The organism is Algoriphagus sp. oki45 (genome assembly GCF_036245605.1).
Taxonomy (GTDB): domain Bacteria; phylum Bacteroidota; class Bacteroidia; order Cytophagales; family Cyclobacteriaceae; genus Algoriphagus.
Map to the genome: position 1 here is coordinate 2,133,113 of NZ_BTPC01000001.1, position 56,066 is coordinate 2,189,178.

The 56,066-nt window shown below is 42.4% G+C and carries 59 protein-coding genes, 2 tRNA genes and 1 pseudogene (2 of these 62 running past the window's edge); 38 read left to right on the forward strand and 24 right to left on the reverse strand.

Annotated elements, in window-relative coordinates; translation table 11 throughout:
* Positions 1 to 690: the end of an L-glutamate gamma-semialdehyde dehydrogenase gene (gene pruA, locus AAA942_RS09265; protein WP_338219959.1), read on the forward strand. It extends 948 nt beyond the left edge of the window; only the last 690 of its 1,638 coding nucleotides appear in the window; the start codon falls outside the window, past its left edge; its stop codon occupies positions 688 to 690.
* A gap of 272 nt (positions 691 to 962) precedes the next feature.
* On the opposite strand, the gene AAA942_RS09270 is transcribed toward pruA, so the two are convergent.
* The 4 genes from AAA942_RS09270 to AAA942_RS09285 all read right to left on the reverse strand — a co-directional run bounded on the left by AAA942_RS09270 (position 963) and on the right by AAA942_RS09285 (position 6,469).
* Positions 963 to 1,622 (reverse strand): hypothetical protein, encoded by a 660-nt coding sequence (locus tag AAA942_RS09270; RefSeq protein WP_287939303.1) that lies wholly within the window; start codon positions 1,620 to 1,622, stop codon positions 963 to 965.
* Between the two features lie 40 nt (positions 1,623 to 1,662).
* Positions 1,663 to 3,633, reverse strand: coding sequence for a hypothetical protein (locus AAA942_RS09275; protein ID WP_338219960.1), 1,971 nt, complete (start codon positions 3,631 to 3,633; stop codon positions 1,663 to 1,665).
* A gap of 764 nt (positions 3,634 to 4,397) precedes the next feature.
* On the reverse strand, positions 4,398 to 5,249 hold the full coding sequence (locus AAA942_RS09280) for a DMT family transporter (RefSeq protein ID WP_338219961.1): 852 nt from the start codon (positions 5,247 to 5,249) through the stop codon (positions 4,398 to 4,400).
* Positions 5,249 to 6,469, reverse strand: coding sequence for a hypothetical protein (locus AAA942_RS09285; RefSeq protein ID WP_338219962.1), 1,221 nt, complete (start codon positions 6,467 to 6,469; stop codon positions 5,249 to 5,251). Before AAA942_RS09285 ends, AAA942_RS09280 begins: the two co-directional genes overlap by 1 nt.
* A gap of 222 nt (positions 6,470 to 6,691) precedes the next feature.
* On the opposite strand from AAA942_RS09285, the gene AAA942_RS09290 reads away from it, so the two are divergent.
* From AAA942_RS09290 to AAA942_RS09295, 3 genes are all read left to right on the forward strand, one after another.
* Positions 6,692 to 6,922, forward strand: coding sequence for a hypothetical protein (locus AAA942_RS09290; protein ID WP_287939308.1), 231 nt, complete (start codon positions 6,692 to 6,694; stop codon positions 6,920 to 6,922).
* Complete coding sequence (locus AAA942_RS20315) at positions 6,882 to 7,259, forward strand: type II toxin-antitoxin system PemK/MazF family toxin (protein WP_445083328.1); 378 nt, start codon at positions 6,882 to 6,884, stop codon at positions 7,257 to 7,259. Before AAA942_RS09290 ends, AAA942_RS20315 begins: the two co-directional genes overlap by 41 nt.
* Before the next feature lie 264 nt (positions 7,260 to 7,523).
* Positions 7,524 to 8,084, forward strand: a complete 561-nt coding sequence (locus AAA942_RS09295) for a transposase (protein WP_338219963.1) — start codon at positions 7,524 to 7,526, stop codon at positions 8,082 to 8,084.
* Positions 8,085 to 8,216: 132 nt separating this feature from the next.
* On the opposite strand, the gene fabG is transcribed toward AAA942_RS09295, so the two are convergent.
* Positions 8,217 to 8,963 carry a 3-oxoacyl-[acyl-carrier-protein] reductase gene (gene fabG, locus AAA942_RS09300; protein ID WP_338219964.1) on the reverse strand — a complete coding sequence of 249 codons (747 nt, stop codon included), beginning with the start codon at positions 8,961 to 8,963 and terminating at the stop codon, positions 8,217 to 8,219.
* 292 nt (positions 8,964 to 9,255) lie between these two features.
* On the opposite strand from fabG, the gene lpdA reads away from it, so the two are divergent.
* The 4 genes from lpdA (at position 9,256) to AAA942_RS09320 (ending at position 12,671) form a co-directional block, all read left to right on the forward strand.
* A complete protein-coding gene (lpdA, locus tag AAA942_RS09305; RefSeq protein WP_338219965.1) occupies positions 9,256 to 10,653 on the forward strand; it encodes a dihydrolipoyl dehydrogenase in 1,398 nt (465 codons plus the stop codon).
* A gap of 94 nt (positions 10,654 to 10,747) precedes the next feature.
* A complete protein-coding gene (locus tag AAA942_RS09310; RefSeq protein WP_338219966.1) occupies positions 10,748 to 11,281 on the forward strand; it encodes an RNA polymerase sigma factor in 534 nt (177 codons plus the stop codon).
* A 1-nt stretch (position 11,282) separates the two neighbouring features.
* Complete coding sequence (locus AAA942_RS09315; RefSeq protein ID WP_338219967.1) at positions 11,283 to 12,116, forward strand: anti-sigma factor; 834 nt, start codon at positions 11,283 to 11,285, stop codon at positions 12,114 to 12,116.
* Positions 12,117 to 12,218: 102 nt separating this feature from the next.
* Positions 12,219 to 12,671, forward strand: a complete 453-nt coding sequence (locus AAA942_RS09320) for a DUF2721 domain-containing protein (RefSeq protein WP_338219968.1) — start codon at positions 12,219 to 12,221, stop codon at positions 12,669 to 12,671.
* A 270-nt stretch (positions 12,672 to 12,941) separates the two neighbouring features.
* On the opposite strand, the gene AAA942_RS09325 is transcribed toward AAA942_RS09320, so the two are convergent.
* Positions 12,942 to 13,676: a LytR/AlgR family response regulator transcription factor gene (locus tag AAA942_RS09325; RefSeq protein WP_338219969.1), complete on the reverse strand. Its 735-nt coding sequence runs from the start codon at positions 13,674 to 13,676 to the stop codon at positions 12,942 to 12,944.
* A 7-nt stretch (positions 13,677 to 13,683) separates the two neighbouring features.
* Positions 13,684 to 15,489, reverse strand: coding sequence for a tetratricopeptide repeat-containing sensor histidine kinase (locus AAA942_RS09330; protein ID WP_338219970.1), 1,806 nt, complete (start codon positions 15,487 to 15,489; stop codon positions 13,684 to 13,686).
* A gap of 177 nt (positions 15,490 to 15,666) precedes the next feature.
* Between AAA942_RS09330 and AAA942_RS09335 the strand changes: the two genes are divergently transcribed.
* The 3 genes from AAA942_RS09335 to AAA942_RS09345 are packed head-to-tail and all read left to right on the forward strand — an operon-like array spanning position 15,667 to position 17,879.
* Complete coding sequence (locus tag AAA942_RS09335; RefSeq protein ID WP_338219971.1) at positions 15,667 to 16,620, forward strand: glycerophosphodiester phosphodiesterase family protein; 954 nt, start codon at positions 15,667 to 15,669, stop codon at positions 16,618 to 16,620.
* The gene (locus AAA942_RS09340) at positions 16,617 to 17,630 is read left to right on the forward strand and encodes a threonine aldolase family protein (RefSeq protein ID WP_338219972.1); all 1,014 of its coding nucleotides are present in this window, start codon (positions 16,617 to 16,619) and stop codon (positions 17,628 to 17,630) included. The genes AAA942_RS09335 and AAA942_RS09340 overlap by 4 nt, the downstream gene beginning before the upstream one ends.
* Positions 17,631 to 17,678: 48 nt before the next feature.
* Positions 17,679 to 17,879 carry a hypothetical protein gene (locus AAA942_RS09345; protein WP_338219973.1) on the forward strand — a complete coding sequence of 67 codons (201 nt, stop codon included), beginning with the start codon at positions 17,679 to 17,681 and terminating at the stop codon, positions 17,877 to 17,879.
* Between the two features lie 24 nt (positions 17,880 to 17,903).
* Here the strand turns inward: AAA942_RS09345 and AAA942_RS09350 are convergent, their stop codons facing one another.
* From AAA942_RS09350 to AAA942_RS09360, 3 genes are all read right to left on the reverse strand, one after another.
* Positions 17,904 to 18,329, reverse strand: coding sequence for a hypothetical protein (locus AAA942_RS09350; protein ID WP_338219974.1), 426 nt, complete (start codon positions 18,327 to 18,329; stop codon positions 17,904 to 17,906).
* Positions 18,330 to 18,386: 57 nt separating this feature from the next.
* Complete coding sequence (locus AAA942_RS09355) at positions 18,387 to 18,809, reverse strand: hypothetical protein (RefSeq protein WP_338219975.1); 423 nt, start codon at positions 18,807 to 18,809, stop codon at positions 18,387 to 18,389.
* A gap of 158 nt (positions 18,810 to 18,967) precedes the next feature.
* A complete protein-coding gene (locus AAA942_RS09360; protein WP_338219976.1) occupies positions 18,968 to 19,546 on the reverse strand; it encodes a hypothetical protein in 579 nt (192 codons plus the stop codon).
* Between the two features lie 133 nt (positions 19,547 to 19,679).
* Here AAA942_RS09360 and AAA942_RS09365 point away from each other — a divergent pair, with 133 nt between their 5' ends.
* The 3 genes from AAA942_RS09365 (at position 19,680) to AAA942_RS09375 (ending at position 22,561) form a co-directional block, all read left to right on the forward strand.
* Positions 19,680 to 20,600 carry an IS1595 family transposase gene (locus AAA942_RS09365; RefSeq protein WP_338219977.1) on the forward strand — a complete coding sequence of 307 codons (921 nt, stop codon included), beginning with the start codon at positions 19,680 to 19,682 and terminating at the stop codon, positions 20,598 to 20,600.
* A 266-nt stretch (positions 20,601 to 20,866) separates the two neighbouring features.
* Positions 20,867 to 21,166: a HigA family addiction module antitoxin gene (locus AAA942_RS09370; RefSeq protein ID WP_338219978.1), complete on the forward strand. Its 300-nt coding sequence runs from the start codon at positions 20,867 to 20,869 to the stop codon at positions 21,164 to 21,166.
* 132 nt (positions 21,167 to 21,298) lie between these two features.
* The gene (locus AAA942_RS09375; protein WP_338219979.1) at positions 21,299 to 22,561 is read left to right on the forward strand and encodes a replication-associated recombination protein A; all 1,263 of its coding nucleotides are present in this window, start codon (positions 21,299 to 21,301) and stop codon (positions 22,559 to 22,561) included.
* Positions 22,562 to 22,700: 139 nt separating this feature from the next.
* Here the strand turns inward: AAA942_RS09375 and AAA942_RS09380 are convergent.
* The 3 genes from AAA942_RS09380 to AAA942_RS09390 form a co-directional block, all read right to left on the reverse strand.
* A tRNA-Val gene (locus AAA942_RS09380) sits at positions 22,701 to 22,775 on the reverse strand.
* 27 nt (positions 22,776 to 22,802) lie between these two features.
* Positions 22,803 to 22,877: transfer RNA gene (locus AAA942_RS09385), tRNA-Val, on the reverse strand.
* A gap of 135 nt (positions 22,878 to 23,012) precedes the next feature.
* Entirely contained in the window at positions 23,013 to 24,839 is a 1,827-nt protein-coding gene (locus AAA942_RS09390; protein ID WP_338219980.1) for a TonB-dependent receptor plug domain-containing protein, read from the reverse strand.
* Between the two features lie 227 nt (positions 24,840 to 25,066).
* On the opposite strand from AAA942_RS09390, the gene AAA942_RS09395 reads away from it, so the two are divergent.
* Entirely contained in the window at positions 25,067 to 27,025 is a 1,959-nt protein-coding gene (locus AAA942_RS09395) for a M1 family metallopeptidase (RefSeq protein ID WP_338219981.1), read from the forward strand.
* A 188-nt stretch (positions 27,026 to 27,213) separates the two neighbouring features.
* Here the strand turns inward: AAA942_RS09395 and AAA942_RS09400 are convergent, their stop codons facing one another.
* Positions 27,214 to 28,317, reverse strand: coding sequence for a trans-sulfuration enzyme family protein (locus AAA942_RS09400; protein WP_338219982.1), 1,104 nt, complete (start codon positions 28,315 to 28,317; stop codon positions 27,214 to 27,216).
* 138 nt (positions 28,318 to 28,455) lie between these two features.
* On the opposite strand from AAA942_RS09400, the gene AAA942_RS09405 reads away from it, so the two are divergent.
* The 3 genes from AAA942_RS09405 to AAA942_RS09415 are packed head-to-tail and all read left to right on the forward strand — an operon-like array spanning position 28,456 to position 30,457.
* Positions 28,456 to 28,986, forward strand: coding sequence for an RNA polymerase sigma factor (locus AAA942_RS09405; RefSeq protein WP_338219983.1), 531 nt, complete (start codon positions 28,456 to 28,458; stop codon positions 28,984 to 28,986).
* Entirely contained in the window at positions 28,983 to 29,678 is a 696-nt protein-coding gene (locus tag AAA942_RS09410) for a hypothetical protein (protein ID WP_338219984.1), read from the forward strand. The genes AAA942_RS09405 and AAA942_RS09410 overlap by 4 nt, the downstream gene beginning before the upstream one ends.
* Positions 29,675 to 30,457, forward strand: a complete 783-nt coding sequence (locus tag AAA942_RS09415) for a hypothetical protein (protein WP_338219985.1) — start codon at positions 29,675 to 29,677, stop codon at positions 30,455 to 30,457. The genes AAA942_RS09410 and AAA942_RS09415 overlap by 4 nt, the downstream gene beginning before the upstream one ends.
* Before the next feature lie 50 nt (positions 30,458 to 30,507).
* Here AAA942_RS09415 and AAA942_RS09420 read toward each other — a convergent pair whose 3' ends face one another.
* Complete coding sequence (locus AAA942_RS09420) at positions 30,508 to 30,984, reverse strand: DUF4293 domain-containing protein (RefSeq protein WP_338219987.1); 477 nt, start codon at positions 30,982 to 30,984, stop codon at positions 30,508 to 30,510.
* 98 nt (positions 30,985 to 31,082) lie between these two features.
* Here AAA942_RS09420 and truA point away from each other — a divergent pair, with 98 nt between their 5' ends.
* The 7 genes from truA (at position 31,083) to AAA942_RS09455 (ending at position 37,479) form a co-directional block, all read left to right on the forward strand.
* Entirely contained in the window at positions 31,083 to 31,841 is a 759-nt protein-coding gene (gene truA, locus AAA942_RS09425) for a tRNA pseudouridine(38-40) synthase TruA (RefSeq protein WP_338219988.1), read from the forward strand.
* A 6-nt stretch (positions 31,842 to 31,847) separates the two neighbouring features.
* Positions 31,848 to 33,620 carry an ABC transporter ATP-binding protein gene (locus AAA942_RS09430; RefSeq protein ID WP_338219989.1) on the forward strand — a complete coding sequence of 591 codons (1,773 nt, stop codon included), beginning with the start codon at positions 31,848 to 31,850 and terminating at the stop codon, positions 33,618 to 33,620.
* A 25-nt stretch (positions 33,621 to 33,645) separates the two neighbouring features.
* Entirely contained in the window at positions 33,646 to 34,230 is a 585-nt protein-coding gene (locus AAA942_RS09435; protein ID WP_338219990.1) for a hypothetical protein, read from the forward strand.
* A gap of 3 nt (positions 34,231 to 34,233) precedes the next feature.
* A complete protein-coding gene (locus tag AAA942_RS09440; protein WP_338219991.1) occupies positions 34,234 to 34,746 on the forward strand; it encodes a hypothetical protein in 513 nt (170 codons plus the stop codon).
* A gap of 71 nt (positions 34,747 to 34,817) precedes the next feature.
* Entirely contained in the window at positions 34,818 to 35,324 is a 507-nt protein-coding gene (locus AAA942_RS09445) for a hypothetical protein (protein ID WP_338219992.1), read from the forward strand.
* A gap of 108 nt (positions 35,325 to 35,432) precedes the next feature.
* Complete coding sequence (gene hemE / locus AAA942_RS09450; RefSeq protein WP_338219993.1) at positions 35,433 to 36,458, forward strand: uroporphyrinogen decarboxylase; 1,026 nt, start codon at positions 35,433 to 35,435, stop codon at positions 36,456 to 36,458.
* Positions 36,459 to 36,735: 277 nt separating this feature from the next.
* Positions 36,736 to 37,479 carry a DUF6733 family protein gene (locus tag AAA942_RS09455; RefSeq protein WP_338219994.1) on the forward strand — a complete coding sequence of 248 codons (744 nt, stop codon included), beginning with the start codon at positions 36,736 to 36,738 and terminating at the stop codon, positions 37,477 to 37,479.
* 66 nt (positions 37,480 to 37,545) lie between these two features.
* Here the strand turns inward: AAA942_RS09455 and AAA942_RS09460 are convergent, their stop codons facing one another.
* The gene (locus AAA942_RS09460) at positions 37,546 to 38,355 is read right to left on the reverse strand and encodes an MOSC domain-containing protein (protein WP_338219995.1); all 810 of its coding nucleotides are present in this window, start codon (positions 38,353 to 38,355) and stop codon (positions 37,546 to 37,548) included.
* A gap of 427 nt (positions 38,356 to 38,782) precedes the next feature.
* On the opposite strand from AAA942_RS09460, the gene dnaK reads away from it, so the two are divergent.
* Together dnaK and AAA942_RS09470 are read left to right on the forward strand one after the other, a co-directional pair.
* Entirely contained in the window at positions 38,783 to 40,696 is a 1,914-nt protein-coding gene (dnaK, locus tag AAA942_RS09465) for a molecular chaperone DnaK (protein ID WP_338219996.1), read from the forward strand.
* A gap of 109 nt (positions 40,697 to 40,805) precedes the next feature.
* Positions 40,806 to 41,180 (forward strand): co-chaperone GroES, encoded by a 375-nt coding sequence (locus AAA942_RS09470; protein ID WP_338219997.1) that lies wholly within the window; start codon positions 40,806 to 40,808, stop codon positions 41,178 to 41,180.
* 48 nt (positions 41,181 to 41,228) lie between these two features.
* Here AAA942_RS09470 and AAA942_RS09475 read toward each other — a convergent pair whose 3' ends face one another.
* The 6 genes from AAA942_RS09475 to rocD form a co-directional block, all read right to left on the reverse strand.
* Positions 41,229 to 41,510, reverse strand: coding sequence for a hypothetical protein (locus AAA942_RS09475; protein WP_338219998.1), 282 nt, complete (start codon positions 41,508 to 41,510; stop codon positions 41,229 to 41,231).
* A gap of 370 nt (positions 41,511 to 41,880) precedes the next feature.
* Complete coding sequence (locus AAA942_RS09480; RefSeq protein ID WP_338219999.1) at positions 41,881 to 43,056, reverse strand: porin; 1,176 nt, start codon at positions 43,054 to 43,056, stop codon at positions 41,881 to 41,883.
* A gap of 114 nt (positions 43,057 to 43,170) precedes the next feature.
* A complete protein-coding gene (locus AAA942_RS09485) occupies positions 43,171 to 44,433 on the reverse strand; it encodes an ammonium transporter (RefSeq protein ID WP_445083336.1) in 1,263 nt (420 codons plus the stop codon).
* Positions 44,434 to 45,108: 675 nt separating this feature from the next.
* The gene (gene hemB, locus AAA942_RS09490; RefSeq protein WP_338220001.1) at positions 45,109 to 46,077 is read right to left on the reverse strand and encodes a porphobilinogen synthase; all 969 of its coding nucleotides are present in this window, start codon (positions 46,075 to 46,077) and stop codon (positions 45,109 to 45,111) included.
* A 5-nt stretch (positions 46,078 to 46,082) separates the two neighbouring features.
* A complete protein-coding gene (locus AAA942_RS09495; protein ID WP_338220002.1) occupies positions 46,083 to 46,736 on the reverse strand; it encodes an HAD family hydrolase in 654 nt (217 codons plus the stop codon).
* A gap of 69 nt (positions 46,737 to 46,805) precedes the next feature.
* Positions 46,806 to 48,077 carry an ornithine--oxo-acid transaminase gene (gene rocD, locus AAA942_RS09500; protein WP_445083329.1) on the reverse strand — a complete coding sequence of 424 codons (1,272 nt, stop codon included), beginning with the start codon at positions 48,075 to 48,077 and terminating at the stop codon, positions 46,806 to 46,808.
* A 65-nt stretch (positions 48,078 to 48,142) separates the two neighbouring features.
* Here rocD and AAA942_RS09505 point away from each other — a divergent pair, with 65 nt between their 5' ends.
* The 11 genes and pseudogenes from AAA942_RS09505 (at position 48,143) to AAA942_RS09555 (ending at position 54,482) form a co-directional block, all read left to right on the forward strand.
* A complete protein-coding gene (locus AAA942_RS09505) occupies positions 48,143 to 48,295 on the forward strand; it encodes a DUF5522 domain-containing protein (RefSeq protein WP_338220003.1) in 153 nt (50 codons plus the stop codon).
* A gap of 101 nt (positions 48,296 to 48,396) precedes the next feature.
* Positions 48,397 to 48,639: a 50S ribosomal protein L28 gene (gene rpmB, locus AAA942_RS09510; protein WP_338220004.1), complete on the forward strand. Its 243-nt coding sequence runs from the start codon at positions 48,397 to 48,399 to the stop codon at positions 48,637 to 48,639.
* A gap of 32 nt (positions 48,640 to 48,671) precedes the next feature.
* On the forward strand, positions 48,672 to 48,854 hold the full coding sequence (rpmG, locus tag AAA942_RS09515; protein ID WP_026950880.1) for a 50S ribosomal protein L33: 183 nt from the start codon (positions 48,672 to 48,674) through the stop codon (positions 48,852 to 48,854).
* Between the two features lie 37 nt (positions 48,855 to 48,891).
* Positions 48,892 to 49,044, forward strand: coding sequence for a DUF4295 domain-containing protein (locus tag AAA942_RS09520; protein ID WP_338220005.1), 153 nt, complete (start codon positions 48,892 to 48,894; stop codon positions 49,042 to 49,044).
* Positions 49,045 to 49,137: 93 nt separating this feature from the next.
* Entirely contained in the window at positions 49,138 to 50,094 is a 957-nt protein-coding gene (ftsY, locus tag AAA942_RS09525) for a signal recognition particle-docking protein FtsY (RefSeq protein WP_338220006.1), read from the forward strand.
* A gap of 117 nt (positions 50,095 to 50,211) precedes the next feature.
* Positions 50,212 to 51,060, forward strand: a complete 849-nt coding sequence (locus tag AAA942_RS09530) for an SPFH domain-containing protein (protein ID WP_338220007.1) — start codon at positions 50,212 to 50,214, stop codon at positions 51,058 to 51,060.
* A 12-nt stretch (positions 51,061 to 51,072) separates the two neighbouring features.
* Positions 51,073 to 51,576 carry a hypothetical protein gene (locus tag AAA942_RS09535; protein ID WP_338220008.1) on the forward strand — a complete coding sequence of 168 codons (504 nt, stop codon included), beginning with the start codon at positions 51,073 to 51,075 and terminating at the stop codon, positions 51,574 to 51,576.
* Positions 51,569 to 51,721 (forward strand): Arc family DNA-binding protein, encoded by a 153-nt coding sequence (locus tag AAA942_RS09540; protein ID WP_338220009.1) that lies wholly within the window; start codon positions 51,569 to 51,571, stop codon positions 51,719 to 51,721. Before AAA942_RS09535 ends, AAA942_RS09540 begins: the two co-directional genes overlap by 8 nt.
* A gap of 106 nt (positions 51,722 to 51,827) precedes the next feature.
* Entirely contained in the window at positions 51,828 to 52,205 is a 378-nt protein-coding gene (locus tag AAA942_RS09545) for a hypothetical protein (RefSeq protein ID WP_338220010.1), read from the forward strand.
* Positions 52,206 to 52,271: 66 nt separating this feature from the next.
* Positions 52,272 to 53,635 (forward strand): annotated as a pseudogene (locus AAA942_RS09550) (IS3 family transposase).
* An 82-nt stretch (positions 53,636 to 53,717) separates the two neighbouring features.
* The gene (locus tag AAA942_RS09555; protein ID WP_338220011.1) at positions 53,718 to 54,482 is read left to right on the forward strand and encodes a class I SAM-dependent methyltransferase; all 765 of its coding nucleotides are present in this window, start codon (positions 53,718 to 53,720) and stop codon (positions 54,480 to 54,482) included.
* On the opposite strand, the gene AAA942_RS09560 is transcribed toward AAA942_RS09555, so the two are convergent.
* Entirely contained in the window at positions 54,479 to 55,441 is a 963-nt protein-coding gene (locus AAA942_RS09560; RefSeq protein WP_338220012.1) for a glycosyltransferase, read from the reverse strand. The genes AAA942_RS09555 and AAA942_RS09560 overlap by 4 nt on opposite strands.
* Positions 55,441 to 56,066 carry the 3' portion of a glycosyltransferase family 2 protein gene (locus AAA942_RS09565; protein WP_338220013.1) on the reverse strand. It continues 334 nt past the right edge of the window, so the window shows 626 of its 960 coding nt (coding positions 335-960); its start codon lies beyond the right edge, outside the window; the stop codon is at positions 55,441 to 55,443. Before AAA942_RS09565 ends, AAA942_RS09560 begins: the two co-directional genes overlap by 1 nt.

Here is a 56,066-nt window from a genome sequence, read left to right on the forward strand (position 1 = left end):
GTGAGAGGTGCTTTTGAATACCAGGGACAAAAATGTTCTGCCGCTTCCCGCGCTTACATTCCATCCAACCTTTGGGAAGATGTGAAAAAATACATGCTCGAAGACCTCGCCACCATCAAAATGGGCGGTACCGAGGACTTCACCAACTTTGTGAATGCAGTCATCGACGAGAAGTCATTTGACAAAATCGCGAAGTACATCGAAAATGCGAAATCAACTCCGGGAGTAGAGATCATCGCCGGTGGCAACTACGACAAGTCCAAAGGCTATTTCATCGAACCAACGGTGATTCTAACGCAAGACCCGATGTACACCACCATGTGCGAGGAGATCTTCGGTCCAGTCTTGACCATCTATGTGTACCACGAAGAGCACTTTGAAACGGTAATCGAACTGGTGGATCAGACTTCTCCCTACGCACTCACAGGCGCTGTATTTTCTCAAGACCGCTACGCCATCGAATTGGCCACACAAAAACTGAGAAACGCAGCAGGTAACTTCTATATCAACGACAAGCCAACCGGAGCCGTGGTCGGTCAGCAGCCATTTGGAGGTGCAAGAGCTTCCGGTACTAATGACAAGGCAGGTTCGATGATCAACTTGCTTCGTTGGGTTTCTCCACGAACCATCAAGGAAACCTTTGTGTCTCCGAAGGATTATCGATATCCGTTTTTGGGTAGCGACCTTTGAGGTTTCTAAAACCTCGAAGGTCTTTATTCCAAAAATAAAGACTCTGCAACTCAATAACCTTTGAGGTCTTCCGGACCTCAAAGGTTATAAAGAGCCTCGGAGATTTCCGGGGCTTTTTTTTTGATCAAAGGATTTCAAAAAATTAAGAAATCCTTTTACAGTTAGACAAGATCAAAATCTAGAATTCTGTTCAATTATAATACACTTAGTAGAACGGCTTGAAATATGTCTTGTCAAAAGAATTTTCAAAGATCTGGATAAAGTACAAATTATCAATCCAAACTTAAAGTGGTACCATCGTCATACATCAAAGAACGAATGTCATATTCAATTTCAATTTTGGACAAATCAGCCATTTTAAGCTTTGATTGGTCAAAATTTGAATTACTAAATTCTCCAGTTGACAGCGGGATTGTTTTTTTGGAATTAGCACCAATTGGTTCCGAAAGAATCCAATCAGCTGAATAAAAAGTTATTCCATCAGAATTTTTAAAATTAATTACCACTCTAAATCCTCCTATTTCTTTATCAGTTTTATTCTGAGCTATTATATCAATTAATAAAAAATCTTTAAAGTACCCCCCATCTATGAATTTCTGAAGGTATTTTCGAATTACTTTAACTTCTAAAGAAGCATTAATCCTATTCTTTTTCTCTAATAATTCCTTAGCCAATCTATCTGCCATTTCTTTCTTGAAAATTGCAGTTGACAAAATTTCAGAGTAAGTTTTTGAATGAAAAGTACTATCTGTCAGATTGTTGAATATATAGTTTGCTAAGAGCATTTTTTCCTCTTCTGTTATCAGCCTTTTTTCTAAGAAGATACTTATATCTTCATTATAAGTCTGCTTGCTAAACTTTTCATCCAGAGATTTCCCATTGCACCCTAATAAAATAAAGGCAAAAACTATGGACACATATTTCAATTTCATACTTATATTTATTTAAATACAATTAATTTATAATTTTTTTTTATTCTGACTTTATGAGCAAACATAAACCAGAAACTTTGTTCTTATCATTAACAGAAGGAATCACAATCATATTTTTTGTAGCATTATAGACAATCAAATTACCCGTCTCATCCTTAGTTATAAAGCGAAATTCTTTGTAATTATTCACATAAACCAACTCATCATTAATCATAGGATCTATTTCAAAAATATTCATTCGATAATCAGTTAGGTTTCTGGCAAACAAATCTTTCAATTCACCAATCGTTGGCAATCTCCAACCCTTTCTTTCAAACTTGTTCATATCCTCTGAATTTAAGTAATTCAAAACAACAACTATGTTTTCATGTTTTTTTCCATGTATGTCTTTTCCGTCACGGATTGCAGATGCAGAAATACCCAACTGTTCCATTGATATTGGAATAGATGTCCAAGTGAGTTGCCCGATTTTACTTAATGAAAGACTTTTAAAATAAGAGTTTCTAACATTATCTTTTAAATTTCCACTGAGGCCGTCAATATTTAATAAATAATCGATCCGCTCTTTTGGGTATGATACTTGAATAAATGGCAAGTAATTCCGGATATCCTTTGTAACACTTTCGATCCATTTAATTTTTGAGCCATCTTTTAAGATCTGAACTTTATTGAGATTGTTCTGGAGTATCCAATCCGCATCGTCCAAATTCCCCGCAAGGCAAAGCGCAATAAAATAATAAGGCATGGTACCTACAGTGTTTATACTCCACTTTTTATACTTTTCGTAAGTAAACAAACCCTGACCTTCTGCATGATAAAACATTTTATACACATTTTCAGCCTTGCCTTTGTACAGAAGATATTTTATGTACATGGACTGATTAAAGTAGCTTGGGGCACCATTCTTCCATGTATTAAGAAAGAGATCATTTTTACTTTGTATGAAAAAATTGGCTCCACTGCCTATATATTCTATCCCGCTTTCATCTATGAGATCAAAAATCTTATTTGCATTCTCACCAATGGCATTCACGCCCCAAAACTCTCCTTTTTGCCTGTTGTTGCTCAAATACTTCTTTGACAGACTTGATATGTTTGCAATCCAGTTTTTATCCTCATTTTGATTATCGTATGGATTACTCTTTTCAACATAGTTGATATAAGGGACCAAAGCCTTAACGGTGAAATCAGGAAAAACAGTTAAAAAATTACTGAATATTACCTCAAAGTCATAATTGCTATTATCGGTTTTTGTAATAATCAGCTTTGCCTTATCATTGTTGAAGTCTATTGAAATATTACTATTGTCATTAAACTTATTTACCAAGTCTGAATCAGTTAGGTAGGATTCTTGCTTCAAAATTTCCCCAGAACTTTGATTTTTTGTGAGGACGGATTTCATAGCCCCCTTGTCAAAAACAACCCGAATTGAAATCCCGTTAACCATTCCTATCCACTCTCCGTCATAAACAATTACCCCATCGACAACTGCATAATTCCCGTTAAGGAATTCCTTTCTCACGTTATTTTCAATAGACTCGAATGCGAAGGATTGAATTATCCCGTCTTTCCAATTTTTCTCCTTTTTGTAAACAGTTACTTTCTGACCTCCTCCTCCCTCTCCCCAACTTTCCTTCTTTGTAAACAAAAGAATTTCCTTACCATTTAATTTTCCTTTTAGGTAAGGAAAGGTTTGCTTCTTGGTGATTTCTGTAAACGGACGGAATTGAGATACTCTTGAGAATATCAGATCTGATTTTACAACCTCCTCACCATTGTATACACTCCAAGAAGAGGTGTTGATCCAGCTACCGTTTTTTTGATTATTTTCAAAAGTACCTGTTGTGGTGAAAGTTCCGTTAAGCCCCAATTTTGATTTAAACGAGAATGCACCCTGCAAAACATCTTCACCATTTTTTGATATGTAAGAATAGATTGCTGTACCCGATTTTTTTTCGTATTCATAGGCACCTGTATAAGTTTTAGTCTGGCCCATCGCATTAATTGCCATAAACAGCAACAAAAAACTTAAAGTAAATCGCATCATTTTCTTTGAGGTTTTGTCTTGCAAAACCGTGATTAAGTGTTTTAACATCTGCTTAATGGTCTGCGTAAAGAATAGTTAAAAGAATTTAAGAAAATAAAATCTATACAACTAGTTATTTGCGGTGTTTTAATTTTCACATCAAAAGCTTTCAAGTTTGAGATGAATTTCATTCCAGCCATGTGAAATATTCACATTTTTCAATGGACTTATTTTGGACGGAACCGGATTCAGAATCCATCAAATTTGTTTTGAAGCAACTTTCGCCAGCGATACAGCCAGTTGGTCCAATGAATATGTCGTGTCGATAATTTCACCGTTAATAAGGCAAATTCTTGATTCAACTCGGACCCTTACTTTATCATCATCCTTCCTCTTTGAAAGGACAGTTATGTGGAGGATATGGTTGACATTGATCAATCTGTGTCCTGAACCCTGCAATGTCAAGGGGTTATAATTATCTTCGATTTTGATGAACATTTCAATTTAATTTTGGGTGACTCTTTATTCTAAAGATTTTAGTTAGAAAATTTCACTTTTAATCGGACAGAATCAGGGGAAACCCGAATGTACAAATGAAAAATCCTTTTACTCAATTAGCTTGTAAGGCTTTGCTAATTGTTTGGCCAAGGTACCAATGTGATTAAAAGAAAAATGGGTAATATCATTCCAAATAGGCTCAAATAGCCTGACTTTCTCAAATCGACAGGAAATGATGGAGCCCCAAAAAACTAAATCAAACAAACCCCTCCTGCTATCATCAAAACAAGGGATGCCCAATGCAAAACATCCATGCGGTCGCGAAATACGATCCTTCCAAAAATCACTGTCAATACCGGAACAGCAAAACCAGCGACAGATGCCAAAAAAGGATCTGCCGTCTTTAACCCAATCGTACCCGCAAAAATCCCTGCAAAAACTACCACTGCCATCAAAGCCATTTTAAGGGTTGATTGACTCTCGGAATTTCGAGAATTCTCTGCTGGGTTGAAAAAGATAGCGAGTAGCGACGTGGTAATCAAAACAGTGGATTCCTGAGTACAGATGATCGCCAAGGGAGGAAAGATCTTCAGACTTTCCCACTGAATCAAAAGAGAAACTGAAAAAGAAAGCGTCATTCCTATTAAAAGTAAATGTTGTTTAAACACGGCTTTTTCCTTCTGTGCTTTGTGACGATCGTTAAAACAGAACACTAAATAACCAATACTCATTAATGCCGAACCCAGAATTGCCTTGGTTGTGAGACTTTCTTCACGAAAAAGGTAAGTGTAACATGCCGCGATACCTGTGCCCAAAAGTGAATAAAAAGCCATTTGAACCAAGCTCCCCGATTTCAAAAAGGTAACCATTAAAACCAATCCTAACACTCCAAAAAGTGATGCAATGAATACATAAATTGAATTGGGGTGGAGGATAAAATCAATAAGATTTACTTGAGTAACCCAGGCAGCCCCAAAAGCAAAGGCAACAGTGAATATTGCTCTCCGACTGATGATATGCAAGGGTTGTTCCCCTTTCAAAAAGAGCTTCCAGAGCACATTATTAAAAGCGTAGAGACAAACTGAAAGAAAAAGCCACAGCATTACGAATCACCTTTTACTAGTTCCACCACAACTTCATAATCTCTAATTATTGATTCCCGAATGTAATTATTGACCAAAAGAGGATCAAAGTCACCAAGGATAAAATGAGATTTTTTAAATTCACCAACTAGAAAACAAACATACGCTCTATAGATTTTGAGCTGATTAAGGTTGATTCGAGTCCAAATATCTTTGCCCTCCTCATTTGAATAAGGTAGAAATTCAAGAACTTTTTGAATCAATAGATCTCGTCTCTTTGAAAATAACAGTCTGACAATTATGAGAACGGCGATAATTCTGGCATCATCATTTATTTGATCAAAGTATTTCTCTACTTCATTTTTTAGAGAATTTGGCAGTTTTTGGGATTCCACTTCAAGCATTAAGATTCCAAGCCTTCTAGCCTTTGGGATTGGGTGAACCGGTTCGGTCTCTACAAATTCCCGAATCGGTTCGAGCCATTGACGGATGGATAATTTATTAAATTCGGCCCATTGATACATCAAGCAGTCGTAAAACAACTTAGATTCCAGACCGGTCTTATGCTTTTTATACTCTTGGAGCAGGTCATAGTAATATCCATCCAAGTGATCCTCATCCACATACCATTCAATTAAAAACTCCCGAGCCTTTTCACTCGCACCAAAATAAGGAATCAACTTTTGCATCAATCCAGCTCTATTAAGTTTAATTACAAGATTGTGAATGAAAAAATAGATTTTAAGAGAATCCTGTCTGTAGTCAAAAACACCATCAAGTTCGAATAGCTGTCCTAGTATCGAAATGTTTCTTTGAGAGATTGATGCATCTACAATCGCTTCCAAAAGGTTAAACAAATTGGGGCTATCAATAAATTTTGATACTTGCTTTCTAGCCTCGTCCAAGGATGAAATACCACCAATTTGAATCGCAGAGATTACCTGCAATAAATCAAAATGATTAAGCTCTGACTCCTTTTCAACAAAATCTTCCCAATTGTAGTAGCCGAGGCTTTGGCAAATGAGGTCTAAAGTTGACTTGGTCGGCGAATGGGGAGAATCATATTGGAAAACCCGACGTAGGGTACTTTGGCTGACATTGACATGAGTTTTTTCAAAAAGAAAATCAGCTATTCTATGGTAGCTTTTATTCGTGTTGAAAGAAACATTCACTCTCTTCGCCAACCTCTGTCTTAGTCTTTCAAGTAGTTTTTCATCTAAGTCCCCAAGGGCTTTCGGCATAGATTGGCACTTTTTATATTTCTTGTCAAAGTACTAAGCTAATAAAATTCATAAAGACCAAAATCAGTAATATGATTTAGTTACAAAAAATCATTTTCCGAAATCAGGAAAACTATTCCAAAATGGTATATCTCCATGCTCCGACTAATCAATAGTCAATTCTCAACTTCAATTTTCAAAAGCCTCGGAGATTTCCGGGGCTTTTTTTGTACTTTTATCAACATGAAAGCAATTGAAATTAAGACCATTACCAAATCGGACGGAAGCATTTCTTTGGAGTCAACAGGACTTAAAGGAGGAGTCCCAGTGAGAGTTTTAATTCTTTCGGAAGAAGAGGAAATGGAGGAAAAGAATTACCTAAAATTTCTCTCCAATAATCCAGCCCTTGATTTTTTAAACGAACCTGAAGAAAATGTCTACACCACCAAAGACGGAAAGCCTTTCAAAAATTAGAGGAAAGATTGTCCTAGTACCTTTTCCATTTGAAGATTTTTCAACTCGAAAAGTACGTCCAGCACTTTGCCTATCTGAACCCATTGGGAAGTTTGAACACGTTATCTTGGCATTTATTTCGAGTAAAATCAGCGATCAGCTCGAAGAATCCGAATTTGAAATAAAACCAGAAGAGGAAGAATGGCAACAAACCGGATTAATCGTTCCATCTGTTCTAAAACTTCACAAAATGGTTTCTCTACCTCAGAACCTTATTTTGAGAGATTTGGGATATTTTCCAGAAAGTAAGATGGAAACCCTTGAAAAAGGCATTAAAATGATTTTCAACATCCGATAAGTATCTTTTTTATTTCCCATAGAAAAGCACAGATTAAAAACACAGATTTTCACAGAAATTCTATCGAGGTTTTTCATCTATGCGGATCTGTGACCTTTTCCGCGAAAATCTGCGGGAAACAAAAAACGGCTAAGTCTCCTCAGCCGCTCGTTTGACCTTTGAGGTTTTCAAAAACCTCGAAGGTCAAGATTGAAAATCTCTGTCTACATTCTTATTTTGGTTTTTAAAATATTGCCTTTCAATAATTTATAAAAATTCATTTTTATGACTGATCCCTTTTCACCAGGAGAATTTTTCCATGTTTACTCAAGAACAAATGGAGCGGAATTACTTTTTAGAACTGAAGAAAACTACACCTATTTCCTTCAAAAATATCAAGATCATTGCTCTCTCTATTTTTCAACCTTGGCCTACTGTTTACTACCCAATCATTTTCACTTTTTGATTCGAGTAGAAGAAAGTGCCGAACCAGAAGCTGCTTTAAGTGCTTTTTTCAACTTCTTGAATGGCTACGCTAAAGCATATAACAAGCTTTATGATCGACATGGGGGCTTATTTCAACGGAAATTCAAAAGGAAACAGGTAGATCGGGAAAGTTATTTATCCCAAGTGATCATTTACATCCATAGGAATCCTCAAAAACATGGAATTGTCGAGGACTTTAAAAATTGGAAATTTTCATCCTACAATGGCCTGATATCTCTAAAAACCACAAAACTGGATAGAGATTTCATTCTGGATTGGTTTGGAGGATTAGAACAATTCAAAAAAGTTCATGAATTAGAACAGGCTGCTGACTTTCCCGAAGAGATGTCTTTAGAATAGAAAACTTTGTAAAAGACCTTTGAGGTTTTCAAAAACCTCAAAGGTCTAGTTTTCCTTGAAACCTTCGAGGTCTTGAAGAATTAAATGATGTAATCTAGAATAAAACCTTCGAGGTCTTGAAGACCTCAAAGGTTAAGTATACATCGCCCCATTCACATGGATTACCTGTCCGGAGATGTAAGTGCTCATGTCGGAGCCTAAGAACACGCAGACATCGGCGATTTCCTCCGGCTTGCCTCCACGCTTCATCGGGATAGCATCTCTCCAGCCTTGGACAGTTTTTTCATCCAGCACTTCTGTCATCTCAGTTTCGATAAATCCCGGCGCCACGGCATTGCAGCGGATATTTCTGGAGCCCAATTCTAAGGCAACCGACTTGGTAAAGCCGATGATTCCAGCTTTGGAGGCTGCGTAATTGGCCTGACCGGCGTTTCCTTTGGCACCGACCACGGAAGTCATGTTGATTATCGACCCAGACTTAGCTTTCATCATGGTGCGGGTAGCCGCTTTGACGGTATTGAAGCAGGATTTCAGGTTGACGTTCATGATTTCGTCCCAAGATTCCTCGGTCATCCGCATTAGGAGGTTGTCGCGGGTGATGCCGGCATTATTGACCAAAATATCCAAGGCACCGAAGTCCGCCACCACAGAGTTGATCAATTCATCAGCAGCTTTGAAGTCGGAAGCGTCTGAGCGATAGCCTTTGGCTTTCACCCCAAAAGCAGCCAATTCGGATTCGAGTGCCTGACCTTTTTCTACGCTGGATAGGTAAGTAAAAGCTACGTTAGCGCCTTCCTGCGCAAAACGGATGGCGATTGCCCGTCCGATCCCTTTGGAGGCACCGGTGACCAAGGCAGTTTTTCCTGAAAGTAATCCCATGAAGATCAAAATTAAGTTTGGCCAAAATTAGAAAAAAAGACCGGACTTTGGGTTTCTCACCTTTCCCCAGACTCCTTAAAAACTGAATCACAGCATTTTAAATGTCAATAATGAGGTTTTAAAATAGAAGCCTTGGTCAACTTTTCTTTTGGCCAAATTTTTCAAAAGAATTCCTCCTGAATTCATTCTCAGGCCGATCAGCCGCATGCTCCCTCCTACAAAATGAGTTTTTTTCTGAACCCAAAAGGCCTATTTTTGCACAGTTTCATTTGTAATCAAACCCATTTTAAATATGTCTTCGACAAAATTTGACTTGATCGTGCTGGGAAGCGGACCGGGAGGATACGTAGCGGCTATTCGCGCTTCTCAACTCGGATTGAAAACCGCCATCATTGAAGCGGAAGAGCTAGGCGGAATCTGCCTCAACTGGGGCTGTATCCCGACCAAAGCTTTGCTGAAAAGCGCCCAGGTCTTCGAATACATCAGCCATGCTTCCGACTACGGGATTTCTGTGAAAGACGCTGAAGCGGACTTTACCGGAATGGTGAAAAGAAGCCGAAACGTGGCCGATGGCATGAGCAAAGGCGTGCAGTTTTTGATGAAGAAAAACAAAATCGAGGTTATAGCTGGATGGGGGAAAGTTCAGCCTGGCAAAAAGGTAGAAGTGGCCGACAAAGACGGTAAAAAAACGGTGTATTCTGCTGACAACATCATAATCGCCACTGGCGCAAGAGCCCGAGAACTGCCTTCGATGAAAATCGACAATGAAAAAATCGTCGGTTACCGCAAAGCGATGACCTTGGAAAACCAACCCAAGAAAATGGTGGTGGTAGGTTCCGGCGCCATCGGAGTTGAGTTTGCTTACTTCTACAATGCCATCGGCACAGAGGTGACGATCGTGGAATTTATGGATCGCATCGTACCTGTAGAAGACGAGGAAGTATCCAAAGCTTTGGAAAAAATCTACAAGAAAAGCGGAATCAAAATCATGACTTCCTCTGAAGTCACCGGAGTGGATACCAAAGGAAAAGGATGCAAAGTGACCGTAAAAACGGCCAAAGGCGAAGAAACTTTAGAATGTGACATCGTACTTTCCGCTGCAGGTGTGGTTTCCAATTTGGAGAATATCGGCCTTGAAGATGTAGGGATTTTGGTAGACAAAGGAAAAATCCAAGTCAATGACTACTACCAGACCAATATGCCGGGCTACTATGCCATCGGGGATGTGGTTCCGGGACCAGCTTTGGCACACGTGGCTTCTGCAGAAGGAATCATCTGCGTGGAAAAGATCGCCGGACATCATCCTGAGCCTTTGGATTACAAAAACATCCCGGGATGTACCTATTGCTCTCCGGAGATAGCTTCTGTAGGCTACACCGAATCCAAAGCCAAAGAAGCAGGGTATGAAGTGAGAGTAGGTAAGTTTCCTTTCTCTGCCTCCGGAAAAGCTTCCGCGGCAGGCGCAAAAGACGGCTTTGTGAAGCTGGTATTCGACAAGAAGTATGGAGAATTGCTTGGAGCGCACATGATCGGTGCCAATGTCACCGAGATGATCGCTGAGATCGTGGCTATCCGCAAATTGGAGACCACCGGACATGAACTGATTAAGACCGTTCACCCTCATCCAACGATGTCTGAGGCCGTCATGGAAGCTGCTGCAGCAGCCTATGACGAGGTAATTCACCTTTAATTTGAAGTGTTTTGAAAATAAATAGAGCACCGGGACCAAACAATTGGCCCGGTGTTTTACTTTTAGCTGACAGGAATTCCAAACTGACCCACTTTTGCAGGAAGAAGAAATCATAGCCGGGCTTAGAGCCCGGGACCGCAAAACCACCGAGTACCTTTACGAAAAGTATTCCCGGGCACTCATGGGGGTGATTCTACGAATCATCTCTGACCATGACCTTGCAGAGGAAGTTTTCCACGACTCTTTTGTAAAAATTACCCGAAAGATCGACTCCTACGAAGAGTCAAAAGGCCGTCTATACACATGGATGGCCAATATTTGCCGTAATTCCGCCATTGATAAACTTCGGTCCAAGGAAATTTCCCAAACCGGAAAAACCAATGCCATCGATGACTTCGTATTTGGAATCGAAAGTCAATCAGGAACCTTGGAGCATGTAGAAGGAATTGGCGTGAAGGAGTTAATGAATCAGCTGAACGAGGATCAGCGATTCATTATTGAGTATATTTATTTTCAGGGATATACCCATTCGGAGCTTTCGGAGGAGTTTGACATCCCACTAGGCACGGTCAAGTCCAGGGTCAGGGCAGCATTGCAAGTATTGAAGAAGAATTTAGAAAAAATCTAGCGTGAACATCCAAGAATACATCGAATCAGGCAAACTGGAGCTCTTCCTACTTGGAGAGCTGACCGAGCGTGAGCGAGAGGAAGTGATCGCTATGGCCAAAGCTCATCCCAAAATCCAGCAAGAACTGGATGCTTTGGAGGAAGCCATGTTTGCCTTTGATGAACTGACCGGAAAAGCTCCATCAGCTCAGGTCAAAGAGAAAATTTTCGCTTCCCTGGAGGAAGATTTCAAGGGAGAAGATGCTACGAAAAAAGCTCAAATTCCAACCCCCGCGCCTGTAGAAACCAAAGTGGTGAAACTCAGTCCTTGGAAACCTTTTGCAGTAGCTGCTTCTTTGATCGCCATCCTTGCGAGTGCCGCTGCGATTTATTTCGCAGGAAAGTTTTATGAAACCGATCAGAAATTCACCGCGCTGCTTCAGGATCAGCAGGTCTTGGCAGACAATCTGAATCAAGTCAAGCTCCAATACGAAGAAACCGACAATCGACTGGACCGCTTGGTTTCGGGTGATTTCCGAAGAGTGGAAATGAAAGGAGAAGCCCTTCCAATGCAAAAGGATGCCAAAGTGGATGTCTTTTGGGACCAAAAAGCCCAGGAAGTCTTCGTAGCTGTGAACAATCTGAATTCTCTTTCTGCAGAATTTGATTACCAACTTTGGGCGATCGGTAAAGATGGTCCGGTAGGAATTGGCTTAGTCAATCCAGGAGAAAAATTCACCTTGCAACAGATGCAAGCCGTAGCGGAAGCAGGCGCCTTTGCCATCACAATTGAGCCCAAAGGTGGGTCTCAGTCGCCTACCCTAGAAAAGCTCGTGGTACTTGGTGAGGTGGCTTAACCTCACTCCATGTTTTAATAGCTACAAGCCTGCTTTGCAAAGAGCAGGCTTTTTTCATGCCTTTTACCGAACTTACTTTTTCCAAAAGCACTTTCTAATCCTATGGAACTCCAACTCTCCACTCCTGCCCTGCTTTTTTCAGCGATTACGCTACTGATGCTGGCTTTTACCAACCGATTTTTGGCGATTGCCACTCTGATTCGGGGACTGCATAAAAACTACCTCAAGGAACCCGATCAGGAAATTATTGTAGAGCAGATTCATAACCTCCGCCGCCGGCTGACCCTGATCAAAAACATGCAGCTTTTTGGGGTATTCAGCTTTCTGATGTGTGTGATTTGTATGTTTTTGCTCTTTCAAGGATACACATCTGCTGCCAATTGGGTCTTTGTGGCGAGTATGATTTCTCTTTTGATCTCCTTGGGCATATCTCTGGTCGAAATCCAGATTTCCACCAAAGCACTCAATCTGGAACTCTCCGACATGGAAGATATTTTCGAAAAGCGGAAAAGCAGTTTGGATGCCTTTTTCCGTCTGGATCAGAAAAAAGAATAAAAAGATCAGCTTAAAAAATCTGCCCAATACACCCCTGTTTGATGCAGTTTAGCTGTTAGAAAAAAAGATGGAAAAAATGGTTTAAAGAAAAGACGGTAACAATATAAATCCCCAACCAAATAACCAGTTTGAAGAAAGTTTTGAGTATCATATCCATCCGCTATCCTTTATCCATGCCCGAAAATAGGCCCACTATTCTGCCGAAATTCACCAAATGAGAATTTGCAGGGATTCCTTGAGAAAGCGAATCCGAATGGATAGAATCTGAAATCAGGCTTCTCTCAGTGCCTGGAGTAGCTGATCTTTTTTGCGGGTGGCCAAGGGCACTGTGGATCCGTCCTTGAGAAAAATGGTTCCTCCATCCCGCTTGTCCAAATGATCAAAATAGGCCAAATTGATCAGATGGGACTGATGGCATCGGAAAAATCCGGATTTCTCCAACAGCTCCGCAAACTCCTTCAGGGTCTTGGAAATCAGCAATTTTCTTCCGTCAGAGAGAAAAAACCGGGTGTAATTGTCCTCAGACTGGCAGCGGATGATTTCCTCCACCTGTACCCGATAGACATTTTCGGCATCGGAAAGCACCAGCTGTCTTACTTTTTCCTCCTTTTGGGCAAGCATCGCCTCTTCTACCTGAAAATCCTCTATGGGCTTTTGGTTTTTGGCTTTGGCCACTGCCTCCACCAAATCATCCGGATCTACTGGCTTGAGCAGGTAATCAATCGCAGCCACCCGAAAGGCCCGGATGGCATACCCTTCATGCCCGGTCACAAAAATAACCCGGAAAGTCCTCTTCTTTATCAGATTGAGTAAATCAAACCCGGTACCATCAGCCATCTCGATATCCAAAAAAACCAGATCGGCCGGATTTTCTTTCAGGCATTCCAACCCGGACCTGACACCGTCAGCTTCTGCCACCACCTCAACCTCAGGAGTAAATTCCCGAAGAACCAATTTGAGATTTTCCCGGATGTGGGACTGGTCATCTATGATTATGGCTTTCATCTGCGATTCAGTTTGATAAATAAGGAACCAAAAGCTGGACTTCTGTTCCCTGCTCTTTACGTTCAGATCGATCCAATAGATTGAGCTGAATTTGGTTTTTCAGCTTCCTATTGTAGTTGTCTATCCGCTCCCTGATGATGGAAGTGGCTAGAGAGCGATGGTTTTCTTTTGCTTGGAAAGCAGAAAGGATTCCCACGCCATTGTCTTTGACAATAATCTCCACATACTCCCCGGCAAGGCTAAACTCCACTTCAATTTTCCCTCCGGTCTCCTTCAATCCGTGCTGAATGGCATTTTCCAAAAAAGGCTGCACAAACATAGGAGGAATGGATATCTGCCCGGAATCCAAGGTTCCCAAGCACTCGATCGAATAGTCAAATTCCTTTTGCAGGAGAATCTTTTGGATCTCCAGGTAATTTTCCAGCATGCGTATTTCCTCCTCGAGTAGGATGTATTCCTCTCGGGAATTTTCCAATACTTGGCGCATCAGCTTGGAAAACTTCCCCAAATACCGGGAAGCCAATGCCCCCTCGGATTTAAGCATAAAGTTTTGGATGGATGAAAGAGCATTGAAGATAAAGTGGGGATTGAGTTGAGAGCGGAGAAAGCGCTGTTCCAACTCAGCCATTTGGGCTTCGGATTTGAGCTTTTTTCGTTGGTAATAGCTATACCCCAAACCAGAGAGAAGAAGAATCCCTATACCGCCAAACCAAAGCAACTGATTCTTTTGTGTCAGTTCCAGGCTTTGAATTTCATTTTGTTGGGAAAGAGCCAGAATTTCTGATTCTTTCTTTTCCGATTCATACCTCACCTTAAGTTCTTCCAGTGTTTGGGCTTTTTCGAGGGAAAAAATACTGTCCTTAGCCTGCTGCCATTTTCGAAAAGAATCCAAGGCCAAGGATAATTTCCCGCTTTTCTCCTGCACTCGGGACAAACCTTCGTATCCATCCTGAACCAAAGGCAAGGCCTGAATCTCCTCGGCTATTTTTATCCCCCGCTGATAGTAAGCTTCCGATTCTCGAAGTTGATTTTGCCCGGCATACACATCCGCCAAGCCCAAGAGGATAGTGGCGATATTCCTCGTGTATTGTCCCTCTTCGGCGATTTCTAAGCCCATGAGGTATTCTTCTTTCGAGCGGTCTAAGTTTCCGAGAGAAAAATAAACCGAGCCCAGATTGCTTTTGGCCATCATAATGCCTACCTCTATTCCTCCTTCTTTACTGACCTCTTCCACCCGGCCAAAAGCCCAAAGTGCACTGTCATAAACCTGAAGCTTGTCGTAGGCAGATCCTAGGTTATTATACAAAATAGCCTGACTCTGAAGCATTTTTTCCTTTTCAGCCAGGAGAATTGCATTTTTATACACGGAGATCGCCTTACGGGTATCGCCTGACCTATTGTAAATGATTCCTAAATTATTGTAGACCGCCAATAGATTTTTGCCAAAACCTCCGGCATTCAAATACACTCGCTCGGCTTCAAGCACAAATGGAAGCGCTTTTTCCAAATCCCCTACCTGCAGGTAATAGGCTCCGATGGAGTTATTGGCCAAGCCTATTCCTAATGGATAATTGATCCGAGTGGAAATCTCCAATGCTTGTTCTGCAAAGTACTTTCCTCCCTGCTCTTCCATAAAGGTACTTGCCTCGCAGAGTTCAATCAAGAGAGCTACACGAACTGTATCCTCCAGGTCACCTTTCTGAAGCACCTGCTTGAGGCTATCCATCCGCGCTACCTGGGATAGCGCAGGACAAAAGGTCAAGGCAAAAAGGACCATTGACAGGAAAAGGCTCCTTGGATTCGTACTATTCAAAAGAATCAGGGGATTTCAGGGTGAATTGTGCCTTGAAATTGGAGAAAAACGGGCAATTCTAAAAGCCAAAATCCCACTTTTGCGAAAGCTGCTGGGATAATTCCTATGCACCATTTGAAAAATCAATTTTTATTATCCCTTCCTTTCTTCCTATTTAGCAGAAAATAAAAGTACCTCATGAGAACTACCCGAGACTTGACCTTTTTCTTTCTGTTTTCAATTCTCATTTTTTCCTGTAATCGCCCTCAGGCCAAGCAAGAACAGCTAGCCTCATCCGAAACTGCTTCCCATGCGATCCGGCTTTTTGATCTGGAGGAGACCCGGGACTTTTATTCCTGGACAGCAGACAGAATCCCTATGGTCTCGGCCCATCGGGGTGGACCGTATCCAGGCTTCCCGGAAAATGCAATCGAGACCTTTGACAACATCCTAAACTATACCCCCGCGATCATCGAACTGGATGTGGCTATGACCCTGGACTCCGTGTTGGTATTGATGCATGATGACGATTTGGAACGAACGACCAACGGAAACGGTAAAGTCAACGAAGTCACTTTTGACTATATTCAAAGCCTCTATTTGGAAGATAATGAGGGAAATCCGACCGAATTTAAAGTCCCTACCTTAAAAGAGGCCCTGCTTTGGTCCAAGGGAAAAGCCCTCCTCACCGTAGACATCAAGCGCTCAGTACCTTTTGAGAAAGTGGTGGAAGAAGTGAGGGAAACGGAAAGCGAAGCCTACGCGGCGTTGATTTCCTACACTTTTCCTGCTGCAAAAAAGCTGAACTCCCTTGCTCCTGAATTGATGCTTTCGGTGACTATCCGAAACGAGGAAGAAATCCAAAGACTGGAGGAAACCGGTATTCCCTGGGATCGGGTGATTGCTTTTACCGGATTGGCAGAGCGAAATCCGGAGTTCAATAAAGCACTCCATGACCGGGGAGTATTTGCCATTTTGGGCTTCCTCGGCAACCTGGACCAAAGTGCTGAAACCAGAGGAGACCAATTGTACGCCAGTTTTATCCAAAATGGAGCCGATATTTTGGCCACAGACCGACCCATAGAGGCTGCGGCAGCCATTCAGACCTTAGTTCCTAAAAACAGTTCAAAAGCAAAGTATTTCACCCGATGATTATTGATTTAAGAAGCGATACGGTCACCCGGCCTACACTGGGCATGAAAGAAGCCATGTTTTCTGCCCCCGTGGGCGATGATGTATTTGGAGAAGACCCGACGGTCAATGCCTTGGAGGAAAAAGCCGCCCAACTTTTTGGAATGGAGGCTGGACTTTTTTGTCCTTCCGGCACCATGACCAATCAGATTGCTATTCGACTACACACTCGGATTCAAACTGAGGTCATTTGCCACAAATACTCCCACATTTATCTTTATGAAGGAGGCGGAATCATGGCCAATTCGCATGCTTCTGTCAAACTTCTGGAAGGAGATCTGGGAAAAATCACCGCCAAGCAAGTTGCAGAATCCATCAATCCGGATGATGTACATGCCCCTGAGACTACCTTGGTTTCTCTGGAAAACACGATGAACAAAGGTGGTGGAAGCATCTACACGTTAGATGAAATCAAGCCAATTCATGCACTTTGCAAAGAAAAAGGCATCAAGCTTCACTTGGATGGCGCCAGACTCTTCAATGCTTTGGTGGAAACCGGAGAAAGCCCTGCCGATTGGGGCGCGCATTTTGATACGATCTCGATCTGTTTGAGCAAGGGTTTGGGTTGTCCGATTGGGTCAGTTCTTCTCGGATCAAAAGCTGACATCAAGCGAGCCAGAAAAGTCCGAAAAGTATTTGGAGGAGGCATGCGACAGGCGGGATTTCTGGCAGCAGCGGGCATTTATGCCTTGGATAATCAGGTGGAGCGACTAAAAGAAGATCACGCTAGAGCCCGAGCTTTGGGTGAAATGCTAAACAAGCTGCCTGTGGTGTCGGAGATTTTCCCTGTCGCTACCAATATCGTCATCGCCCGATTGGAAGGAACCACTCCTGAGGAATTCATGAAAAAGCTGGCTGATCAAAATATCAAGTCAGTCAAATTCGGTAAAGATCTCGTGCGATTCGTGACCCACTTGGATTTTGAAGACGAGCACTTGGAGGAGTTTGGGAGAAGGATTGCGAAAATTTGAAGTTTGAAATTTGATATTGACTCCTTAACTTGATCAAAAGCTAAACCGATGATTACCAAAAACAAAGCCATAGAAGCTATTAAATCTCTTCCCGATGAATTCTCAATTGATGAACTGATGGATAGATTAATTCTCCTCAATAAAATCGAGACCGGAATCAGGCAAGTTGAGAGTGGTGAAACTTTTACCTCTGAACAAGCAAAAAGGATGGTAAAGGATTGGTCAGGGAATGGTCAAAGTAATTCATAAATAAAGGTTTCCAAAAACCTTTATTTAATCAACTTCCGGTAATGTAACATAAATATCAAATTCATATTTTTTTCCAGTATCAAAATTTAAGCAATTATCGAAGGGAGGGCAGTCAAATAAATCAGGACTTAATTGTTCAAATGTAAGGTTATTATCCTTTTTAGAGATTAAAGAAATGTTTATACTATTTATATTTTCTTCATCTGAATTTACAGCATATTCAAAACTATTATCAAAACCCAATTCAATGGTATCTCTTCTTATAGTCCTACTATTGAGAAATTCCTCTCTTTGAGACACAAATAATAATTTCACACTTTCTAACGAAGTGTTGTTTCTTTCAATGACTTTCCCTTTAAATCGAGTATGATCTTTAGTGAAATCAATACATCCGCCAAAGAATAGAACAGTTACAAAAGCTGCCAATATTTTATAAGAAATTGATTTCATATTTGACTTATTTAACAATTAAGTTCCGAAGACCTTAATAATATAACATATCCAGGCTTAGTCTTCCTGTGGCAAAGTAACCGAGATATTAAATTCATAATTTTTTCCGATTTCAAAATCTTTGCAATCGTAAGGCAAACAATTATATAATTCAAAATCTAATGCTACATCCCTAAAGTTATCACCCCTTTCTAAGGCAAGTGTTATTCCGATTGTGTTTATTCCGTCCTCTTTTGAGTTTATTGTAAATTCAAAATTACCATCAGAATTTAAATTAACAGTATCTATTCTTATAATTCTATAATCAAGAAACTCAGATTTCCCTGAAATAAATATTAAATTAACACTATCTAAAGAAAGATTATTGGATTCAATCACCCTTCCTTTAAATCGAGTATGATCTTTCGTGAAATCTATACATCCACCAAAGAATAGAACAGTTACAAAAGCTACCAATACTTCACTAGAAATAGATTTCATATTTGATTTATTTAACAATTAAGCGTTCTCTTTTTATTTTCTTCCCAGCCTGTATTTGAAGTATGTAAAGTCCAGGCTGGATGCCTCCTATATCATATTCTTCCTTGAAATTACCGCTAGGACGATACCCTGAAGTCAAAATCATGCCGTCGTTCCTATCACTTGAATCTGGGAATAGATACTTTGGTTTCATCCAATTCTTCGACCAGAAATAGACTTTCGGAAATCTCGAAAATCACATCTGTAGAAAAAACTTCAGTGTGTAGAGGTGCAGCAGCGATTACAGGAACTTTTTTGTAGATTTTTTTTGGTTGATAGCCCTTTTTGACGGCATTGATATTCTCATCAATTTCATAGTTTTCCAACCATTCCCCTGAGACCGAAATAATTCCTATTGGCACGGAAGAATTAGACTGGCTTAGGGAATCAAGAGTAGATTCAGAGTTTTTAGAGGATTTTTTATCTCCAACTCCGGATTTTTTTATTCCCATGAAAATCGATTTCCACTCCCAGGAAGATAAAAACAAAATGTTTTCCCTCGGATTCAAAGCCTTCATTTTCTCCAAATATTGACCAAAGAAAAATCCTTTATTCAGGAGGTACTTCGTTTGTAGGGAGCTGGGGTTGATACTATCCAGACGATGGTAAGTCTTCATGAGAAGGGCCTTATCAACTTCCTGGCCTACGCTTATTTGAATAAAAAGAAGACTAAGTAGAAAAGTAAGGATCTTTTTCATAAATCATATTTTTAAAATATGTATATCCGCAATGACACCAGTAGCCAAATAAGTTCTTATTGACAGTTAGTGACAATTGCTTTAGTTGGGTTTCAACTTGCTTTAAATTAGGTCAAAATAGACGGTTTTGACCATGAACATTATCAATTTCATTAATCGGTTTCCGGACGAAGCTTCCTGCGTTGACTTCATCAAAGAACAAAGAATCCGGCAAGGGATCATTTGTAAGAAGTGCACTGGTCTCAAACACTATTGGCTTGAAAACAAGCTCTCTTTCCAGTGTGCCGCCTGTGGGTTCAGAACCAGCATCAAGAGCGGTACAGTCATGGAGAGCAGCAACTTACCGATTAGGATCTGGATGATGGCTATCACATTCATTACCGCTACCAAGAAGGGATTCAGTGCCGCTGAACTCCAAAGACAACTGGGGATGAAGCGTTATGAACCGGTTTTCAGAATGTATCACAAGCTCAGGGCTGTCATGGGAAAGCGTGATGACCGCTACAGACTTGAAGACATGGTTGAATACGATGAAGCTTTTGTGGGAAAGTCCACCAAAGCCCAAGTCCGAAGCAAACTCAAGCGAGGCCGAGGTACTCAAAAACAGTCAAAAGTGGCTGTGATGGCCGAATCGACTGTTTTAGAAGACCCTGAGTCGGGAAAGTTTGCTAAGAGCTGTAGGTACTTCAAAATGAAGAAAATAAATAACTTGGAGGCGAAAACAGCACAGGCTTTAATCAAGGAATACATTGATTCAAACGCTGTACTTCAAACAGATAAGAGTACCACCTTCTCAGATCTGAGTGATTGTATAGATGTCCATGTCAGAGAAATCTCTGGAACCAAAGAGGGCAATTTTAACCTCAAGTGGGTTCATATTGCCATCAGTAACTTAAAGAAACACCTGCAGACATACCATATGATAAGCGAACGAATGATGCAGAACTACCTGGATGAATTTTGCTACAAGCTCAACAGAAGATACTTTGGTCAAAAACTGTTTGACCGACTCATCATTGCTTCGATTTACCCATACTGGTATGATTGCGGATAATCATATTTTAAAAATAACTACTTTCAATTTAGTGATAATCTATTGTTCTCTTACAGCCTGATTAAAAGATTTTCTGAAATTTAATATTCAGTTAATTTTTGACTAACACGCAAGTAACCTAAATAAAATTTGGTTAAGAAATTGGCTATCCTAATAAGTTTAAATAGCGTAAATTTTGAAATAGTCCATTTTATCTATTTAACTCATTTGAACATAAGGTTTGAGGCTTTGGTGGATTTTGAGACCTTTAAATAAAAGTCAACATTATGGAAAAACTCAAAAACATACATCCTGGCGAGATTCTAAGCGAAGAATTCTTGAAACCAATGGGAATCACCGCCTATAAATTGGCTAAGGAAATCCATATTCCCCAAACAAGGATCTCTAAAATCATCCTTGGAAAAAGAAGAATCACGGCGGATTCGGCCATCCGATTTTCTAAATTCTTTGGAACATCCCCAAAATTCTGGCTCGGCCTACAGGATGATTTTGACTTGGAGGAAGAGAGAAATTCGAAACAGACAGAATTTGATTCAATAATTCAATTCGATTTCAATCAGGCCTGAAAAGGCCTTTTTTTATGCTATTTTACTATCGAAAATTTGAATCAAAGACTCAATTTCAGAACTTCTTGATACCAGCATCTTGATACCCGATACTTTCTTATTTCTTATTTCTAATCTCTTGCTTCTACGAAAATGAACCCCACTCCCCTAGCCGAACGCATGCGCCCTACCCGACTGGAAGATCTGATCGGTCAGGAGCATTTGTCTGCGCCGACTTCCTTCCTGTATAAAGCCATCAAGTCGGGAAATGTGCCTTCACTGATCCTTTGGGGACCTCCGGGTGTGGGAAAAACGACCATCGCCAATATCATCGCCAACGAGATCAAAGCGCCTTTTTATACCCTGAGTGCAATCAGTTCGGGAGTGAAAGACATCCGCGAGGTCATTGACAAAGCGAAATTCCAAATGGGTGTTGTGCTTTTCATCGACGAAATCCACCGCTTCAATAAATCGCAACAAGATGCGCTTTTGGGAGCTGTGGAAAAGGGAATCATCCGACTCATCGGCGCCACCACAGAAAATCCTTCCTTCGAAGTCAACTCAGCTTTGCTTTCCCGTTGCCAAGTATTCACGCTGAATCCTTTGGGAAAAGCCGAGATGGAAGCCATGATGAAGCAGGCTTTAGAAAAAGATCCAGACCTGAAAAAAATTGAAGTTCAACTTCAGGAAACGGATGCTCTGCTCCGGATTTCGGGTGGAGACGGTCGCAAACTCCTCAATCTGCTGGAAATCGTTATCGACGGGATTAACGAAAATCCTTGCATGATTACGGATGAAAAGGTGATGCAGATCGCCCAGCAAAAAGTCGCCCTTTACGACAAATCCGGAGAGCAGCACTACGACATCATTTCGGCCTTTATCAAATCGATCCGTGGTTCCGACCCCAATGCAGCCGTGTATTGGCTGGCTAGAATGATCGAGGGAGGAGAAGATGTCAAATTCATCGCCCGCAGGTTGGTGATTTTGGCTTCGGAGGATATTGGTAATGCCAATCCGAACGCCTTGCTTTTGGCGACCAATTGCTTTGAAGCAGTGAAGATCATCGGCTATCCAGAGGCCCGGATTATCCTTTCGCAATGCGTGACTTACTTGGCGAGTTCGCCAAAAAGCAACGCCGCTTACCTTGCCATCAACCAAGCCCAAGCCTTGGTCAAGGAAACGGGAAATCTTTCCGTCCCACTGCATCTCCGCAATGCTCCTACGAAGCTTATGAAGGATTTGAACTACGGCAAGGCCTACAAGTATTCCCATGACTTTCCGGGCAATTTTGTAGAACAGGAGTATTTACCTGATGAGATCAAGGGCACCAAACTCTACGAACCCGGAGAAAATGCCCGAGAGAATGAGTTGAGGAAGTATTTATCCGGGAAGTGGAAGGGGAAGTATGGGTACTGACTAGCTGGAAGAGCGGAGACAGGAGACCGAAGGTTCAAAAAAACAAATCATAATAGTCAAAAATCTGCGAAAATCTGTGTCTTTTTCTGTGTCAATCTGTGGGAAACAAAAAAGCCTTGAATTTCTCCAAGGCTTGATGTGGAAGTTGAGGGATTCGAACCCCCGACCCTCTGCTTGTAAGGCAGATGCTCTGAACCAGCTGAGCTAAACTTCCGACGTATTTTCAGTTAATATTGAAATGTGGAAGTTGAGGGATTCGAACCCCCGACCCTCTGCTTGTAAGGCAGATGCTCTGAACCAGCTGAGCTAAACTTCCTAATTCCTTTCCTTTCGAAAGGGAATGCAAAGGTAATTCGATAAATCTTTCTTCCAATAGGACTTGTTTACTTTTTCCATCAATCATTCTCAATTCATTGAAAATGAGATGAAAAAAGTATTACTAAAAAGCCACTTACTCCAAATTCACCATAAATCCTGCCCTAAACCACCTGCCCGGCATCTGTACGGTACCCGCTTCGATGTAATCTTCATTAGTGATATTGGAGGCTTCTGCAAAGAAGCCCAGCTTACCCAATCGATTGTAATCCACCCGCATATCCAGGAGGAAATAGGGATCCAAAGACATCCGCTCCACATAGCGCATTTTGGTATTCCATTCTACCTTTTCTCCAAAACCAACAAGCACCCCTGTGATGACCTGATTTCTTAATGCGGTCAAGGCATAACGGGATTCAAGCCCTTCTTGTCCGGAAAAGTCCGCGTCGATGAAATTGTAGGAAAGCATAAATTCCCGGACCTGAATCGGTCTTCCATTGGGATTGATGGCATAGTGAACAGAGGCCTCCACCCCGTTGAAAGTGACTTCATTGAGATTTCTAGGCTGCCATGGGTCTTGGTCGGATGATCGCGTCCACTCGATCAGATTTTCAGAATATCGGTTGAAATAAACCAATTCGCCTCTCCAGCCCGATCGATTCCATTTTCCTCCCACTTCAAAACTCCTCACCTGCTCAGGGACCAAGTCAGCATTTCCGATATTGGTTGGACCGACGTAATACAAATCGGTATAAGTGGGAATCCTATAGCTGGACCCAATCCCACTGTAAAACCGAAGACTTTTGGAAGCTTGGAAACCCACCTCCGCACCCGGAAAATGCTTCCATCCGTATTCCGAATAGTAGTTGGAGTAAAGTCCCGCTCTCAGGTCTGTCTTGGACCCCAACTGAACCAACTGCTCCAAGAAAAGGCCGGAAAGGGTCCGATCATGGTTTCCCAGATTGGTACTCTCGATTTGCTCTTTTCTTACTTCCAATCCAAATCCTGTCGTGCCCAACTTGCTCTGATAGCTTCCATTGGCTTCCAGGGCAAATACATCGGAGGTGTGGAAATTTTGGAAAAATTCAGGCTCATTTCTTCTCAATCGATACTCGTCCTCATTTCTTCTCCAATAGGCTCTCGTATTGAGGTAAAATCTGTCTTTTTGATAAGTATGGGCCAATGAGGCTAAAGTCGTCTGAATGCTTTCCCATTGATCAGGAAAAGCCGAAGTATAGAATCCGTTAGCACCGAAAGTCCGGTCGGTATAGGCAATCATTCCCCGGATTTCGTTGGCTTCATTGAGCTGAGCTCCGCCTTCATAGAAAATATTGCTTACTCTGTAGTCTGAATTGTACTGATGTCCATCCGATTCATCGTAGGACACGGCCAGATTTTGCCGGTATTTTCCGGCAGGCAGGGAACCTGCAAAATTCACCCCTTTCATCCCAAAATCACCCCCGTAGCCCTGAACTCTCAGACTACGCTCCTCACTCAGTCGGGTGATTACATTGACTGCCCCTGCAAAAGCATTTTGTCCAAAAATCCTCGAGGCAGGCCCCTTCAGCACCTCTACCCGGTCAATATTGACCAAAGGAACGGGAATATTCATCATGTGATGCCCGGTCTGAGGATCGGTCAGCTTGATTCCGTTAAGCAGCATCAAGGTTTGCTCAAAAGATCCTCCACGAATTCCGATATCGGCCTGAACTCCCGATACGCCCCTCTGCCGAACGTCCACACCGGGAACAAAAGTCAAAACCTCTTGTAAGGATCGGGCAGGCGTGGTTTCAATTTGATTTTTGCCTACCACGCTGATGTTTCGGCTTTGTTTAGAAAAGGGAATCTGAATCCTGTTTTCCTGAATCAGAACTTCTTCCAGATTTTGGGAGGTTGTATCTGTTTGGGAAAGAACGGGCAAAGCAAGCCCAGTAAGTGCAATCAATAGTAGTGCTTTTCTCATTGAGGTAGTTGGTAATTGCGGACAAAGGTAAAGCAGGACTTTTTCCAAATCCAACCCCTGAAGATTCTAAAAATTGGTTAAGAGGGGATATTTCGAAAAGAAAAAGTTTTTAGTCAGCACAGGTTCGCTTAATTTCATGGCAAATAAACAATTCTGGAATTTCTAAATGAATATACCTGAACTGCTTTGCTATTCCTGTTCAGGGTAAACCATTTAAATTAAATCGTATGCTAAAAAAAACCTTGAAATTTGGCCTTGCCTTTACTTTTCTCACCCTGACTTATTTTGGTGATACTTGGGCGCAACAAGGCAAAGACAACAATCAGAAGGACTTTTCGGAATTCATGGACCGGAAAGGAAATGTCTATCGAACTGCCTCCGGTAAACCCGGAGAAGCCTACTGGCAGAATGCCGCCGACTATCAGATGGAAGTAAGCCTGGATGAGGCTAATCACGTCCTTTCCGGGAAGGTGACCATCACCTACACCAACAACAGCCCTGAAAGCTTGGAATTCATTTGGCTTCAGTTGGAACAAAACCGATTCACCCCTGACTCTCGGGGCACCTTGACCACCCCAGTGCAAGGCAATCGCTACAACGGAGACGTGGACGGAGGATACGACATTACCAATGTCGCCGCCAAGGTAGGTGCCAAGGGAAGTATTTCTTCCCGTCATTTGATCGAGGACACCCGTATGCAGGTTTGGTTTGCCGAGCCTATCCCGGCCAAAGGCGGCAAGGCTACGGTTTCCATGGATTTTTCATTCAAAGTACCTCAAAAAGGCATGGACCGAATGGGCAGACTAAAAGTGAAAGACGGCTGGATCTATGCCTTTGCACAGTGGTATCCCAAAGTAGCCGTCTTTGATGAAATCGAAGGATGGAACGTGGAGCCGTACTTGGGCGCCGGTGAGTTTTATTTGGAATACGGCAATTTTGACTACAAGGTAACCGTGCCTTACAACCACATTGTGGTAGGCTCTGGCAAATTGATGAATCCAAACGAGGTCCTATCCAAAGAACTTCAAAACCGCTATTCCAAAGCATCCCAAAGCGAAGAGACTGTTTATTTGATTTCTCCTGAGGAAATCAAAAACACCTCCCTCACCCGACCCAAGCAGGAAGGTATGGTGACTTGGCACTTCAAAATCCAAAATGCCCGTGATGTAGCCTTTGCCACCTCAGACTCCTTCATCTGGGATGCTGCTCGGATCAATCTTCCCTCCGGAAAAACAGCGCTCGCTCAGTCGGTGTATCCCATGGAAAGCAATGGCGAGGGAGCTTGGACCCGATCCACCGAGTACAGCAAGGCCTCCATCGAGCACTATTCCAACATGTGGTATGAGTTTCCTTACGAAACCGCAACCAATGTGGCCGCCGAAATCGGTGGAATGGAATATCCCGGTTTGAACTTCTGCCACTACAATTCCAAAGGCGCTTCCCTCTGGGGAGTGACAGATCACGAATTTGGACACAACTGGTTCCCGATGATTGTGGGAAACAACGAGCGTCGATATGCTTGGATGGACGAAGGCTTCAATACTTTCATCAATCACTACAGCTCCAATGAATTCAACAATGGAGAATACCCATCCACCCTGAATGAAACCCGCCGATTCAACGGCTATTTCACCAATGAAAACAGAGAGGGAATTGACAACTATCCGGATGTGACTGACACCAGAAATCTGGGCATGGTGGCCTACATGAAGCCGGCCATCGGACTGATTATGCTCAGGGAGTATATCCTGGGTCATGAGCGCTTTGACAACGCTTTCCGGTCCTATATCAATACTTGGGCCTACAAGCATCCTCAGCCTGCTGATTTCTTCAATCATATGGAAAACGTAGCCGGAGAGAACCTCAGCTGGTTCTGGAAAGGCTGGTTCTATGGAAATGGCAACATCGATTTAGGCATTAGCTCGGTACAGCCTTACGGAGGCAATTACCTGATCAATCTGGTGAATAAAGGTGATTTCCCCATGCCTGTGCTTTTGGAATTTTCTTACGAGGACAATTCCACTGAGCGGGTAAAACTACCGGTAGAAATCTGGCAAAGAGGTGACGCTTGGAGCTATCTCCACAAGACCGGCAAAAAAGTCACCGGAGTGGTGATCGATCCGGACAAGGTCATCCCGGACATTAATCTTGGCAATGACAGCTGGCCTGTTGAAATCTACAAATAATCAAAAAAAGGTCCTGAGCGCAAACTCAGGACCTTTTTTGTTCAAAGTTCAGAGTTCGAAGTTATAAGTTTAGCGTTCGAGATTCATTACCTTTTTTACACAAAAGATAAAATCATTGCCTTACGAGAAAGCTTCAAGCCTGATTTAAATGTCGTAAATCGTCATTCTCAAATCATAAATTCAGTTTTTTATCCCAAAGCCTGATTCAAATCCTCCAGCAAATCATCGGTATGCTCTAGCCCTACCGAAACCCGAAGGAGATTAGGCGGGGTCAGGGTATCAGGCCCTTCCACGGCCGCTCTACGCTCGATTAGGCTTTCCACCCCTCCCAAACTGGTCGCATTCATGAAGAAATGAAGTCGGGACACCACCCGGTCAGCTTCTTCTGCACCTCCTTTGACCATAAAGGAAACGATTCCTCCAAACCCACTCATCTGAGAAGCAGCGATATAATGATTTTTATGGGATTTTAATCCAGGATAAAATACACGCTCCACCTTGGGGTGATTGAGTAAAAACTCCGCCAAAATCATGGCATGCTCGGCATGGCCCTTCATACGATAGGCTAGAGTCCGGATACTTCTCGTCAGCCAATAGCAGTCAGTAGGTGAAGGAACAGCACCTCCTACCCGCTGTACCGTCCGAATCTTAGTCGAAAAGTCATTTTTCTCCTTGGTCACCAAAGCTCCTCCCAAAATATCGGAATGCCCTCCAAAATACTTTGTGCTGCTATGCATGACGATATCTGCACCCAAGAGGAGTGGATTTTGAAAAACAGGAGTAGCAAAGGTATTGTCGCAGGCAAGCAGCGCGCCCTGCTCCTTGGCAAGGGCGGAAATTGCCCGAATATCAGTGATCTTCAGCAAAGGGTTAGAAGGCGTCTCTACCCAAAACAATCTCGTATTGGGTCTAATGGCAGATTTCACCGCTTCCAGATCGCTCATATCCACAAAACTCACCTCGTGGATTCCTGCAAAAAGCTGCACCATGGAATTGTGAAGACCATGGTACATATCATCAGGAGCGATGATATGAGATCCCGGTTCCAAAGCCTGATAAACAGCCGTTCCGGCTGCATTTCCTGAGGAAAAAGCCGCCGCATCCTCCCCTTTTTCCAAGGCTGCAATTACCTCTTCCAAGGCTATTCTGTTGGGATTGCCTGCACGGGTATAAAGCATCCCGCCTTCATTTCCATGCTCAAAGGTAGTGCTCAGCGTAATGGGCTGGACGACAGGATTATTTTTATCGGTAATATGATTGCCTTTGTGGATGGCTAGGGTTTCGAATTTCATAACAAAGATTTTGTTGGAATTTAAAGAATCAAATTGGAATCAAAAGGAGACAAAAGACACAAACTGTTTCTATTTTTTTCTCATCGCCTTTCCAACCATTTCACCTTGAAATGACTCTTAAATATAGAAATAGCCAAAATGAACCAAATCCTACCAAATTCTGAATTAATTGAGCGGGTAATTTCTCAAGAAAGAAAAGCTCAATTTCAGCTTTTTGAATCGACCAAAAGGATCGTTTATTCCCTGGCTTATAGAATATTAAATGATGAGGATCTTGCTCATGATGTTCTTCAGGACACATATGTAGAGGTTTTCCAACAACTCCGGAGCCTTAAGCAACCTGAAGCTTTGATTGCTTGGATGAAGACCATTACAGTCAGAAAAGCGATAAAGGCTGGCAAAAAGCTTTTTGAATTTGACCACTTGGATCAAAGCCAGGATCCACCTGATAATCAATTTGATTCTTGGTTTGATGGCGAATTATTGGATCAGGCGATCCGATCCCTTCCTCCGGGAGCAAGGGCTGTCTTCATGCTTACCACGGTGGAAGGATTTTCCCATAAAGAGACTGCACAATTACTTGGAATCTCAGAGAGCACCTCCAAATCTCAAGTGACTTACGCAAAGAAACTGTTGAGAAATCGAATTCAAACCTTACTCCGCATATGAAAAGTCTTCCGGAACACAAACCACGGGAAAACAGCTGGGAAAAAATCATGGAGAAGAAAGACTTTGATTTTCAATTGAATGAAAATCTTAAAAAGCTTCCAGTTCATGTTCCTTCCGATCTGGTTTGGGAGAGAATTGAAAAAGAACTTGAAAGCCAACGGAGAATTTTCCCATGGAAGGCATTTTCAATTGCGGCATCTTTTGTCGCATTTCTCCTTCTGGCGCTTTACCTGAGCAAGCAAGATGCAAGAATGGAGGATCCTCCCAAGTCCATTTCTCAGGTAACTTCTGAAAATCTCCTATTGGAAAATACAAATGATCAATTCACAAAATCAGACTCCTTGGCATCCATCCCATTGGACAGTCAAAATTTAGAACTCCAGAAAAAAGGAAACAGAATTATGAAAAGGATGCCAGAATCCTTACCTGTAATTTCTTCACGTCCATCGATTTCAATGAATAATCAAGCTATTGTGAAAGGTCTGGATTTGGGAAGTAGGGAAAACCACTCAATCAACCCGGCAGACAGGGAAGAAACCTACCATTCAGTAGCGATTTCTTGGGGGCTTAATAGAAAAAAAATTCTGATGAAAACAAACTTCGGGGTCCAGGATCCTGCTGTGCTGATATCTACCACTAATGAAAAAAGTGAGCTTCAAGCGAGAATTAAACTAAAACGCAAAAAACAATGACAAAGAAACCTGCGGAAAATGTAACTCGATTTCTATTCCTGATTCTTCTGGTTGTTTTTTCAGGAACAATTGCTCTGGGACAAGAGGTGAAAAATAAACTTCCCAGAACTCAACAGGAGTGGGCAGATCGAAGTTGGCCAGTTACAGACACACTTGCATTTGATTTTCCAAATGAGGGAAAAATCCTATTCCTTTTCAATTCAGGGGAATTTGATCTGGAAACGCTGAAGGCAGAGTTTATGCCACTTATGGAAAAGTCCACCCTATTTCCTGAATTTGAAACCCATGCCTACAGAATATGTGGGAATTTTTCCCCGACAAGGATCACCCAAGTGAAGCAAGACATAGAAAAAAATTATTCCAAGTGGCTTACCTCAATAGAATTATCCTTTCCGGTTGGACTGGATTTCACTGCTGGAAAGTTCACCCCGGAAGTTGGGTTCCAAATGGCTTTGAGCTTACCGGGATTTCAGATTGGTGGATCTATCACCAATACGGTGTTTTTTCCGGAATCAGAGTCGGGCTTTTCGGTCAATAACAACTGGTTTGTTAATGTAGAATACCATTGGAAACCGGGAAGTCTTTATGCCAACCAACATCAAACCATACAGATTGGATACCTTCTTGACCCCTCCAATAGCCTGCTTTTTGAAGGGACCACCATGAGAGCGATTTATAAACAAACCCTTAGCCGGCACCTGAGTGTTCAGGCAGGAATAGTAGGAACAAAAAATATAACCACTTTTTACCCAGTTGTTGGGTTTAGGATCAGGTTCTAATCGGTTTAAAACAAAAAGAGCCGAATCGTGCCGGCTCTTTACTTTCTTAATTATCGAATCCGATCCACAGACCGGACCAGCATTTCGTCCTTTCGGATAAATCGGTTGGCCAGCATATTAAACACCATGGCTGCCAGGACCGCCCAAAAGCCGATTTGATAGCTTCCAGCTGCCTCTGCACCGATAGCCTCATTGACTCCGTTAGTCGTCAAAAATACCGCCGCGACCAATCCTACCATCAGCAGACTATTGATCATATTCAGCATCATCTGACGGGTTCTGTTTTTGTATTGAAAAATGGAAATCAAAGCCAAAAGCCCGGCGAAAGAAGCCAAAGCTGCCAGATACCACTTGGAAGAAGCCTGAATCACTTCTCCAGACCCGTCCATTTGAGTCATGGCAAAAGCGCTGAGAGACCAAGTCTCACCTGAGGCCGCCAATACCTGCTGCCAAAGTCCGGTTCCCAAAGTCACTCCCATGGAGACCACAACCAGAAACAAAAAGATGGTTTGAATTCGCTGAATCATTTTTTTTCAATTTTCTGCAAAGAAAAGCCCAATTCGCAGGAATACCAAAAGACGGGAAAAAGACAGGAATTGAAGCGGAATTGTATCTTTGCGCCGGTATGGAAGGAAAAAAGCGGTTTTTCTTGGAATTGAGCTACAAAGGGACTCCTTTTCATGGCTGGCAAATCCAGCAGAATGCCTTGACCGTCCAGGAAGTGATCGAAAAAGCACTCAGTCTGTATTTCCGGCAGGAGATTTCCATCATGGGAAGCGGAAGGACTGACACAGGAGTCCATGCCACGATGCAGGTTTGCCATTTTGACCTTGCAGACCAAGTCCCCAATGGCAATTTTCTCAAAGGTATCAACGCCCTTCTTCCCAGGGAGATCGCAATTCACTCCATCCGGCCGGTCCGGGAAGATGCCCATTCCCGGTTTGATGCAGAACGGAGGTCCTATTTCTACCGGATTATCTTTAGAAAGGATCCTTTTCTGGATGAATTGGCTTGGCTGTGTTTTCACCGTCCGGACATGGACCTGATGAATCAGGCCTGCGAAATCCTGATGAAACACGAGGACTTCGAATGCTTCAGCAAGGTGAAGACTGAGGTCAATCATTTTCGCTGCCAAATCTTTTCGGCACACTGGGAACAAAAGGACAACCAATTGTTATTTCATATTACCGCCAATCGGTTTTTGCGTGGGATGGTACGGGCAATTGTAGGAACTTTAATGGAAATCGGGAATGGTACACGACCCTTGTCTTCCTTGGAAGAGATCATCCTTTCCAAAGACCGGAACAAAGCAGGTAAAGCTGCTCCTGCCAAAGGCTTGTTTTTGAGCCAAATCGAATATCCAGCACAACTCTACCTAGACTGACCTAACTTGAGCTTAGAAAAAGAAAAAGAATCCTCCGGGGAAATCATTGACACCAAAGTTCTGAAAGAACTATACGGCTTTGTCAAGCCCTACAAGCTCCAATTCTACTTTTTGGTGTTTTTGACTGTCGCATTGGCTGTTTTGGCACCTACGAGACCGTATTTCATTCAGGTGGCGATAGATGATTATGTGGCCTTGGGAGATGTGCCCGGATTGATCAAAATCATCTATTTGCTGATCGGCCTTATGATCCTGCAGGCAGTGGTGCAGTGGGCCCACACCTATTTCTCAGGCTGGATAGGTCAGGTCATCATCAAGGATATCCGAACCAGACTCTATCGGCATCTGCTCAAACTCCGGCTGAAGTTTTTTGACAATACCCCGATCGGACGCTTGGTCACCCGAAACGTATCGGATATTGAAACCCTTGCCGATGTATTCAGTGAAGGATTGGCCGCCATCATTGGAGACCTTCTGCAATTGGTGACCATTTTGGGGGTGATGTTTTACATCGATTGGAAGCTGACCCTCGTGAGCTTGTGTACGCTACCGCTGATGATTATATCCACCTACATCTTCAAGGAAAAAATCAAAGTGACCTTCAATGATGTACGTAATGCAGTCTCCAATCTCAACTCTTTTCTCCAAGAACACATCACCGGGATGAATATCGTGCAGATTTTCAACCGGGAGGAGCGGGAATTTGAGAAGTTCAAGGAAATCAATCGGGAGCATCGGGCTGCACATATCCGTTCGGTACTTTACTACTCTGTTTATTTTCCCGTGGCGGAGATCATTCAGGCCATGGGTATTGGCTTGGTTGTCTGGTACGGTGCAGTTGGCGTATTGGGAATGAATATCCAGGTTGGGGTTTTGATCTCCTTCATCATGTACCTTCAGCTGTTTTTCCGTCCTATCCGGATGATTGCTGACCGATTCAATACGCTTCAGATGGGCGTGGTGAGTTCCTCCAGAATCTTCAAGCTACTCAACAGCAAAGAACACATCGCCAACGAAGGCAACTACAAGCCTGAGCGCATCGAGGGAAATATCCGAGTGGAAAAAGTATGGTTTGCCTATGTCGATGAGGACTATGTGCTGAAAGACATCAGTTTTGAAGTCAAAAAAGGTCAAACAGTAGCCTTGGTTGGGGCTACAGGAGCAGGGAAGTCTTCGATCATCAATTTGATCTCTCGGTTTTATGAAATCAACCAAGGCCATATCTATATCGATGGACGGGAAATCAGGGAATACGAATTGGCCTCCCTGAGAAAACATATCGGCGTGGTCTTGCAGGATGTCTTCCTTTTTTCCAACAGCATTTACCACAACATCACCCTAGGCAATCCCTCCATCACCCGTGAACAGGTCATGGATGCGGCAGAACTGGTTGGCGCCAAAAAATTCATCGAGCGACTTCCGGGAGGATTGGACTACAATGTAATGGAGCGGGGCTCCACCCTTTCCGTAGGTCAGCGACAGCTGATTTCCTTTGTCAGAGCGATGGTCTATAATCCTGAAATTCTCATTTTGGATGAGGCTACTTCCTCAGTAGATACCGAAACCGAGGAGCTGATTCAGGAATCCATTGAGAAAATGATGAAAGGGCGAACCTCTATTGTCATTGCACACAGACTATCTACCATCCAAAAAGCAGATCAGATTCTCGTCCTCCACAAAGGAGAAATCGTAGAAACCGGAACACATGCTTCATTGCTGGATTTGGGTGGATATTATACCCAATTGCATCAGATGCAATTGAAGACCATGGCGATCTAAGCTAAAACTCTAAACCAACTTGACTATGAAACTCAGACTATTTCTGCTGGCTTTGCTATTCCCCTTCTTCCTGCATGCTCAAGAAAGAGGGGCTGGAGTAAGACTCGGAGAACCCTTTTCCCTAACCTACAAAGATTTCTTTGAAGATTATTGGTCCTTTGAGATCATGCTGGGTTCGGGTGGAGTGAATAGCGGAGAATACTACCAAAAAGCATTTGAAAACAACCCTCCGGAGTCCAATGCGATTTATGGAGGACATTCTGCCCGAAGAGGTATCTCTTTGAATTTCAGAATGGCTTTGCATGAGGATTTCACGGACATGTTTGAAATCACCCAAGGCTATCTTTTGGGATACGCAGGAGCAGGTGTGCAAATCCGAACCACTTACGTGGATTATCGGTATTTTCTTACCCCAAGTGTGCCGGGAAATCCCAACCTGAACGAATCCAGGACCAATTTTGATTTGGGCCCAGAGGTATTTGCCGGAGCTGAATATTATTTTGACGAACTCCCCATCAGCGTTTTTGCAGAAATCGGACTTTATCTTGAATTGATTGATCGGATCAATATGCGGGGACAAGGAGGAATAGGTGTGAGATATCTTTTTTAAGCCATGAAAAAAATAACTTTCCTTGGAATTATTCTCTTGGTTTTGGCGATTGGGGGATATTTCGTTTTTGACCAGCTGGGTGGGAATACCCCAATAGAAATCGAGTTGGTGGAGAAGAGACCTGATACTTTGGCTGGAAAAACCTTCCGGGGAACCCCCCAAGACCCTAAGCTCAGGGAGAACTTTCAGGAAATCGAGCAAGCTCAAGCTTTAAATCCCGGCACCAAAATCCATACGATCTATTATGTAGAACCAGCTGGAAAATTGGATATGATGGAAGTCTTCGTAGGAATCAATCTACCTTTTGCTTCTGGGGATTTGGAAAGGAAAACTTTTGAAGAAGACCGCTACCTCCTAGCCAAAATCCGAGGCAGCAAATGGGTCATGCCTGGTCCGGAGAAAGTAAAAGCCCAACTCCAAGATTTTGCTTCCAAATACGGATGGACCCTAAGCGGGGTGTATATCGACAAAATCATTTCTGAGTCTGAAGTTCAGGTGATTGCACCAATTAAATAGAATCTTAAGGAAATCTTAATCAACCTTGGCACGATCCCTGCCGTGAAAACAGAAACTAAACCGCTACAACTATGAATAGACTTACTGCAATGTTGGCTTTGGTGGGACTGTTGGTCTTCCAAGCCTGTTCAGGACCTGAAGGACCCCAAGGTGAGCCAGGTATCAATATTTTGGGATCTACCTATGAGGTAGAAGTCGATTTCACCTCTGCAAATGGATATGAAGGCCTATTCACACTTCCAGCACCTGCCGAGCAGAGTGACGTGGCACTGGTCTATATTCTTTGGGAAGTAGATAATCAAACTCCGGTTTGGAGAGCCTTACCGCAGACCGTTTACTTTGAAGAGGGTATATTGGTGTACAATTTCGATTTCACCCGTTTTGATGTGAGAATGTTTCTGGATGGCCCCATTTCCTATTCCATCTTAGGGCCTGAATGGACTCAGGATCAATTGTTTCGGATTGTGATTGTACCGAGTGATTTTGCTTCCAATAGAATCGACTGGACCGATTATGAGGCCGTCACCGACATGCTGGGCATCAAGGATTCCGACTTCCAGAAGATCAAGCTCAATTAATCCTCTTCAACTTTCAGAATCAAAAAGCGATGACAAAAAAAGTCATCGCTTTCTTTTTTGTTGGAAGGCAAGCCATCCAAAAAATGAATTGGCTCGTATCTTTGCGGCATGCAACTCCAAAACGATCTGCTGCTTCGGGCAGCGAGAGGTGAAAAAACCGAACGAACTCCAGTGTGGCTTATGCGTCAAGCCGGCCGCATTCTTCCTGAATACAGAGCCGTACGGGATTCTGTCAGCGGATTTATAGAATTGGCACAGACCCCAGAATTGGCTGCAGAGGTGACCATTCAGCCCGTGGATATTCTGGGAGTAGATGCAGCCATAATTTTTTCTGATATCTTGGTAATTCCCGAGGCGATGGGTTTGCCTTACGAGATGGTAGAAAAGCGCGGGCCATGGTTTCCCGAAACTGTCCGCAGCGAATCTGATCTGAAAAAACTCCGAGTAGCTGATGGGGAAAATGATCTTCGATACGTCATCGATGCAATTCAGATTACCAAAAAAAACCTCAAGGGAAGAGTTCCGCTGATTGGATTTGCAGGAGCACCTTGGACAATTTTTGCATACATGGTCGAAGGAAGCGGAAGCAAGACCTTTTCCAAATCAAGGGAAAAACTCTATCGGGACCCTGTATTTTCCCATAAGTTACTTCAGCTGATCACCGATTCGACGATCAATTACCTCAAGGCTCAAATCCGAGCTGGAGCAGATCTGGTTCAGATTTTTGACAGCTGGGCGGGAATTTTGGGACCCAAGCAATATGAGGAATTTTCCTTGAGATACATTTCCCAAATCTGCGATGCGATTACTGAGGTGCCCGTGACGGTATTTGCCAAGGGAGCCTTTTTCGCCAGAGAAGAAATGGGAAAACTCAATTGCGAAACCATCGGACTCGATTGGAATATGGGCATCGCTGAATCCAGAAGATTAATCGGAGATTCTAAAACCCTGCAAGGAAACTTGGACCCGGCTGCGCTTTATGGTAACGAGGAGCAGGTGAGAAAAGCTACTCTTGACATGTTGGAAGAATTTAAAGGAAGCCGACATATTGCCAATCTTGGGCATGGGCTCTATCCGGATATCGATCCGGAGATGGTCAAAGTTTTCATTCAGACAGTGAAAGAGTTTTCTTAAACAGATAAACAAAATAATTAAAGAGGCTTCGTCGAAGCCTCTTTTTTTTGTGCTTCGCCCAACTTCAAGCCACCTATTTGATTACGGCTTTTTTAATAAATATTATTTATGATTACAAAAATAATAATTTATGATAATTTTTTTAATGATTTTTTAACAGAAATATATTTTTATTGATTTTTTGATATTAATTTAAACCGTCTTTTGAAAATTCTTTACTCGTATCTTCAAAATGACCCTTCTATCAAACCTATTTCAAACCTAAACACATCAATTCATGAAAAACTGGTTACAATTTAAACCAAGAGGAATTAAATTTTCCTTGGCGGTTCTTTCCGCTTTCATTTTGAGCCTAGGCACGACATTGGCTCAGGAAGAAAAACAGTTCAACTTCTCCGTAGCCCTAAACTCCGATCAGTTCTTCGGATTCTACCCTACATTTCAGGGTTCCTATGGATTTTCGGACAAAGCTGCCCTGACTTTCTACGGAATTCACTGGGGTGGTGGCACTGGCGCCAACTGGGGCAACTGGACTGAGTTCGGGCTGGGAGCCAACTTCCAAGCTGGAGATGGACTAACGATTAATCCTCAGATTGGTTTCCTTGGCGGAAATCTACTCAGTTCCGGCACAGCAGGTCCGGCCATTTTCGGCGACGGGATCGTCCCCAACCTTACAGTCAACTTGCTGAAAGAAAAAGTGGAAGGACAGTTTTATTTTGGCTATTACGCTCCCCTTCGGGACGAGGCGCCTACTGCTGGGACTACTCTGTCTTATGTGCATTATTGGCTGAATTTGGGCTTTCGTGCGAGTCAGTTTTTCTCCTTTGGTGCACACTATGAGCATTTGATCAATTCCGGAGGCTCCAATGTGGACACTTCTACAGACGTGTATCAGTGGCTCGGTCCATACGTCCAATTCAGCAAGCCTACAGGCGGACCATTTGCCAGATTCTCTTTTGGTACCGACTTGGTCGAAGGCAACGATTCCTTCTTTAAGTTGACTACCGGATTTAGCTTCTAATCAACCAACTGAATACCTTACAAGAAAAAGCCGGGCTGATTGCAGTCCGGCTTTCCCTTTTTCTCACTAATCTAAGGAGATCAACTCATCTCCGACTTTTACTACTCCCAAATTAAGCGCCACGGCATTTTGGCCAAACATAACCTTGTTATTCACCGTACGGTAGGTCGAAAGGGTTTTCAGCGGTTCTTTTCCTTTTATTCCCGTTTCCTGATCTATGGTAGTCATGACGCATCTTGCGCAGGGCTTGATCAATTGAAAAGTTACCTCTCCAATCTGCACTTTCCGAAGCTGATCCTCCAAAAAGGGCTCTCCTCCGGAAAACACTAAGTTGGGCCGAAAGCGATCCATCGGCACAGGATGATGTAGTCTGCTGTTCAAATCATCCAGGGAACTTTGTCCGATAAAAAGATAGGGCATTCCGTCAGCAAAACTGACCGATTCTTCATTGACAGCATACCGTGGATCCACAGCTCTTCTCGAACTTTCCGGCATTACAACCAAGTCCACCTTAAAGCCCAAAAACTCCGAAAACCATTTTCCGGACTCCTCATTAACCACTTTTCCGGTGACCTCATCATCCCAAATGATTACCTGTCTTTCTTCGCCTTCCGCTCGATCCAGGGGAATTTGGACGCGTTGGTTTGGGTCCATTTTTTGGTAAACCAAAAGGCAACTTTCCTCTACCTCCACCTGAAGAAGCGCCAATTTGGCAAATTCCCGCTGAGACACAAATCTCCCTGTTTCATCGACTAGCATCCACCTCCTGTCATATCGGAATCCTCTTTCCTCAACCTGACCCTCCGCCAATCGGATTCCACCTAGGGATTTGATGGGATAAATAAAAATATCCTGAAGAATAAGCTTCTTTTTCATAGGGTAAAAATAGGGCAATTCAACTTCGGGAAAATCGATCAGCCCAAAAAGACCTCAATAATCTCTGAAACTTGGGACAGGAAGATCAAAAAATCACTTTTATCTAAATATGCTGACAAAAAAATCACTGCCCACGCCACGACGAAAGCCCCGATCCATCGCAGCCTTTCTTTCCTCCTAAGATTAGCAGTTTTCAGATTCATACCCATAAGATGGTTTATCTCCCAAAATAGCTGCATGGCAGAAAAAAGAATTGGCAGAAAAGTCAGTCAATTGCCCCTGATCCGTGACACAAGTAAAGAAATCCGGGGAAACTTTGGCTCATAAGCCTGACAAACTGACACCAAAAATTAAAAATAATCCAATGGCACAGGCATTGAAGCAGGGGGAGAGTAATTCATCTGAAAACTAATAAACTTATATAATCATGGGAAAAATTATAGGCATTGACTTGGGTACGACCAACTCCTGCGTAGCAGTAATGGAGGGTAATGAGCCTGTAGTCATCCAAAACAGCGAAGGAAGAAGAACCACCCCTTCTATCGTGGCCTTCTTGGACAACGGAAACGGAGAGCGTAAAGTAGGTGACCCGGCCAAGCGTCAGGCAATCACCAACCCTGCCAATACAATTTCCTCCGTGAAGCGATTCATGGGAAAGAAATTCTCAGAAGTATCTGAGGAGAAAAAACACGCTTCTTACAAAGTAGAGCAAGGCTCTAATGATACGGTAGCCATCAAAATCGGTGACAGATCTTATACCCCTCAAGAGATTTCTGCCATGATCCTTCAGAAAATGAAGAGCACCGCAGAGGACTTCTTGGGACAGACAGTCACTGAAGCGGTCATCACTGTACCGGCTTACTTCAACGATGCTGAGCGTCAGGCAACCAAAGAAGCCGGGCAAATCGCTGGTTTGGAAGTGAAGCGAATCATCAACGAGCCTACTGCAGCCGCCTTGGCTTATGGTATGGATAAGAAAAATCAGGATATGAAAATCGCAGTGTATGACCTTGGAGGGGGTACATTCGATATTTCTATTCTTGAATTAGGTGATGGAGTATTCGAAGTAAAATCCACCAACGGTGACGTACACTTGGGTGGTGACGACTTTGACCAAGTAATCATCGACTGGCTAGCCAACGAATTCCAAACAGAAGAGCAGATCGACCTGAGAAAAGATCCTATGGCTCTTCAGCGATTGAAAGAAGCTGCCGAAAAGGCAAAAATCGAACTTTCCAGCTCTGCTTCTACTGAAATCAACCTTCCTTACATCACAGCTACCCAAACCGGACCAAAGCACTTGGTGAGAAATCTTTCCAGAGCCAAGTTTGAACAGCTGTCTGAGAATTTGGTAAGAAGATCCATGGAGCCTTGCAAAAAAGCGCTTCAGGATGCAGGAATGACTGCTTCTGATATTGACGAGGTCATCTTGGTAGGTGGGTCTACCCGTATTCCAAAAATCCAGGAAGAGGTTGAAAAATTCTTTGGTAAAAAGCCTTCAAAAGGAGTAAATCCTGACGAAGTGGTAGCTATTGGTGCTGCTATTCAAGGTGGGGTTTTGACTGGAGAAGTTAAGGATGTACTTCTTTTGGACGTGACTCCGCTATCCTTGGGTATCGAAACCATGGGAGGAGTATTCACCAAGCTAATCGAGGCTAATACCACTATCCCGACCAAAAAGTCTGAAGTATTTTCAACAGCAGCAGACAATCAGCCTGCGGTGGATATCCATGTACTTCAGGGTGAGCGACCTTTGGCTAAGGACAACCGATCAATTGGTAGATTCCAGCTTTCTGACATTCCGCCAGCACCAAGAGGCGTACCTCAAATCGAAGTAACCTTCGACATCGATGCCAATGGTATTCTAAACGTATCAGCCAAAGACAAAGGAACCGGCAAGGAGCAAAAAATCAAGATCGAGGCTTCTTCCGGCTTGTCTCAGGACGATATCGAAAGAATGAAGCGCGAGGCAGAAGCCAATGCAGCTGCTGATAAAGCAGAAAAAGAAAAAATCGAAAAACTCAATCAAGCAGACAGCCTGATTTTCCAGACTGAAAAGCAGCTGAAGGAGTTTGGAGACAAGCTTTCTGATGGAAACAAGTCCAATATCAATACGGCTCTTGAAGCTTTGAAATCCGCCCACGGTGCCAAGAACCTTGAAGGTATCGACTCAGCAATGGCAGACTTGAACAAGGCTTGGGAAGCTGCTTCCACTGAAATGTACAACGCCACTCAAGGTGCAGGTGCACAACAGCCGGGACCTGATGCAGGAGCCAGCTCCAATGCAGGTGACGGAGTATCCGACGTAGATTACGAAGAAGTCAGCGAAGACAAGAAATAAGGAATCATTAATCCTTCTTGGCGGCATCTGTCCTTGGGCAGGTGCCGCTTCTTTTCTACCAAATGGGATTTGATCAAAAAAAATCCATTCATCATAAACTCAAATCGGGATGCAACTCACTGCCGATAACAAACTGAAAAAACTGATTGTGGTAGGAGACCGGGTTTTGATCCGGTTGAAAAAACCAAATGAAAAGACCGGGTCAGGACTTTATCTGCCTCCGGGAGTACAGGAAAAGGAAAAAGTGCAGCAGGGATACATTATCAAAGCCGGACCGGGCTATCCAATCCCAATGCCGGTAGAGGACCATGAACCCTGGATGGACAGTGATGAAAAAGTAAAATATGTACCCCTCCAAGCCAAAGAAGGAGATTTGGCTATCTTCTTACTTTCTGGTGCACATGAGGTCATGTATGAAGGTGAAAAATATTTTATCGTATCCCAGGCAGCTATTCTAATGCTTGAAAGAGAACAGGATTTATAATCACCCCAATTAAAGCAAAAAACCGATCGGCTGATCGGTTTTTTATGTTTAATGAATCCATCTTTTTTTAGATCTCATGGATTTAGGTTCTTCATAGACTGCTTTCGAATCCACTTGAGGTTTTTCCTTGTCCCAAGGATTGGTATTCTTTGCTTGAAGGCCTTTTGGATTATTGATTTCTTTTCTGAAACCTACATTTAATCTCTTTCGGGGCTCCTTATTCCAGACCACAGTGTTCTTTGCTTTTGGACCCTTGGTTGAAGAAATTTCCCCTTCATGGACCAATGCAATGCGCGGACTAGTGATTTTCCCTATTTTGGCGTTTTTCATTTTTGGCCCGAACCCTCCGTCTTGAGCAAGTAAAGGTGAGGCTATTATAAGAGCTAAAACAACCAGTAAAATTTTCATAGCAAGTGTATTTGGGTTACACAAAACTATACTATCCCTGCCAGAAAATGTTTCAAAACCGATAAAAAATCACCCTTTTAAATTTTTATCGATAGATTATTTCAAAATTCACAATATCACTACAATAATTCAAAAGGATATTTTTAAAGCCTGAAAATTCCACTTCTACCGCATATTTCTTTTCAGAGGTTCAAAAATAAATCGTTTATGCGCAAAAATTTCGATAAAGAGAAAAAGCCGAGGTGAAATTCACCCCGGCTTTATTCTAAAATTGACCCTGTTTATTTTTTAATTAAAATGCGAATACCGCTGCCAAAAGGAAAGAGGCCAAACCCTTGGAGGGAGTTAATTCCTTGGTAAGGAAATAGTCATCACTCATCGTATCAAACCTCAATTCTGGAATCAAGGTGAGGTTTTTACCGATTTTTGCATTACCTGACAGAGTAACCGCAAACACATTTCCATCACCATTTGAATCGGTAGAGACCACGCCGTCCAAACCACTATTGAACACACTGAAGTATTCCCCTCTCAGTCCAATACCAAAATTTTCACTTGGCCTTGCTTGAAGATATCCGGCAAATCCATAAAAGCCAGCTCCTTCACCCTCTGAATCCTGAATATCAGAACCGGTGTAAATTTCTCCGGAGGCAGAAGTATTATATGTCGTATTGACACCTAAATACCAGAAATCTGAAAGATCAAAACCGGTAGTCAAGTCAATCTGAAATGTCTTTCCTAAGGAGGTCTGACCTGGCTCAAGCAAACCATTGTCAGAAAGAGTCCCATCCTGATCTCCATAGACTACATTCAAATAGGTATTACCCAATGCTGTGGAGTAGCCCAACTGACCTCCAAAAGTGTAAGTACCATTCAAGTTGAATTCCGTCATATCGGTAGGATTCATGACTGCTGCCAAAAATGAAAGCTTATCTGACAATTGAATATTTGCTTTCAAGCCAGTATGGGAAAAAGGCCCATAGGAAAACATATAGGAGGTGGAATAATTGAAGTTTGCAGTGGGAGAAATTACTTCATACCCCAAAAAAGTATTGAAATTACCCATGGTCAAAGTCACCTTATCAGAGACATTCCAGTAAACATAAAGCTGATTGACAATTTGTGAACTTCCTGCAAAGCCTCCAGAGTAAAGAGGAGAACCAAATACGGCATCCTCTCCTCTCGGACCAAAGACCAAATCCACCACGGCTCCGACCTTTTTCCCTTCATAGGTAGCTATGATATTGGCCATACCCAAAGCAAATCCAGGCAGATTTCCGAATGATGAAGCTGGGGCTTGAAAATTTTCTCCTTTGTTTGGAGCGTTGAAATTGGTTCTAAAATAAGCGTCAACTGAGCCAGAGAGGGTCAAAGAGCCTGCTTCTTCTTCAATAGTTTCTTCTTGAGCATAAACAATTTGATAGGTGGACAAAACCACACATAGTATTAGTAGGAATAGGTTTTTCATTTTAATTTTGAGTGTTGGTGAATGATAGAGTTGACCAATAGAGCCCCTATCCGGTCGAAAGAGAGTCGCGTTTTTTTCTCCGGAAGGGGTTCTTAATTGAATTTTTTTTGATTCTTATTCGTCAAAGACGATGGTATAGCCCCGAATGCCATGTTCGTGAGAGTCCAAGCCACTTTTTTCATGAGCTTCAGACACTCGGATTCCTACAGTCTTTTTGAGCAGATAGAAAATAGCAAAGGCCGAAATAAATGCGGTAAGCCCGCAGATTGCAACACCGATTAATTGGGTGAGAAATGAATGCTCTGGATTGGTAGAAAATATACCGACGGCCAAAGTGCCCCAAATTCCACAAGTAAGGTGTACTGAGACAGCGCCCACTACATCGTCTAATTTGAACTTATCCAGAAGAACTGCAGATCCAACTACCAAAATCCCCCCGATAAAGCCCACCAGTACAGCACCTGCAGGGTTAATCACATCAGCGCCCGCTGTAATGGACACCAATCCGGCAAGAATACCGTTGAGAACCATGCCCAAGTCCAATCTTTTGAATGCAAAGTAAGCAGCCAAAAATCCCCCCAATCCGCCGGCACATGCCGCCAGGGAAGTGGTAACCAAGACAAAGGAAACCAATCCGGGATCAGCAGAAAGGACAGATCCTCCATTGAATCCAAACCAACCTAGCCAAAGCAAAAAGACCCCGATTACAGCCAAAGGAACACTTGCTCCCGGTTTCTCCACGGTTTTCCCATTGACATATTTTCCGATTCTTGGCCCAACCAAGATCACCCCTGCCAAAGCACCCCAGCCTCCAACAGAATGGACTAGTGTACTTCCAGCGAAATCATAAAAACCCATTTCATCCAATGCGCCACCGCCCCATTTCCAACTACCGATGATAGGATATACAAGTCCTACAAAAAACAGGGTGAAAATAAGGTAAGCACCAAGTTTTACCCGCTCGGCAATGGCTCCAGAAACTATGGTAGCCGCCGTAGCAGCAAACATGGCTTGAAAAAGAAAGTCAGTCCAATAGGTATACCCCCCGTCGGCATATCCCGCAGATACATCTGCAGTGGAGGGTGCGAACCAAAAAAGGTTCCACCCTGCCCCATCAAAGGAGAGCCAACCAGGCACTTCAAATCCAGGGTACATGAGGTAAAACCCGACAGCGGCATAAGAGATGATACCGATGATTGGGGTGACGGTATTCTTGAACAGAATATTGACTGTGTTTTTGGCTTGGCCAAATCCTGCTTCCACTCCAGCAAATCCAAGGTGCATGATAAAGACCAAGGCGGTGGAAAGCATCATCCAGACATTGTTGGTCGAAAGCACATTTTTCGACAGCTCTAATGTCAAATCCATTGTGGCCATGTCATTGGCCACTACGCTTGCAAAATACTTCATAGGTTTTAGGTTAAATTTTGTAGTTAATACAGAATTTATGATAGGTTTGAGAGCAAAAGCTCAGGATGAATCTAATTATAAAATTTTTAAAAAAACAAACCCATTTTTAAACTAAACGCATTAAAAAGAGACTATTACATTCATTTTTAAACCATTTTTTGCCATTTTTTCAATTATTATAAAAAATAGAGCTAAAAATTGACCCAATTGGTGATAAAATAAAATTTGGCTGAGATTCAAAAAATTCTTTGGAATCGATTACGCTAATTTATTTTTAAAATAAAATTAATTTATGGATAATATTTGCAGAATAAAATTCTGCATTTTTGAAATATTCAGAATTTACATGAGTTTACAAGGGATTATGAAAAACATAATTTGATATTTTTTGATATTTTTTTCAACCATAAACTCCGAAAAGCGCAAAAATTGGAAACCATAGGATCAAAATCTACCCCCAAAAATCAGATATAATCCTAGTTTTTGATAATAATGGGTGAAATCAAAACCAAGCCTCGGCTCAAATAGAGAGTCAATCAGATTCTCCAACTCTTCGATAAAGAAAAGCGATCAACTTCGATCAAATTAAATGACTATTCAGACTCATTCATTGAAGAGAAAAGAACAGGCACAGGGAAACAGTTACTTTTGAAGGCTGGCAAATTCCTTCGCAAAATAGGTAAGAATGATTTTTGCACCGGATCTCTTGATGGAGGTAAGCATTTCTAACATGGCTCGCTCCCCGTCAATCCAACCTCTTTCAGCAGAAGCCTTAATCATACTATACTCTCCGGACACATTATAGGCAGCAATGGGGAGAGGATAGTTGTCGCTTAGCAGTTTGATAATGTCCAAATAGCTCAAAGCCGGCTTGACCATTAAAAAATCGGCCCCTTCTTCCATATCCAAATCCGCCTCAATTAATGCCTCTTGACTATTGGCTGGATTCATCTGATAAGTCTTTTTGTCACCAAACTTAGGAGCAGAGTCCAAAGCATCCCGAAAAGGCCCATAGAATGCGCTCGCATATTTTGCAGTGTAAGACATGATGGATGTTTCCGTAAATCCATTTTGGTCCAAAGCTTCACGAATATATCCCACACGCCCATCCATCATATCTGAAGGTCCTAGAATATCAACTCCTGCTTCTGCCTGTGCCAAAGACATTTTGGCCAAGATCTCCAAAGTCTCATCGTTAAGGATCTTTCCATCTTTCACTAATCCATCATGCCCATCGCTGCTGTAAGGATCCATGGCGACGTCGGACATCAGACATAGTTCTGGGAAGTTCTTTTTGATTTCCCGAAGAGCTTTTAAATAAAAGGTCTCTGGATTATAGCTTTCTGAGGCTATTTTATCCTTTTTGGATTCCGGATAGGCAGGGAAGACATCTGCTGCTGTAATTCCCAACTTCATGCATGCTTCAATTTCCTTCAACATCAAGTCAGTAGAGTAGCGATATATTCCAGGCATAGAGGCCACCTCTATTTTTTGATTGGTTCCTTCTACCAAAAACATCGGAAAAATCAGATCCTTGACCGAAAGCTGAGTCTCTTCTACTAAATTCCTTACTGATTCGGATTTTCTGTTTCTTCTAGGTCTTCTTTGCATAATATTTAGCCCAATAGATTACTAATTATTTGGGGAGTGATGGAAATATAGTCCTGCAGATAGTCGTCACACTCCGGAAGTTGATCTTTAGTATGACTGGATAGCACGCCAACCACCTTCATCCCGGCATTTTTAGCGGCAGTGACCCCAGAAAAGGAATCCTCAAAAACTACACAATCCGAAGCATCAATCCCCAGATTTTTTGCTGTTTTTATATAAACCTCTGGGTCTGGCTTGTGTTTAGTCACATGTTCGCTAGCTAGTGCGGAATGTAAAAATGGAAAGAGATTCAGGCGCCCCCCGATCAATTCCAAATTGGCAAATGGAGCCGATGTAGCCACTCCCAACTTAAATCCAAACTCTTTCAGGCTGTGGAAAAACGGCATAAAACCGGGAATAGGTTCTACATGATGCTGATAGATCTCCCGGAAAAGGCTTTCCTTCTCAAACTCCAATTCTTCTAATTCCTCTCCCTTGATCTCTCTTCCCAAAAAATGACTTAAGATATACCCATTGTTTTTTCCATACATATGCTCTTGAAACTCCTCTTCTGTCGGAAAAAGATCTCTTTTTTCGAAAAAAAATCTAAACGCTTGAGAATGAAAGGGGTTGGTGTGACAAATCACCCCGTCCATATCAAAAATCACTGCTTTGCCCATAGGTTAAGGAAATAAAAAGGACTTCGCTTTCCGTTTAAAGAAACACGAAGTCCGGAATACTGATTACGATTAGGAATTAAATTCTGAGATTACTTTTTCAATGATATCGCAGCATTCATGCAGCTGTTCTTCAGTCATTACCAAAGGAGGCGCAAATCGAATGATATTTCCATGAGTCGGCTTGGCTAAGAGTCCATTCTCTGCAAGCTTCACACAAATATCCCAAGCAGTGGTACTTTCTGGAGAATCATTGATTACTACTGCATTGAGGAGACCTTTTCCTCTTACCAATTTAGCAATAGCATACTTATCGACCACACGCTGCATTCTTTCCCGGAAAAGTCTACCGAGCTTTCTGGCATTCAGGGCCAATTTCTCATCTCTTACTACTTCCAAGGCTGTCATGGCGACTTTGGCCCCAAGAGGATTTCCGCCGAAAGTAGAACCGTGCTGCCCAGGCTTGATTACTTCCATCACCGACCGATCGGCCAATACAGCCGATACTGGATAAAATCCTCCGGAGAGCGCTTTACCTAAAATCAGAATGTCGGGTTTGGTGTAGGTTTCTTGTCTTTCACAGTGTCCTTCGCAGGTACAATTACCGCATACGGCCAGAAGTGACCCTGTTCTTGCTACTCCTGTTTGAATTTCATCTGCAATAAAGAGCACATTACTTTTGGCACAAGCCTCTTTGGATTTTCTGATAAAATCCTCTGAAGGCACATATACGCCGGCCTCACCTTGTATCGGCTCGACCAAAAAGGCAACTACCCCTTCTATTTTTAAGGCATCTTCTAGTGCCTCTACATTATTATAAGGTATGCGAATAAAGCCATCGGTGAATGGACCAAAGCTTTTTCTGGCATTGGCATCATTGGAGAATGAAATAATGGTGGTGGTTCGTCCATGGAAGTTGTTTTCGGCCACAATGATTTTAGCCTGATTTTCGGCGACACCTTTTTTCTCATAGCCCCATTTCCGAGCAAGCTTCAATGCAGTCTCTACTCCTTCTGCCCCTGTATTCATGGGCAAGACCATGTCAAACCCAAAATACTCTGTAATGTATTTTTCAAAAGGGCCAAGCATGTCGTTGTAAAAAGCCCTCGAAGTCAAAGTCAGGGTTCCGGCTTGTTCAATCATCGCATCTTTTATTCGGGGATGACAATGCCCTTGATTAACTGCTGAATAAGCGGAAAGGAAATCAAAGTATTTTTTCCCTTCAACATCCCAAAGATAAACTCCCTCTCCTCGGGACAATACGACAGGTAGTGGGTGATAATTGTGCGCGCCGTAGCGATCCTCTAGATGGATGGCTTGTTGACTGGAGGTTACCGTTTCCATGATTTGGTTAATTTTGCTAGGTTTATTTCAAGTTCCAAATATAATGAATGCCTTCGGGCCAAACCATGAAACCGGAAAAGAAGCCACTCCCAAAAATTACACCGGAGGATTATTATTTCAACGAACAAGGCCTGATGGTTTTCACTGAGAAATACCATTTGAAAAGAGGCTATTGCTGTGGAAGCGGATGTAGGCACTGCCCCTACCCGAAAGGGTAAATAAATTGGGGAATTTTTAAAATGCTTTGTTGGTAATTCCCAAAAAGTTCCGATATTTGCAGACTCATTACAGAAACGCATACCAATTACGATACATAATCATGGCAAAAGTTTGTGACATTACCGGCAAAAGACCTCGAGTAGGTAACAACGTGTCCCATGCAAACAACAAAACCAAGCGTAGATTTTATCCAAATCTTCACAAGAAGAGCTTCTACGTACCTGAGGAAGACGCATGGATCACTTTGAAAGTGTGCTCTAAAGCATTGAAGACAATCAATAAGAAAGGTATCACTGCCGTTTTGAAAGAAGCGCAGGATAAGGGTATGATTGTAATTAAATAATCAAAGTCACATTCCCCTAAATCAACACCGAGATGGCTAAGAAAGGAAACAGAGTACAAGTGATTTTGGAGTGTACAGAGCACAAAAACTCTGGCATGCCAGGTACTTCAAGATATATCACAACGAAGAACAGAAAAAACACGACGGAAAGATTGGAATTGAAAAAGTTCAACCCAATCCTGAAGAAAGTAACTGTTCATAAAGAAATTAAATAATTTTAGCTGGGTATAATCACCCTTAAACAACAAAGACATGGCTAAGAAAGTAGTAGCAACCCTGAAAAAAGAAGGTGGCGTATCTTACGCCAGAGTAATTCGTGCCGTAAAGTCTGACAAGACTGGTGCTTATACCTTCAAAGAAGAAATGGTTCCTTCCACAATGGTACAGGATACCCTGAAAAAATAATTGCCAAGTGCATCGTAATGCTTACAAGTCCCTGCTGAAATTATTCAGAGGGACTTTTTCGTTATATTCACTTTTAACTATCCAATTCTAACTATGGGAATCTTTGGCTTTTTCTCTAAAGAAAAAAAGGAAAGTCTGGACCAAGGACTGCAAAAGACCAGCGAGTCTATCTTTTCCAAACTCAGTAAAGCGGTAGTCGGGAAATCCAAAGTCGATGAAGAAATTCTAGACGAACTGGAAGAGATCCTAATCACCTCGGATGTAGGGGTAGACACGACTATCAAAATTATCCGAAGAATAGAGGAGCGTGTGGCCAAGGACAAGTACCTCAATACCGAAGAATTGGACAAAATCCTGAGAGAAGAGATTGCTGGACTCTTAGAAGAAAACAACTCCCAGGATTTTTTGGATTTTGATATTCCTGAGGACAAAAAACCCTACGTCATTATGGTCGTGGGAGTAAACGGGGTTGGCAAAACGACCACCATTGGCAAATTAGCTAACCTGTTTAAAAATGCAGGAAAATCTGTCATTCTCGGGGCTGCGGACACATTCAGAGCAGCGGCCGTGGATCAGCTGATCCTATGGGGTAATCGGGTAGGTGTCCCGGTCGTCTCTCATGGAATGAATACAGATCCCGCCTCGGTAGCCTTCGATGCTGTAAAGCAAGCTGTTGAAGCTAAGGCAGATGTGGTTATCGTAGATACGGCAGGAAGGTTGCATACCAAAGTCAACCTGATGAATGAGCTGAGCAAAATCAAGCGGGTCATGCAGAAGTTCATTCCGGATGCACCCCATGAAATCATGCTGGTGCTCGATGGGTCGACCGGGCAAAACGCATTTATTCAAGCGAAAGAATTCACAAAAGCTACGGAAGTGACCTCTTTGGCCATCACCAAGTTAGACGGAACGGCCAAAGGCGGTGTGGTCATCGGGATATCTGACCAGTTCAAAATCCCGGTCAAATACATAGGCGTGGGAGAAAAAATGACCGATCTCCAAATATTTAACCGAAAGGAATTCGTCGATTCCCTATTCAAAAAGAAGTAAATTCTCAAGTCAATCTGAAATCCTCCAAAAAATTTGGAGGATTTTTTTTTGAAAAGAATAACCATTTAAATTTTTTTTGCGTTATTCACATTGATATCAATTTAATATCATATTGAAATGGAGAAAACTAGCACACCTCTATCCGGCTATTTGATGCTATTCTTAGCATTGGCCCTTATCCCTGCCATCGTATGGGCTTTCTTCAATCAGATTATCTGGTTGGGAGCAGTATTAATCCCTGTTTTTATCCTGATTTTACCAGGATTCTTTACTCTCCAGCCAAACAAAGCAATGGTATTAATCCTCTTTGGAGCCTACAAAGGCACTGTCAAAGCCAACGGCTTCTTCTGGGTGAATCCTTTCATGACCAAACAGAAAATCTCCTTGCGAGTAAGAAACTTTGAGAATAAGCCACTCAAAGTCAATGATAAAATAGGAAATCCTGTAATGGTAGGAACAATTGTGGTGTGGCAGGTGGAAGACACCTTCAAGGCCACATTCGATGTAGAGGATTATGAAAATTTCGTCCACTTGCAGACGGACGCAGCTGTAAGAAAAATGGCAGGAAAGTATCCTTATGATGATTTTGAGGCTGAAAATGCTGAAATAACACTCCGATCAGGTGTCGAAGAAGTAAATCATTCACTGGAAGCAGAAATCGTGGAGCGGTTGAATCACGCTGGCATTAAGGTAATAGAAGCGAGAATCTCTCATCTGGCTTATGCTTCCGAAATCGCCTCTGCCATGCTCCAAAGACAGCAGGCTACAGCCATTGTAGCTGCCCGAAGAAAGATTGTAGATGGCGCTGTCGGCATGGTAGAAATGGCTTTGGCTGATTTGGGAGAAAAAGGCATTATCGAATTCGATGAAGAAAAGAAAGCCACTATGGTCTCCAATCTTATGGTAGTGCTTTGCTCAGACAAAAGCGCCAATCCTGTATTGAACGTCGGCACCCTTCACCAATAAACTAATGTGATCATGGCAAATCATGTGTTCAAAGAAATGCAGTCCTACAAAGGGACTTGGGTCATGTACCTAATTTTGGTCATCGAACTTCCGATAATCCTCTTGGTTTCCACCTTGGTGTGGAACACTGAAAAGGGGACAAATGAGGGAGTTTGGGGGATCGGAGCTGTCATACTGATCGTGTCTTTGGTATTCATGTTTTTGATGATCATCCGACTGGAAACCCGAATTGATGATTATGGAGTCAAATTCCGGTTTTTCCCATTCATTTCCTCTTGGAGATCATTCCCAAGGACCCAAATCCGGGAGATCCAAGTCATCAATTACAGCCCTTTGACCGATTATGGAGGCTGGGGGCTAAAAGGAAACAGAACAACAAAGGCATACAGCATCATTGGAGACGAAGGGATTCTTTTGGATATAGGAGAAAAGAAAAAAATTATGATTGGCACACAAAGAGGTCAGGAACTCAAGGCCTTTTTGCAAGACTGGCTAGATTCTGAAGAGTATGGCTAAGAAGAAAGCATTTGCATTGAGACTTGATGAGGATATGCTCAATGCAATCGAAAAATGGGCTGCAGACGAATTCAGAAGTGCAAATGGTCAGTTGGAATGGATCGTCCGGGAAGCTCTCAAAAAAGCAGGAAGGCTTCCTAAATAGGTCTTTTGAATGGATTCATCAAATCCCTTCAGAATCCATTTATTCTTTCTTTCTTTTCCGTTGCTTTTCTGATAAATTCAAAGAAGTTTAAATAAACAATTCTACCATGAAAAATTTCAATAAAGTATTGCTTGCGGTAATTTTTGTATTCACGGCATATTTGGCGCCAACTTTTCCTTCCTTTTCTCAAAAACCCAAAGCTGAATTGACTAAGGAGGAAAAGAAACTATTGAAGGAAACAGAATCTCTCCAAAAGGCCGAAATTGATCTTGAAAAATCAGAGCAAAAGCTCAAAAAAATGAAGGATTCACTTCAGAAAAAACGGAAGAAATTTGATAAGGAAAACTCAAAAGGTAACCTTTCCCCGGATAAGGTATCCAAACATACCAAGACCTTATCTGATCTAAACAAGAAAATCGAAAAGGAGGAAAAGAACATCGAGAAATTGAAAGAGTATATAGAGTCCAAAAAAGATAATCCTTAACCAAACCATTAAGCCACCTTTTTTGATCTGCCCCCAAAAAGTTGGACACTTATTGGGGGCATTTCTATGAGCAGAAAAATCAAGTATGATGTCGACTTCAAACTTCAAGTTGTTCATCAAATCATCAAGGGGAAGGAGTCGGTAGATTCCCTGAGTATCAAATTCCACATCACGGATTCTCTGATAAATCGGTGGGTTCACTTTTACCGTCTTCATGGGATTGATGGGCTGTTGCCTAGCAATAGGCACTACAGCCCTGAATTCAAACTTCGGGTAGTTCTTACAGTAAGGAAAGATTCTTTATCTTTAAAAGAAGCCAGTCGCCAGTTCCGGATTGCCAGCGATTCCACACTGAAAAAATGGCTGCTTCTTTATGATTCCTTTGGCCCAGAAGCGTTGAAAGTTGAGCGACGAGGCAGGCCAAAAACAAGAAACCCTGCTATGCCCAGAAAGCCCAAAAGACCCCTGACCCGAGAAGAACAGCTCCTGGAAGAGCTGGCAGATCTGAGAGCTGAAAACGCCTACCTAAAAAAGCTTCATGCCTTGATTCAATCCGAAAGCGGGAAAGAAGAAAAACGCAAATCATCCAAGAATTAAGGCAGCAGCATGCATTGGTCAAGCTTCTCAAGCATGCTGGGATGGCACGAAGCACCTTCTACTATCATCTCAACCAACTCCGCAAACCGGATAAACACCAGACGGTCAGAAAGGAAATCAAGCAGATCTATCAGCTTCACAAAGGCCGATATGGCTACCGAAGAATCCATCTGGAACTCAAGAACAGAGGCTATGCGATCAATCACAAAACCGTTTTCAGCCTGATGCGGGAACTTGGACTTAAAAGTCTGATAAGAGCCAAAAAGTACGTTTCCTACCGGGGAGAACAGGGTAAAATAGCGCCTAATATCCTCCAACGAAACTTCAAAGCAGATCAGCCCGAACAAAAGTGGGTCACTGATATCACCGAGTTCAAGGTTAAAGACAAGAAACTCTATCTGTCGCCGATCCTGGATCTGTACAACGGGGAAATCATATCCTATACTTTGGCTGACAGGCCTCAACTCAAGCATGTCCTGGATATGGTCAAAAAAGTGAAAAAACAAGGGAACGAAAACTCTACAACTATCCTGCACTCTGATCAGGGATGGCACTATCAAATGAAGCGATACCAGCAGCTACTCAAAGACAGAAACATCCAAATCAGTATGTCCAGAAAAGGGAACTGTCTCGACAACGCAGTCATTGAAAACTTCTTTGGAACTCTCAAATCAGAGCTGTTCTACATGAAAAAGTACCAGTCTATTCACCAACTCAAAAAAGAAATCAATCAATACATCCATTATTACAACCATCATCGGATTAAATCCAACCTAAATGGAAAAAGCCCGGTACAATACCGAGCTCTTTCTCTAAATTTAAATCATTCTTAACCGTCCAACTTTTGGGGGCTAGTCCATTTCTCAGAAGGTGGCTTTTATTTTATTTTGGTAATTTTAGGGCCAAATACATCCCATGAAAGCCCTCATCAGTTTTGTAATTCGATTTGTCCCAAGGCCTCTTTTACAACGAATTAGTCCAATAGCCTTGAAAATCGCCTCAGTGGCAAATAGGGGAACCCAAGTCAAATGTCCGGTTTGCGAATCCAGCTACAAGAAATTTCTGCCTTATGGAAGAATTGCGAGAGAAAATGCGCTTTGTCCTTCTTGTCTTTCTTTGGAGCGGCACAGATTGATGTGGCTTTTTTTACAGGAAAACACAGATTTTTTTAAAGCTCCTTTAAAAGTTCTCCATATTGCTCCAGAGCATTGCTTTATCTCAAGATTCGAAAAGCTTCCAAATTTAGATTATATCACCGCGGACATCGAATCGCCACTGGCAAAAGTGAAAATGGATGTTCATTCTATCCCCTTTCCCGAAAACACCTTTGATGTGATTTTTTGTAATCATGTACTCGAGCATGTGGAAGATGACCTACTTGCCTGCAGTGAGTTTAATCGGGTTTTGAAACCAAATGGTTGGGGGATTCTGCAATCTCCCGTTTATCCCTTGGAAAAAACGCTGGAAGATCCCAAGGTAACTGATCCCGCAGAGCGGGAAAAGCTTTTTGGTCAACGGGATCATGTCAGAAAATTTGGTTTGGATTACGCCGAAAGACTAAGAAAATCCGGACTGCAAATCGAAGAAAACCAGTTCGTAAAGGAGCTTCCCGTGGATTTGGTTAAGAAATACGCCCTAGCACCAAACGAAACTCTTTTCGTTTGTAAAAAGGGAAACTAGCCGGCGATTGATTTTTTTACCCTTTCCAACAGTAATCCTGCACCATAGGATACCAACTGGATTATCGATGTTGCCCAACTCAAAAGAGACACGGAAACACTTCCAAACCTGTTGCCAGAGCTGACTAAGATGGCCATGGACCAAAACCCCAATGCTAATAATTCAAGCTTAGCAATTGGGGTATAAATCAAGCCAAAAACCGGAATAGAAATCAAAAAAATCAGAAAACCAGTGGGAAGACAATGAACCAACTGAATCGCCTCTGGATGATACCTAGATACATTCACCCGATTTCTACCAAATGAAAAAGCCTGCTTTGCAAAACTTATTAGTGTATTTTTTCGCTTATGGTAAACAAAGGCTTCCTTGATCAGCTCCAGCTTAAAGCCCGCCTTTTTTATTCGAATACTCCACTCAATATCTTCACCCTGATTTGGATCTGCAAATCCTCCGATCTCTTCAAAAACACGCCTAGAAACCCCCATATTAAATCCCCTGGCCTGATATTTTGCAGGGTCTTTTAACTTTCCTCGTATCCCTCCTGTGGTCCAAAAAGAAGTCATGGCAAAATCCATAGCTTTCTGAAGGTCAGAAAAATCAGAATCAGCCGCATCAGGCCCGCCAAAAGCATCCAATTTCCGTCTTTGAATGGCCCGAAAGACCTTGCCCAAGTAATCACTAGGCAAAACCACATCAGAATCTAAGATGATAAAAAATTCACCTTGGGCTTTTCTCATCCCATGATTCCTGGCAAAACCCTGTCCGGAATTTTCCTGAAAAATATAGCAAAGCGAAAAACTGGATTCAAAGTCACGACAAATCTCTTCTGAATCAACAGTAGAACCATCTTCCACTACGATCACCTCAAAATCCAAGAAATCTTGGGTGGAAATACTCGATAGCAACTCTCTGATTTCATCAGGTCGGTTGAAAACTGGAATAATGATGGAGAAGAACATCAGAAATCAAAATTGATTTCTTCATCAATTTTGTACTCCGCTTCCTTGGAATTGGAGGAAGTCATCAATTCGGCGATAAATCCGGTCACAAAAAGCTGAACACCGACCACAATCGCCACTAATGCCAAGAAAAACAAAGGTTGGTCGACGATTTCTCTGACCTTTATTCCTCGGCTCAAGCCATAGACCTTCTCAAATATCAACCAACAAGTAATCAGAAATCCACTCAAGAAAGATAAGGTGCCCAAGGTACCAAAAAAGTGCATGGGCTTCTTTTTGTATCTATGGACAAAAGATACGCTGATCAAATCCAAAAAACCATTCAGAAAACGTTCAAGTCCAAACTTGGAGTAGCCGTACTTTCTAGCTTGATGCTGCACTACTTTTTCACCGATTTTCTGAAAACCATTCCACTTGGCCAACAGGGGAATATACCGATGCATTTCACCGTAAATGGTAATATTTTTCACCACCTTATTTCGGTAGGCCTTTAGCCCGCAATTGAAATCATGAAGCTGTATACCCGAAATCCAGCGGGTGACTCCGTTAAAGAATTTGCTGGGTATCGTTTTTGAAATGGGGTCGTGTCTTTCCTTTTTCCAACCCGAAACAACATCAAGGCCTC

What these genes read in the sequence shown, in the direction of transcription:
- AAA942_RS09365 (WP_338219977.1), top strand. Translation starts at nt 19,680, where the DNA reads ATGAACATTATCAATTTCATTAATCGGTTTCCGGACGAAGCTTCCTGC.
- AAA942_RS09560 (WP_338220012.1), bottom strand. Translation starts at nt 55,441, where the DNA reads ATGTTCTTCTCCATCATTATTCCAGTTTTCAACCGACCTGATGAAATC.
- AAA942_RS09495 (WP_338220002.1), bottom strand. Translation starts at nt 46,736, where the DNA reads ATGGGCAAAGCAGTGATTTTTGATATGGACGGGGTGATTTGTCACACC.
- AAA942_RS09390 (WP_338219980.1), bottom strand. Translation starts at nt 24,839, where the DNA reads ATGAGAAAAGCACTACTATTGATTGCACTTACTGGGCTTGCTTTGCCC.
- AAA942_RS09335 (WP_338219971.1), top strand. Translation starts at nt 15,667, where the DNA reads ATGAGAACTACCCGAGACTTGACCTTTTTCTTTCTGTTTTCAATTCTC.
- AAA942_RS09420 (WP_338219987.1), bottom strand. Translation starts at nt 30,984, where the DNA reads ATGATTCAGCGAATTCAAACCATCTTTTTGTTTCTGGTTGTGGTCTCC.
- AAA942_RS09360 (WP_338219976.1), bottom strand. Translation starts at nt 19,546, where the DNA reads ATGAAAAAGATCCTTACTTTTCTACTTAGTCTTCTTTTTATTCAAATA.
- AAA942_RS09280 (WP_338219961.1), bottom strand. Translation starts at nt 5,249, where the DNA reads ATGCTGTGGCTTTTTCTTTCAGTTTGTCTCTACGCTTTTAATAATGTG.
- AAA942_RS09440 (WP_338219991.1), top strand. Translation starts at nt 34,234, where the DNA reads ATGAAAAAAATAACTTTCCTTGGAATTATTCTCTTGGTTTTGGCGATT.
- AAA942_RS09270 (WP_287939303.1), bottom strand. Translation starts at nt 1,622, where the DNA reads ATGAAATTGAAATATGTGTCCATAGTTTTTGCCTTTATTTTATTAGGG.
- AAA942_RS09460 (WP_338219995.1), bottom strand. Translation starts at nt 38,355, where the DNA reads ATGAAAAAGAAGCTTATTCTTCAGGATATTTTTATTTATCCCATCAAA.
- rocD (WP_445083329.1), bottom strand. Translation starts at nt 48,077, where the DNA reads ATGGAAACGGTAACCTCCAGTCAACAAGCCATCCATCTAGAGGATCGC.
- AAA942_RS09325 (WP_338219969.1), bottom strand. Translation starts at nt 13,676, where the DNA reads ATGAAAGCCATAATCATAGATGACCAGTCCCACATCCGGGAAAATCTC.
- AAA942_RS09485 (WP_445083336.1), bottom strand. Translation starts at nt 44,433, where the DNA reads ATGGCCACAATGGATTTGACATTAGAGCTGTCGAAAAATGTGCTTTCG.
- AAA942_RS09355 (WP_338219975.1), bottom strand. Translation starts at nt 18,809, where the DNA reads ATGAAATCTATTTCTAGTGAAGTATTGGTAGCTTTTGTAACTGTTCTA.
- AAA942_RS09275 (WP_338219960.1), bottom strand. Translation starts at nt 3,633, where the DNA reads ATGGCAATTAATGCGATGGGCCAGACTAAAACTTATACAGGTGCCTAT.
- lpdA (WP_338219965.1), top strand. Translation starts at nt 9,256, where the DNA reads ATGTCTTCGACAAAATTTGACTTGATCGTGCTGGGAAGCGGACCGGGA.
- AAA942_RS09400 (WP_338219982.1), bottom strand. Translation starts at nt 28,317, where the DNA reads ATGAAATTCGAAACCCTAGCCATCCACAAAGGCAATCATATTACCGAT.
- hemB (WP_338220001.1), bottom strand. Translation starts at nt 46,077, where the DNA reads ATGCAAAGAAGACCTAGAAGAAACAGAAAATCCGAATCAGTAAGGAAT.
- dnaK (WP_338219996.1), top strand. Translation starts at nt 38,783, where the DNA reads ATGGGAAAAATTATAGGCATTGACTTGGGTACGACCAACTCCTGCGTA.
- AAA942_RS09320 (WP_338219968.1), top strand. Translation starts at nt 12,219, where the DNA reads ATGGAACTCCAACTCTCCACTCCTGCCCTGCTTTTTTCAGCGATTACG.
- AAA942_RS09520 (WP_338220005.1), top strand. Translation starts at nt 48,892, where the DNA reads ATGGCTAAGAAAGTAGTAGCAACCCTGAAAAAAGAAGGTGGCGTATCT.
- AAA942_RS09285 (WP_338219962.1), bottom strand. Translation starts at nt 6,469, where the DNA reads ATGCCGAAAGCCCTTGGGGACTTAGATGAAAAACTACTTGAAAGACTA.
- AAA942_RS09415 (WP_338219985.1), top strand. Translation starts at nt 29,675, where the DNA reads ATGACAAAGAAACCTGCGGAAAATGTAACTCGATTTCTATTCCTGATT.
- fabG (WP_338219964.1), bottom strand. Translation starts at nt 8,963, where the DNA reads ATGGGATTACTTTCAGGAAAAACTGCCTTGGTCACCGGTGCCTCCAAA.
- AAA942_RS09505 (WP_338220003.1), top strand. Translation starts at nt 48,143, where the DNA reads ATGAAACCGGAAAAGAAGCCACTCCCAAAAATTACACCGGAGGATTAT.
- AAA942_RS09340 (WP_338219972.1), top strand. Translation starts at nt 16,617, where the DNA reads ATGATTATTGATTTAAGAAGCGATACGGTCACCCGGCCTACACTGGGC.
- AAA942_RS09555 (WP_338220011.1), top strand. Translation starts at nt 53,718, where the DNA reads ATGAAAGCCCTCATCAGTTTTGTAATTCGATTTGTCCCAAGGCCTCTT.
- AAA942_RS09370 (WP_338219978.1), top strand. Translation starts at nt 20,867, where the DNA reads ATGGAAAAACTCAAAAACATACATCCTGGCGAGATTCTAAGCGAAGAA.
- AAA942_RS09395 (WP_338219981.1), top strand. Translation starts at nt 25,067, where the DNA reads ATGCTAAAAAAAACCTTGAAATTTGGCCTTGCCTTTACTTTTCTCACC.
- truA (WP_338219988.1), top strand. Translation starts at nt 31,083, where the DNA reads ATGGAAGGAAAAAAGCGGTTTTTCTTGGAATTGAGCTACAAAGGGACT.
- AAA942_RS09480 (WP_338219999.1), bottom strand. Translation starts at nt 43,056, where the DNA reads ATGAAAAACCTATTCCTACTAATACTATGTGTGGTTTTGTCCACCTAT.
- AAA942_RS09435 (WP_338219990.1), top strand. Translation starts at nt 33,646, where the DNA reads ATGAAACTCAGACTATTTCTGCTGGCTTTGCTATTCCCCTTCTTCCTG.
- hemE (WP_338219993.1), top strand. Translation starts at nt 35,433, where the DNA reads ATGCAACTCCAAAACGATCTGCTGCTTCGGGCAGCGAGAGGTGAAAAA.
- AAA942_RS09470 (WP_338219997.1), top strand. Translation starts at nt 40,806, where the DNA reads ATGCAACTCACTGCCGATAACAAACTGAAAAAACTGATTGTGGTAGGA.
- rpmG (WP_026950880.1), top strand. Translation starts at nt 48,672, where the DNA reads ATGGCTAAGAAAGGAAACAGAGTACAAGTGATTTTGGAGTGTACAGAG.
- AAA942_RS09295 (WP_338219963.1), top strand. Translation starts at nt 7,524, where the DNA reads ATGACTGATCCCTTTTCACCAGGAGAATTTTTCCATGTTTACTCAAGA.
- AAA942_RS09375 (WP_338219979.1), top strand. Translation starts at nt 21,299, where the DNA reads ATGAACCCCACTCCCCTAGCCGAACGCATGCGCCCTACCCGACTGGAA.
- AAA942_RS09350 (WP_338219974.1), bottom strand. Translation starts at nt 18,329, where the DNA reads ATGAAATCAATTTCTTATAAAATATTGGCAGCTTTTGTAACTGTTCTA.
- AAA942_RS09545 (WP_338220010.1), top strand. Translation starts at nt 51,828, where the DNA reads ATGAAAAATTTCAATAAAGTATTGCTTGCGGTAATTTTTGTATTCACG.
- rpmB (WP_338220004.1), top strand. Translation starts at nt 48,397, where the DNA reads ATGGCAAAAGTTTGTGACATTACCGGCAAAAGACCTCGAGTAGGTAAC.
- AAA942_RS09535 (WP_338220008.1), top strand. Translation starts at nt 51,073, where the DNA reads ATGGCAAATCATGTGTTCAAAGAAATGCAGTCCTACAAAGGGACTTGG.
- AAA942_RS09475 (WP_338219998.1), bottom strand. Translation starts at nt 41,510, where the DNA reads ATGAAAAACGCCAAAATAGGGAAAATCACTAGTCCGCGCATTGCATTG.
- ftsY (WP_338220006.1), top strand. Translation starts at nt 49,138, where the DNA reads ATGGGAATCTTTGGCTTTTTCTCTAAAGAAAAAAAGGAAAGTCTGGAC.
- AAA942_RS09410 (WP_338219984.1), top strand. Translation starts at nt 28,983, where the DNA reads ATGAAAAGTCTTCCGGAACACAAACCACGGGAAAACAGCTGGGAAAAA.
- AAA942_RS09530 (WP_338220007.1), top strand. Translation starts at nt 50,212, where the DNA reads ATGGAGAAAACTAGCACACCTCTATCCGGCTATTTGATGCTATTCTTA.
- AAA942_RS09345 (WP_338219973.1), top strand. Translation starts at nt 17,679, where the DNA reads ATGATTACCAAAAACAAAGCCATAGAAGCTATTAAATCTCTTCCCGAT.
- AAA942_RS09455 (WP_338219994.1), top strand. Translation starts at nt 36,736, where the DNA reads ATGAAAAACTGGTTACAATTTAAACCAAGAGGAATTAAATTTTCCTTG.
- AAA942_RS20315 (WP_445083328.1), top strand. Translation starts at nt 6,882, where the DNA reads ATGTCTACACCACCAAAGACGGAAAGCCTTTCAAAAATTAGAGGAAAG.
- AAA942_RS09290 (WP_287939308.1), top strand. Translation starts at nt 6,692, where the DNA reads ATGAAAGCAATTGAAATTAAGACCATTACCAAATCGGACGGAAGCATT.
- AAA942_RS09405 (WP_338219983.1), top strand. Translation starts at nt 28,456, where the DNA reads ATGAACCAAATCCTACCAAATTCTGAATTAATTGAGCGGGTAATTTCT.
- AAA942_RS09445 (WP_338219992.1), top strand. Translation starts at nt 34,818, where the DNA reads ATGAATAGACTTACTGCAATGTTGGCTTTGGTGGGACTGTTGGTCTTC.
- AAA942_RS09540 (WP_338220009.1), top strand. Translation starts at nt 51,569, where the DNA reads ATGGCTAAGAAGAAAGCATTTGCATTGAGACTTGATGAGGATATGCTC.